At 68.5% G+C, this 55,316-nt stretch carries 57 protein-coding genes (1 of these 57 running past the window's edge); 31 read left to right on the top strand and 26 right to left on the bottom strand.

All coding sequences use genetic code 11. The features are described 5' to 3' along the window. The 7 genes from ACESK5_RS04900 to ACESK5_RS04870 all read left to right on the top strand — a co-directional run. Positions 1–427 carry the 3' portion of a hypothetical protein gene (locus tag ACESK5_RS04900; protein WP_372910428.1) on the top strand. The gene continues 368 nt to the left of window position 1, outside the view, so the window shows 427 of its 795 coding nt (coding positions 369–795); its start codon lies beyond the left edge, outside the window; the stop codon is at positions 425–427. Positions 428–719: 292 nt separating this feature from the next. Continuing rightward, the gene (locus tag ACESK5_RS04895; RefSeq protein ID WP_372910427.1) at positions 720–1,016 is read left to right on the top strand and encodes a ribbon-helix-helix domain-containing protein; all 297 of its coding nucleotides are present in this window, start codon (positions 720–722) and stop codon (positions 1,014–1,016) included. Next, positions 1,006–1,293 carry a type II toxin-antitoxin system RelE/ParE family toxin gene (locus tag ACESK5_RS04890; RefSeq protein ID WP_372910426.1) on the top strand — a complete coding sequence of 96 codons (288 nt, stop codon included), beginning with the start codon at positions 1,006–1,008 and terminating at the stop codon, positions 1,291–1,293. The genes ACESK5_RS04895 and ACESK5_RS04890 overlap by 11 nt, the downstream gene beginning before the upstream one ends. Positions 1,294–1,953: 660 nt before the next feature. Further along, positions 1,954–2,796 carry a hypothetical protein gene (locus ACESK5_RS04885; protein WP_372910425.1) on the top strand — a complete coding sequence of 281 codons (843 nt, stop codon included), beginning with the start codon at positions 1,954–1,956 and terminating at the stop codon, positions 2,794–2,796. Further along, positions 2,793–3,638 carry a hypothetical protein gene (locus ACESK5_RS04880; protein WP_372910424.1) on the top strand — a complete coding sequence of 282 codons (846 nt, stop codon included), beginning with the start codon at positions 2,793–2,795 and terminating at the stop codon, positions 3,636–3,638. The genes ACESK5_RS04885 and ACESK5_RS04880 overlap by 4 nt, the downstream gene beginning before the upstream one ends. Before the next feature lie 400 nt (positions 3,639–4,038). Beyond that, the gene (locus ACESK5_RS04875; protein WP_372910430.1) at positions 4,039–4,758 is read left to right on the top strand and encodes a YqjF family protein; all 720 of its coding nucleotides are present in this window, start codon (positions 4,039–4,041) and stop codon (positions 4,756–4,758) included. Then, positions 4,755–5,300: a thiol-disulfide oxidoreductase DCC family protein gene (locus ACESK5_RS04870; protein WP_372910423.1), complete on the top strand. Its 546-nt coding sequence runs from the start codon at positions 4,755–4,757 to the stop codon at positions 5,298–5,300. Before ACESK5_RS04875 ends, ACESK5_RS04870 begins: the two co-directional genes overlap by 4 nt. Positions 5,301–5,352: 52 nt before the next feature. Here the strand turns inward: ACESK5_RS04870 and ACESK5_RS04865 are convergent, their stop codons facing one another. Together ACESK5_RS04865 and ACESK5_RS04860 are read right to left on the bottom strand one after the other, a co-directional pair. Beyond that, positions 5,353–5,694, bottom strand: a complete 342-nt coding sequence (locus tag ACESK5_RS04865) for a hypothetical protein (protein ID WP_372910422.1) — start codon at positions 5,692–5,694, stop codon at positions 5,353–5,355. A gap of 27 nt (positions 5,695–5,721) precedes the next feature. Next, positions 5,722–6,162, bottom strand: coding sequence for a UPF0146 family protein (locus ACESK5_RS04860; protein WP_372910421.1), 441 nt, complete (start codon positions 6,160–6,162; stop codon positions 5,722–5,724). A 39-nt stretch (positions 6,163–6,201) separates the two neighbouring features. Here ACESK5_RS04860 and ACESK5_RS04855 point away from each other — a divergent pair, with 39 nt between their 5' ends. From ACESK5_RS04855 to rtcA, 3 genes are all read left to right on the top strand, one after another. Then, positions 6,202–6,723, top strand: coding sequence for an archaemetzincin family Zn-dependent metalloprotease (locus ACESK5_RS04855; RefSeq protein ID WP_372910420.1), 522 nt, complete (start codon positions 6,202–6,204; stop codon positions 6,721–6,723). 352 nt (positions 6,724–7,075) lie between these two features. Continuing rightward, a complete protein-coding gene (locus tag ACESK5_RS04850) occupies positions 7,076–7,522 on the top strand; it encodes a universal stress protein (protein WP_372910419.1) in 447 nt (148 codons plus the stop codon). Further along, the gene (rtcA, locus tag ACESK5_RS04845; protein WP_372910418.1) at positions 7,519–8,535 is read left to right on the top strand and encodes an RNA 3'-terminal phosphate cyclase; all 1,017 of its coding nucleotides are present in this window, start codon (positions 7,519–7,521) and stop codon (positions 8,533–8,535) included. Before ACESK5_RS04850 ends, rtcA begins: the two co-directional genes overlap by 4 nt. A 177-nt stretch (positions 8,536–8,712) precedes the next feature. Here rtcA and ACESK5_RS04840 read toward each other — a convergent pair whose 3' ends face one another. From ACESK5_RS04840 to ACESK5_RS04830, 3 genes are all read right to left on the bottom strand, one after another. Then, a complete protein-coding gene (locus tag ACESK5_RS04840; protein ID WP_372910417.1) occupies positions 8,713–9,165 on the bottom strand; it encodes a YbhB/YbcL family Raf kinase inhibitor-like protein in 453 nt (150 codons plus the stop codon). Positions 9,166–9,235: 70 nt separating this feature from the next. Continuing rightward, the gene (locus tag ACESK5_RS04835; RefSeq protein WP_372910416.1) at positions 9,236–11,065 is read right to left on the bottom strand and encodes a ribosome biogenesis/translation initiation ATPase RLI; all 1,830 of its coding nucleotides are present in this window, start codon (positions 11,063–11,065) and stop codon (positions 9,236–9,238) included. After that, the gene (locus ACESK5_RS04830; protein ID WP_372910415.1) at positions 11,065–11,379 is read right to left on the bottom strand and encodes a hypothetical protein; all 315 of its coding nucleotides are present in this window, start codon (positions 11,377–11,379) and stop codon (positions 11,065–11,067) included. The genes ACESK5_RS04835 and ACESK5_RS04830 overlap by 1 nt, the downstream gene beginning before the upstream one ends. 102 nt (positions 11,380–11,481) lie before the next feature. On the opposite strand from ACESK5_RS04830, the gene ACESK5_RS04825 reads away from it, so the two are divergent. Together ACESK5_RS04825 and ACESK5_RS04820 are read left to right on the top strand one after the other, a co-directional pair. Further along, positions 11,482–11,769 carry a helix-turn-helix domain-containing protein gene (locus tag ACESK5_RS04825; protein WP_103424073.1) on the top strand — a complete coding sequence of 96 codons (288 nt, stop codon included), beginning with the start codon at positions 11,482–11,484 and terminating at the stop codon, positions 11,767–11,769. A gap of 146 nt (positions 11,770–11,915) precedes the next feature. Further along, complete coding sequence (locus ACESK5_RS04820) at positions 11,916–13,682, top strand: flippase activity-associated protein Agl23 (RefSeq protein ID WP_372910414.1); 1,767 nt, start codon at positions 11,916–11,918, stop codon at positions 13,680–13,682. Here ACESK5_RS04820 and ACESK5_RS04815 read toward each other — a convergent pair. Further along, positions 13,663–15,513, bottom strand: a complete 1,851-nt coding sequence (locus tag ACESK5_RS04815; protein WP_372910413.1) for a PINc/VapC family ATPase — start codon at positions 15,511–15,513, stop codon at positions 13,663–13,665. The genes ACESK5_RS04820 and ACESK5_RS04815 overlap by 20 nt on opposite strands. Positions 15,514–15,673: 160 nt before the next feature. On the opposite strand from ACESK5_RS04815, the gene ACESK5_RS04810 reads away from it, so the two are divergent. From ACESK5_RS04810 to ACESK5_RS04785, 6 genes are all read left to right on the top strand, one after another. After that, positions 15,674–18,139 (top strand): PAS domain S-box protein, encoded by a 2,466-nt coding sequence (locus tag ACESK5_RS04810; RefSeq protein WP_372910412.1) that lies wholly within the window; start codon positions 15,674–15,676, stop codon positions 18,137–18,139. Positions 18,140–18,202: 63 nt separating this feature from the next. After that, positions 18,203–19,279: a M20 family metallopeptidase gene (locus tag ACESK5_RS04805; RefSeq protein WP_372910411.1), complete on the top strand. Its 1,077-nt coding sequence runs from the start codon at positions 18,203–18,205 to the stop codon at positions 19,277–19,279. Positions 19,280–19,337: 58 nt separating this feature from the next. Further along, on the top strand, positions 19,338–20,864 hold the full coding sequence (locus tag ACESK5_RS04800; protein ID WP_372910410.1) for a carboxypeptidase M32: 1,527 nt from the start codon (positions 19,338–19,340) through the stop codon (positions 20,862–20,864). Positions 20,865–20,997: 133 nt separating this feature from the next. Beyond that, the gene (locus ACESK5_RS04795; RefSeq protein WP_372910409.1) at positions 20,998–21,183 is read left to right on the top strand and encodes an HVO_0416 family zinc finger protein; all 186 of its coding nucleotides are present in this window, start codon (positions 20,998–21,000) and stop codon (positions 21,181–21,183) included. A gap of 139 nt (positions 21,184–21,322) precedes the next feature. After that, positions 21,323–23,164 carry a UvrD-helicase domain-containing protein gene (locus ACESK5_RS04790; protein WP_372910408.1) on the top strand — a complete coding sequence of 614 codons (1,842 nt, stop codon included), beginning with the start codon at positions 21,323–21,325 and terminating at the stop codon, positions 23,162–23,164. Between the two features lie 6 nt (positions 23,165–23,170). Continuing rightward, positions 23,171–24,346 (top strand): Xaa-Pro aminopeptidase, encoded by a 1,176-nt coding sequence (locus ACESK5_RS04785; protein ID WP_372910407.1) that lies wholly within the window; start codon positions 23,171–23,173, stop codon positions 24,344–24,346. 33 nt (positions 24,347–24,379) lie between these two features. Here ACESK5_RS04785 and ACESK5_RS04780 read toward each other — a convergent pair whose 3' ends face one another. Next, on the bottom strand, positions 24,380–24,625 hold the full coding sequence (locus ACESK5_RS04780; RefSeq protein ID WP_372910406.1) for a hypothetical protein: 246 nt from the start codon (positions 24,623–24,625) through the stop codon (positions 24,380–24,382). Positions 24,626–24,729: 104 nt separating this feature from the next. Here ACESK5_RS04780 and ACESK5_RS04775 point away from each other — a divergent pair, with 104 nt between their 5' ends. Beyond that, positions 24,730–26,556: an SLC13 family permease gene (locus ACESK5_RS04775; RefSeq protein ID WP_372910429.1), complete on the top strand. Its 1,827-nt coding sequence runs from the start codon at positions 24,730–24,732 to the stop codon at positions 26,554–26,556. Between the two features lie 38 nt (positions 26,557–26,594). Here the strand turns inward: ACESK5_RS04775 and ACESK5_RS04770 are convergent, their stop codons facing one another. Further along, positions 26,595–27,257: a DUF502 domain-containing protein gene (locus ACESK5_RS04770; protein WP_372910405.1), complete on the bottom strand. Its 663-nt coding sequence runs from the start codon at positions 27,255–27,257 to the stop codon at positions 26,595–26,597. Between the two features lie 593 nt (positions 27,258–27,850). On the opposite strand from ACESK5_RS04770, the gene ACESK5_RS04765 reads away from it, so the two are divergent. Beyond that, a complete protein-coding gene (locus tag ACESK5_RS04765) occupies positions 27,851–28,459 on the top strand; it encodes a riboflavin synthase (RefSeq protein ID WP_372910404.1) in 609 nt (202 codons plus the stop codon). A gap of 24 nt (positions 28,460–28,483) precedes the next feature. Here ACESK5_RS04765 and ACESK5_RS04760 read toward each other — a convergent pair whose 3' ends face one another. Further along, complete coding sequence (locus ACESK5_RS04760) at positions 28,484–29,494, bottom strand: PrsW family intramembrane metalloprotease (protein WP_372910403.1); 1,011 nt, start codon at positions 29,492–29,494, stop codon at positions 28,484–28,486. 128 nt (positions 29,495–29,622) lie between these two features. Here ACESK5_RS04760 and ACESK5_RS04755 point away from each other — a divergent pair, with 128 nt between their 5' ends. After that, positions 29,623–29,997, top strand: coding sequence for a hypothetical protein (locus ACESK5_RS04755; RefSeq protein WP_372910402.1), 375 nt, complete (start codon positions 29,623–29,625; stop codon positions 29,995–29,997). Then, on the top strand, positions 29,994–31,391 hold the full coding sequence (locus tag ACESK5_RS04750) for a DUF402 domain-containing protein (protein WP_372910401.1): 1,398 nt from the start codon (positions 29,994–29,996) through the stop codon (positions 31,389–31,391). Before ACESK5_RS04755 ends, ACESK5_RS04750 begins: the two co-directional genes overlap by 4 nt. Before the next feature lie 135 nt (positions 31,392–31,526). Here the strand turns inward: ACESK5_RS04750 and ACESK5_RS04745 are convergent, their stop codons facing one another. From ACESK5_RS04745 to ACESK5_RS04735, 3 genes are all read right to left on the bottom strand, one after another. Next, positions 31,527–32,051, bottom strand: coding sequence for a hypothetical protein (locus tag ACESK5_RS04745; RefSeq protein WP_372910400.1), 525 nt, complete (start codon positions 32,049–32,051; stop codon positions 31,527–31,529). 42 nt (positions 32,052–32,093) lie between these two features. Further along, positions 32,094–32,420, bottom strand: coding sequence for a NifU family protein (locus tag ACESK5_RS04740; protein ID WP_372910399.1), 327 nt, complete (start codon positions 32,418–32,420; stop codon positions 32,094–32,096). A 121-nt stretch (positions 32,421–32,541) separates the two neighbouring features. Then, on the bottom strand, positions 32,542–34,032 hold the full coding sequence (locus ACESK5_RS04735) for an LVIVD repeat-containing protein (protein ID WP_372910398.1): 1,491 nt from the start codon (positions 34,030–34,032) through the stop codon (positions 32,542–32,544). Positions 34,033–34,253: 221 nt separating this feature from the next. On the opposite strand from ACESK5_RS04735, the gene ACESK5_RS04730 reads away from it, so the two are divergent. Beyond that, a complete protein-coding gene (locus ACESK5_RS04730; RefSeq protein WP_372910397.1) occupies positions 34,254–34,529 on the top strand; it encodes a hypothetical protein in 276 nt (91 codons plus the stop codon). A 119-nt stretch (positions 34,530–34,648) separates the two neighbouring features. On the opposite strand, the gene ACESK5_RS04725 is transcribed toward ACESK5_RS04730, so the two are convergent. The 4 genes from ACESK5_RS04725 to ACESK5_RS04710 form a co-directional block, all read right to left on the bottom strand. Next, complete coding sequence (locus ACESK5_RS04725) at positions 34,649–35,620, bottom strand: ROK family protein (RefSeq protein WP_372910396.1); 972 nt, start codon at positions 35,618–35,620, stop codon at positions 34,649–34,651. Positions 35,621–35,825: 205 nt separating this feature from the next. Further along, positions 35,826–36,284, bottom strand: coding sequence for a universal stress protein (locus ACESK5_RS04720; RefSeq protein WP_372910395.1), 459 nt, complete (start codon positions 36,282–36,284; stop codon positions 35,826–35,828). A gap of 102 nt (positions 36,285–36,386) precedes the next feature. Then, positions 36,387–36,770: a DUF5611 family protein gene (locus ACESK5_RS04715; RefSeq protein WP_372910394.1), complete on the bottom strand. Its 384-nt coding sequence runs from the start codon at positions 36,768–36,770 to the stop codon at positions 36,387–36,389. A 54-nt stretch (positions 36,771–36,824) separates the two neighbouring features. Next, positions 36,825–38,009 carry a hypothetical protein gene (locus ACESK5_RS04710; RefSeq protein WP_372910393.1) on the bottom strand — a complete coding sequence of 395 codons (1,185 nt, stop codon included), beginning with the start codon at positions 38,007–38,009 and terminating at the stop codon, positions 36,825–36,827. Positions 38,010–38,138: 129 nt separating this feature from the next. On the opposite strand from ACESK5_RS04710, the gene ACESK5_RS04705 reads away from it, so the two are divergent. Both ACESK5_RS04705 and ACESK5_RS04700 read left to right on the top strand, forming a co-directional pair. Further along, on the top strand, positions 38,139–38,438 hold the full coding sequence (locus ACESK5_RS04705; protein WP_372910392.1) for a DUF6432 family protein: 300 nt from the start codon (positions 38,139–38,141) through the stop codon (positions 38,436–38,438). A gap of 62 nt (positions 38,439–38,500) precedes the next feature. After that, positions 38,501–39,619, top strand: coding sequence for an aminomethyltransferase family protein (locus tag ACESK5_RS04700; protein ID WP_372910391.1), 1,119 nt, complete (start codon positions 38,501–38,503; stop codon positions 39,617–39,619). A gap of 12 nt (positions 39,620–39,631) precedes the next feature. Here the strand turns inward: ACESK5_RS04700 and ACESK5_RS04695 are convergent, their stop codons facing one another. Further along, complete coding sequence (locus ACESK5_RS04695) at positions 39,632–40,714, bottom strand: geranylgeranyl reductase family protein (RefSeq protein ID WP_372910390.1); 1,083 nt, start codon at positions 40,712–40,714, stop codon at positions 39,632–39,634. A 92-nt stretch (positions 40,715–40,806) separates the two neighbouring features. Here ACESK5_RS04695 and ACESK5_RS04690 point away from each other — a divergent pair, with 92 nt between their 5' ends. After that, on the top strand, positions 40,807–40,965 hold the full coding sequence (locus ACESK5_RS04690) for a hypothetical protein (RefSeq protein ID WP_372910389.1): 159 nt from the start codon (positions 40,807–40,809) through the stop codon (positions 40,963–40,965). Positions 40,966–41,085: 120 nt separating this feature from the next. Next, complete coding sequence (locus tag ACESK5_RS04685) at positions 41,086–41,592, top strand: hypothetical protein (protein ID WP_372910388.1); 507 nt, start codon at positions 41,086–41,088, stop codon at positions 41,590–41,592. Positions 41,593–41,625: 33 nt separating this feature from the next. Here the strand turns inward: ACESK5_RS04685 and ACESK5_RS04680 are convergent, their stop codons facing one another. After that, positions 41,626–42,624, bottom strand: a complete 999-nt coding sequence (locus tag ACESK5_RS04680; protein ID WP_372910387.1) for a WD40/YVTN/BNR-like repeat-containing protein — start codon at positions 42,622–42,624, stop codon at positions 41,626–41,628. A 79-nt stretch (positions 42,625–42,703) separates the two neighbouring features. Here ACESK5_RS04680 and ACESK5_RS04675 point away from each other — a divergent pair, with 79 nt between their 5' ends. Further along, positions 42,704–43,837, top strand: coding sequence for a serine hydrolase domain-containing protein (locus tag ACESK5_RS04675; protein WP_372910386.1), 1,134 nt, complete (start codon positions 42,704–42,706; stop codon positions 43,835–43,837). A 247-nt stretch (positions 43,838–44,084) separates the two neighbouring features. Then, on the top strand, positions 44,085–45,182 hold the full coding sequence (locus ACESK5_RS04670; RefSeq protein WP_372910385.1) for a right-handed parallel beta-helix repeat-containing protein: 1,098 nt from the start codon (positions 44,085–44,087) through the stop codon (positions 45,180–45,182). A 35-nt stretch (positions 45,183–45,217) separates the two neighbouring features. On the opposite strand, the gene ACESK5_RS04665 is transcribed toward ACESK5_RS04670, so the two are convergent. The 6 genes from ACESK5_RS04665 to ACESK5_RS04640 all read right to left on the bottom strand — a co-directional run bounded on the left by ACESK5_RS04665 (position 45,218) and on the right by ACESK5_RS04640 (position 51,552). Continuing rightward, on the bottom strand, positions 45,218–45,697 hold the full coding sequence (locus ACESK5_RS04665; protein ID WP_372910384.1) for a hypothetical protein: 480 nt from the start codon (positions 45,695–45,697) through the stop codon (positions 45,218–45,220). Positions 45,698–45,739: 42 nt separating this feature from the next. After that, positions 45,740–46,156, bottom strand: coding sequence for a hypothetical protein (locus tag ACESK5_RS04660; RefSeq protein WP_372910383.1), 417 nt, complete (start codon positions 46,154–46,156; stop codon positions 45,740–45,742). 88 nt (positions 46,157–46,244) lie between these two features. After that, positions 46,245–49,208 (bottom strand): excinuclease ABC subunit UvrA, encoded by a 2,964-nt coding sequence (gene uvrA, locus ACESK5_RS04655; protein WP_372910382.1) that lies wholly within the window; start codon positions 49,206–49,208, stop codon positions 46,245–46,247. Between the two features lie 448 nt (positions 49,209–49,656). Beyond that, positions 49,657–50,013, bottom strand: a complete 357-nt coding sequence (gene sepF / locus ACESK5_RS04650; protein WP_372910381.1) for a cell division protein SepF — start codon at positions 50,011–50,013, stop codon at positions 49,657–49,659. A 78-nt stretch (positions 50,014–50,091) separates the two neighbouring features. Next, positions 50,092–50,964 carry a universal stress protein gene (locus tag ACESK5_RS04645; protein WP_372910380.1) on the bottom strand — a complete coding sequence of 291 codons (873 nt, stop codon included), beginning with the start codon at positions 50,962–50,964 and terminating at the stop codon, positions 50,092–50,094. A gap of 108 nt (positions 50,965–51,072) precedes the next feature. Next, complete coding sequence (locus ACESK5_RS04640; RefSeq protein ID WP_372910379.1) at positions 51,073–51,552, bottom strand: RNA-binding protein; 480 nt, start codon at positions 51,550–51,552, stop codon at positions 51,073–51,075. A 226-nt stretch (positions 51,553–51,778) separates the two neighbouring features. On the opposite strand from ACESK5_RS04640, the gene ACESK5_RS04635 reads away from it, so the two are divergent. Next, positions 51,779–52,081 (top strand): hypothetical protein, encoded by a 303-nt coding sequence (locus ACESK5_RS04635; RefSeq protein ID WP_372910378.1) that lies wholly within the window; start codon positions 51,779–51,781, stop codon positions 52,079–52,081. A 224-nt stretch (positions 52,082–52,305) separates the two neighbouring features. After that, positions 52,306–53,640 (top strand): ribonuclease catalytic domain-containing protein, encoded by a 1,335-nt coding sequence (locus tag ACESK5_RS04630; protein WP_372910377.1) that lies wholly within the window; start codon positions 52,306–52,308, stop codon positions 53,638–53,640. 181 nt (positions 53,641–53,821) lie between these two features. Here ACESK5_RS04630 and ACESK5_RS04625 read toward each other — a convergent pair whose 3' ends face one another. Together ACESK5_RS04625 and ACESK5_RS04620 are read right to left on the bottom strand one after the other, a co-directional pair. Beyond that, positions 53,822–54,160, bottom strand: a complete 339-nt coding sequence (locus ACESK5_RS04625) for a thioredoxin family protein (protein ID WP_372910376.1) — start codon at positions 54,158–54,160, stop codon at positions 53,822–53,824. Positions 54,161–54,230: 70 nt separating this feature from the next. Continuing rightward, on the bottom strand, positions 54,231–55,235 hold the full coding sequence (locus ACESK5_RS04620) for a hypothetical protein (RefSeq protein ID WP_372910375.1): 1,005 nt from the start codon (positions 55,233–55,235) through the stop codon (positions 54,231–54,233). Positions 55,236–55,316 lie beyond the last annotated feature (81 nt).

Raw genomic sequence — 55,316 nt, 5'->3', positions numbered from 1 at the left:
TGTCTGGCCCGTTCTCGGGAACGCAAGTGGGTCTATCAGCGCCTACCCAATCCTCGCCTATCAGGACAGTGACGCGAGCGACACGGGTGAAGCACAGTTCCGTGCGTACGTCTACGAGTCCGACGAGGATGGCAATTTCGTGACCGACAAGTGGATCGACCTCGGCATCCCGAAGAAACTCGGTATCGACCCCGAGGAGGGTGGCTGGGTGGACATCGAAGCTCAACTCCAGAGTTTCAGAGACGGTGCCGCGCTCAAGTGGCGCATCAACAACAAACTCGTCGTCGACGAGCGCGGATACAACGTGTTCGCGCCCAGCACGCAGTTCCTCGAATTCATCGTCAACAGTATCAACTTCGGGAACGACGCGACGTACTACTACGACGACTTCATGCTCTCGACGCCCGGAAACGCCAGAAACACGTGAGCGGTGCAGATTACCAGTGAGTGAATAATCGCTCCCCTAATCTGCTGGTAAACGAAGCCATTTGTTATTTGTGTTTAAATATGCCCGGGGAGTTCCCTCTTCTCCCGAATTCTTTGCTCTGGATGTTCCGTTGCACTCGTCACGTCAGCCTAGCACGTACGTAGTGCTTGACTTACGCTCTGTATCTCGCAGGGTTCGAACGACTGGCGAGTTCATCTGAGCTGCCGAAGCCGTCCCTATGTCCGTGGAACGGTGACAAGTCTTAGTATATACAAGCGCAAAGCACCTGTATATGTCCGATGCGGATACAACAAGTGGCGACGAGGGCCCCGAGATGGTCCAGATCAACCTTCGACTCAGCAAAGCCTTCCTCGAAGACATCGACGCGACATGGCAAGAACAGGGGTTCAACTCCCGAAGCGAGTTTCTCCGCTACGCTGCCCGAGACGCGGTGAAGCATCCGGAGTTCTCCCGTGAGGGGTGGAAACAGATCGCGGCAAGTGAACACGACCTTCGCTCGGGTGAATCGGAGTTGGTCTCTCGTGAGGAAGTCGTCGAGATGATGAATCGGGACGAGGATGACGAGTGACGACGACTGGACCTGGAAGTTCACGCCGCGAGCCACAGGTCAGTTCGACGCGCTCGACCCGCACGTACAGGACCGTATCGTCTCGAAACTCGACGAGGTCGTCGAGTCGGAGTGGCGCGACCCCGACGACTTCCTCGAACCGCTGACCGGTGGCCCGTTCTCGAAACTCCGCGTTGGACAGTATCGGCTCGCCTGCGTTCTCGACCGAAACGGGTTGGTGTTGGAAGTGCACCGAATCGAACACCGCAGCGGTGCGTACACTGCTGACGACGACTGACGTGCCCTCGTCTGTAACCGCAAGACTGCACGGGGATTAAAACGAATCTTTCACGCGACGTTCCGAAATCCCGGCGAGTCCATTCGGCTCACTTCGTTCGCCTCATTCCCTCGCCGACGTCCCACTCGCTTCGCTCGCGGGACTCCCGGCGAGTCCTCCAAATCGTCATCTCACTACACTTACCGACAACGAGTGTCCACGACGGCCGCCAGGCGTGGTCGTCGGTTCAGCGGCACCACGCGTGAAAGTCCTCTGCACCGCACTGGTCGGCGACAGACCACACTGTCCCGATTCTCATTCGGTGTGCATCGGCACGTCGACGTTCCGGAGTTCGTCCGTCTCGGAGTGTTCGTACCGCAGTCGGACACGGCTGCCGCTCCGAGAGACGGGAACGTACCCGAAGCTTCGCGGAACGACGATGATTTCACGACCGGGGAAGGTGGTCCAGACCGTCGATTGCTGCGAGAAGTCGGGGAGTTATCGGTTCGTATCGAGCCGTCGACGAGGACCGATGTGTCGAGTGACGCCCGACGGTGAGGCGTGGTGGGAACAGGGCATTAGTTACCCACTTCCTGACTCGTGAGTCCACCCCCGGGAGTCGGGAGCGACAGAGTGTTTATTAGAGTGGTAACTATGTCCGCGGACGGTAAGAACGGACGAATGAATCTCCGGTCTCCGAGTGCGACTGTCGCGGCGGGTCGACCCGCACCGGTCGGCCGACGGGTGTTCGACCATCTCCGCCTCTCGTCGGTCGACCGTCTCAAGTCCGCACTGGGCCCCACGCTGGGAGTGGAGTTCTGGGCACGGTACAACACACGGTTGGCCGCGCTGTCGTTCGACCCCCGGTCGCTGGCCGACCCGTTCGAGGTCCGGTGGGTCGACCCGACGGCAGTGCGGTACCGGCCGCGGTACGGCTGTTTCGACAAGTTGACAACTATCGGGAGCATCCGCGGGGGGGTCTGGGACAGGACCGACCGCGACGTGACCGACCATCCGACGGTCCGCGGACTCACACAGCGCTTCGGCGAGGGCCGCGCCTGGGAGGACACCGTCTACGTCGCACACAACGTCGCCGCCATCGAGGCCGGCGCGGTCCGGAAGGGCTGTTCGACGGCCGCGGAGTTCCTCGACGTGCGGTGTGTGTACCTCGACGCCCTCTTCGAACGAATCCGTGACGGCGGTTACGAGACACAGGAGGCGCTCGACGGGGCGATGGTCGACCACAACCGGTTCGAGACGACTCGGGACCGCCTCCTCACGAACGAAGTCGGCGTCAACGTCGGCCGTGACGGGGCGCTCCTGCTCAACTCGGGCTTCCACCGGTTCGCCATCGCCGGAGTACTCGGTCTCGAAGAGATTCCAGTTCAGGTCGTCGTCCGGCATCGTGCGTGGCAGCGGGCTCGAGAGGAGGTGCTGAGGGCGGGTGAGAGACCACCCCCCGACCCCCACGCCAAGTCGCATCCTGACCTAGTCGACGTGGCGACACCGGCGGTGGTGGCGTGAGCCGGAGGTCCGTCGTCGCCCGACCCTTCGCGATGGCGCGGGGCGTCCTGCGGCGGAACCACCATCGGGTCGGGACCTGCTGGACGACGCGAGACCCGCGTCCCCTGCTTCGGCTCTGTCTCCAGATGTATCGGGTCGCGACCCAGAGGCCGTTCAGCGACGCCGACGCGTTCGAACTCGTCACGGTCGACCCGGCCGCCGTCACCTACGTCTCGAACCGTGCGAAGGGGTGGGACTCGTGGCTCGGCGAGGTGGTCGGAGGCGACTGGGACCGGCGGAGCGTGCCGCTCAACGAGATACCCATCGTCCGCGTCGTCACCGACCACATCGAGCAGGGTGACCCGCTCGACTGTGACCGCCACCGGCGGTACTACGCGGAGGAGTGTCGACGGGAAGAACCCTTCGGCGTCCGGTGTGAACGACTCTCGGGCCTCATCTGGGACATTGAACGGAACGGCTACCGAACCCAGCGCGAACTTCTCGAGCGCGAGGACATCCACACGCTCCAGGGACAGAACAACGACACCGTCCACCCGCTGTTGAACGAGATTCGGGTGGACATCGACCGCGGCGGGGGTTTGCACCACTGGCGATGTGGGCTCCACCGGCTGGCTATCGCGCGAGCGCTCGGCATCGAACGCGTCCCGGTGCTGGTCGGGACGCGCCACGCGGAGTGGCAGGCCGTCCGCGACCAGTTCCGCCGGGCGTCTTCTGTCGATGACCTCCCCGAGGCGGTGCAGGTCCACATCGGACACCCCGACCTCGCTGGCCTCGTACCGGAGTCGGCGCCTGAAACTGACGACGACCAGTCGCCCGTACCTCCCGACCGTCCGACGTCGTGAGGTCGACCCGCAGAGGGCCTCTCGGCGGTTCCCGGGAACCAGTACCGGCATTAAATTATATACGAGCACGGACAGAATATACGGGAGACTCCCGACGGCTACGCGAGCCGGGAGTCGACCGGGGCACACCGGTAGACCGATACATCGATAGAGAGAGTCGAGTCCAGGAGGGGAACCAGCACGCGTCGGCAGCACGTCGCGTGGGTCGGCGTGACGGCCACGGCGGTCACCCCGTCCGGAGTGCCCCGGCGAGTCGTCAGTCGCCAGTCGTCAGTCGTATCCGCCGAGCAGCCGCCGCGGACGGTGACGAACCGTGAGGCCGACCGCGCCGCGACGAAGCGGGCGACGTCGCAAGGGTAACGCATCTGGCCTCCCTACCCCGGTCATGGTTCCACTCGCGATGGGGTGGCGACACCTGCTCTTCGCCAACTACCCCGTCCCACCCGCGACGGTCGACGCACACCTGCCCGACGCGCTGGCCGTCGACACGTTCGACGGCGACGCGTGGCTCTCGGTCGTCCCCTTCACCAACGTCGACGTCCGTCCGCGCGGCCTCCCGGCGGCCGTCGGCGTCGACCTCCCCGAACTCAACCTCCGGACGTACGTCACCTGCGACGGCGAACCCGGCGTCTACTTCTTCAGCCTCGACGCACAGGGTGTCATCTCGGTCCTCGGCGCGCGCGTCTTCCACCGCCTCCCGTACTACTACGCTCGCATCTCGCTGGCGGGCGACGGCGACGGTGGCGTCCACTTCGGGAGTCGCCGCCTCCACCCCGGTGACCGTCCGGCACACTACGTCGGGACGTACCGGCCGAGTGGGGCGGCCTTCGCGTCCCGCGACGACCCGAGGGCGGTCTTCCTCACCGAACGGTACCGCTTCTACACGCAGGGGTCCGACGGTGCGGTCCGCTACGCGAACGTCGCCCACGGCCCGTGGACCCTGTACCCGGCGACTGCCACGGAGGAGACGAACACGCTGTTCGCGGCCAACGGGTTCGACGACCCGTCGTCCGACCCGGTCTGCTACTACAGCCCCGGGGTCGACGTCACCGCCTCGCGGAGTCGTCGGTGGCGACAGGGTGTGGAGGGGACGAGCGTGAGCGGGGGAGCAGAAGCGTGACCGAGCGGACGGGCAGCGACCCCGGGAGCGACGACGGAAGCGACGTCGACGGTCGGGTCGCCGACGGAAACGACGCCGACGCGGACGGCGAGGGGGAGGTCGGTCAGAGGGACGACGTCGCAGTCGACCTCGCCGAAGTCGTCGACGAGGGGCCGGTGCTCCTCTTCGACGGCGTCTGCAACCTCTGCAACGGTGTCGTCCAGTTCGTCGTCGAGCACGACCCCGAGGGGACGCTCAGGTTCGCGTCGCTGCAGTCGGCAGTCGGGGAGGCGGTCCTCGACCGACTCGACCTCCCAGCCGACGAACTGGAGACGGTGGTCCTCCTCGAAGGGAACCGGGCCTACACGCGGTCGGCCGCGGCCATCCGCGTCGGTGAGTTGCTCGGTGGCCCCTACCGGGTGGCGGGGCTGGGATGGCTCCTGCCGCGACGGGTCAGAGACTGGCTGTACGCGGTCGTCGCCGAACACCGCTACGAGTGGTTCGGTCGGAAGGACCAGTGCATGGTGCCGACGCCGGCGTTGCGCGAGCGGTTCGTCGAGTGAACGCCGGTCGGACGGGGTCGAGTGGACGAGGCTGGCCCGACAGGACGACCCGTCAGTCGGCGTCCCAGTCGTTGACGACGTAGAAAGCGCCGACGGCGACGAACAGACCGACGAGAGCGACCCCCATCTCGACCCGCGGACGGCCGGTCTCGCTCCGGTCGAGGACGCGGTGGAACCAGAAGAGGTTCGCCGCGGGCGTCGCGTGTGCGGCCCGCCAGGCCGTCGCGACGCTGTCGACGCCGAGTTCGTGGAACATCCAGTGGCCGTCCGGAATCATCGCCCAGACGCCGCTCGCGAACGTCACGAGAAACTCCCGGCGCGGAGACCAGTCCACGAGGAGGAGGGCGAGCAGGCCGCCGGTGAGGCCGACGGCGAAGTGGACGAGCGCGTCCATCGAGCACCGGTTGGAGGGGGAGCAGGATTAACGCATCGTCTCCGCCCCGTCCGGACATCGAGCGACGTACAGCGTCTCCACCGCGGCGTCCGCGTCGAGCGTCACCCGTTCGACCGGAACGAGGGGCTGGTCACCGCCGAGCGTAGTGAAGAGGCAGTCCGCACCGGCGACGTGGGCGACGTCCCGCGTCGGTCGGTGCAGTTCGGGGGGAAGGTTGAGCGCGTAGACGGCGTCGACGGCGTACGTCGGACCCGGCGGCGCGTCACCCCCCGCGCGGGAGACGACGTCGTCGCGGACGAACCGCACACCGTCCGGGACCGCTCGGGGGTGGACGTCCGTCGCGGTCACCTCGACCCCCCGGGCGACGAGCGCCCTAGCGACGTCCGTCCGTCGGCCGATGCCGACCTCGACGACCCGGTCGTATCGGGAGAGATAGTCGGCGAGAGCGGCGGTCGTCGGACGGGTCACGGCGGGATGTTTATGACCGACCCCTGCTTAAGTGCGTCCATGCTCGTCGACATCGTGCCGATCGGGGACGTCCCCGCGCAGGTCAAACGGGAGGCCTCCGCCGCGCTCCGGTCCGTCTACGACTGCGACGTGACCGTTCACGAGGAGCAGTCGCTCCCCGACGGTGCGTACGACCGCAGTCGGAACCAGTACCGGGCCGAGGAGTTCATCGAACTCGCCTCCCGAGTCGGCTCCGCGGAGAAGAACATCGGAATCACGGCGCAAGACCTCTACTACCGCCGACGTAACTACGTCTTCGGGCTCGCGTATCTCAACGGCAACGGCTCCGTCATCTCGACTGCGCGCCTGCAGACCTCCTCGGACGGCGGCATCTCCACGAAGCCCTCCAGTGAAGTGTTCGCCGACCGCGTCCGCAAGGAGGTCGTCCACGAAATCGGCCACACCCTCGGTCTGGAACACTGCGACAACTCCAAGTGCGTCATGTCCTTCTCCCCGACGGTTCGCGAGGTCGACGTGAAAGAGGAGAACCTCTGCGGCACCTGTTCTCGACTCGTCCGCTGACGCCCTCCACCGGACGACCCCATTCTCGCCCGAGTCACTGCTCGTCGGCGCGCGCCGACAGGACCCGCCCCCTCGACACGGTGGCCGGTCACCCGCGGGCCGACGGGACCTGTGACGACGCTTTTGACTTCGAAGCTAAACGATGCGCTCGCTGTAACGGCGCTCACGTCGCGGGGACCGACTGCGACGACGCGCTCTGCCGGGTCAGTGCGACACGCGGCGTGTCGGTCCCTCAGCCCGCGCTGGCCGACCGAGCGCGACGGTACGTTCCCCCTGTCGGAACCTCCGTCCTCGTGTTCAGACCGTGAGAACCGCCGATAGTTAGTTGTCCACGGGTGAGCAATCGACTCTCATGACGTTTCTCGTTGCAGTCGACGGATCCGATGCGAGCGACAACGCCCTCGCGCACGCGACCGACCTCGCCGAGCGGCTCGGCGAGAACCTCCTCGTGGTCCACGCGGTCGAACCGGCGGTCGTCGACGTCGGCGGGGACGAGCCCGACGGCTTCGGCGACGCTGCCGGACGCCTCGTCGCCGAGGCGGTCGAAGACGCCGAGGCGGACGCCGAGCGCGTCCTCGAGGCGGCGCGGGAGCACGCGACGGACGCGGGGGTCGACGTCGAGACGGAACTGCTGTACGGGCCGCCGCTGCAGGTCATCCCGAACGTGACCGAGCGCGCCGACGTGACGGGGCTGTTCGTCGGGCACCGTGGCATCACCGGGAAGTACGAGGGCCTCGTCGGGAGCGTCGCCAAGGGCCTCGTCGAGCGGTCGCGCGTTCCCGTCACCGTCGTCCGGTGACCGAGAGCAGAGAGACGCCGCTCGAACTCGACGGCTCGGAGGGTGGCGGCCAGCTCCTCCGGACGGCGCTGACACTCTCCTGTCTGGAGGGACGACCGTTCGAGATGACCGGCGTCCGCGCCGACCGACCGACGACCGGCCTCCGCCCACAGCACCTCGCCTGTGTCGACGCAGCGGCGGCGCTCACCGGGGCGACCGTCGAGGGTGACGACGTGGGGTCGGAGCGACTGTCGTTCGCTCCGACACACGCGCCGCGAGGCGACGTGACTGTCGACGTCGGCACGGCCGGCAGCGTCGCGCTCGTCTTCGACACCGTACTGCCGCTCGCGGCGGGGGTCGACGACCCCGTCTCGGTCACGGCGAGCGGGGGCACCGACGTGAAGTGGGCGCCGACGTTCGACTTCTTCCGCGGGGTCAAACTCCCGCTGCTCGCACGCGTCGGCCTGGCAGCGACGGTCACGCTCCGGCGTCGCGGCTTCTACCCCACGGGGGGTGGGCGAGCGACTCTCCACGTGGCTCCCTCGACGCTCCGTCCGCTCGAGTGCGAGTCGCGGGGGGACCTGGTCGCGAGCGTCCACGCCGTCGGCGCCCGTGACCTCGCCGACGCCGACGTCTGTGAACGGGCGCTCGGGCGAGCGCACGAACGGCTGTCCGTCCCCGTCGCCGAGACACACGCGACGTACGCCGAGACCGACTGCCCGGGGTTCGCACTCCTGGTCTCCGTGTCGGGCGAGACGCGGGCAGGGTTCGACGCGCTCGGCGAGCGGGGTGTGCCCGCGGAGGACGTCGCCGACGACGCCGTCGAGGCGTTCGAGCGATGGCTCGCCGGACCGGGAGCCGTCGACGAACACCTCGCGGACCAGCTCGTCGTCCCGCTGGCACTCGCGGGCGGCGTCGTCACCGCTCCGCGAGCCACGTCGCACCTCCGGACGAACCTGTCGCTGGTCGACGCCTTCGGCTACGACCTGCGAACACGGAACGAGAACGGAGGGGTCGCGGTCGAACGCGAGTGAGCGAAACGGACGGGACCGTCGGGCCGTCCGAGCGACACGGACGACCCGTGGTATGGGGGCAGGCTGGCTGTGGGGACCGTCCCGGACGGTCCGACGACCCGTCCACGGATTAGTTGGGCTCGAACCAGGTGAACTTTCTGGCGGATTGACACTGTCGAGCGGGCGTGGCGCGGCCGGTCAGGGGGCGTACGTCCCGGAGAGGTGTGCCTCGGCGACGACGTGTCCCTCGACCGCCCGTTCGAGTTCCGCTTTCGTCTCGCCACGGTCGAGCGCGAGCGCCGTGTCCAGCGCCCGGGCGACGAACCGGTAGGTGTGTCGACGGTCCGGCGGGTTCGGTCCCCCGTATCCGACCTCGCCGTAGTCGTTCGTCCCCTCGGCCGCTCCCGCGCTCTCGGGGTCGAACCCGGCCGGAATCGTCGTCGTCTCCGCGGGGAGGTTCCACACGACCCAGTGGTCCCAGACCGTCCCCGCGGGTTCGACGGCGTCGGGGTCGTCGACGACGAGTGCGAGCGTCTCCGCCTCGTCGGGGACGTCGTGGACGGTCAGCGGCGGGTTCACGTTCTCCGCACGGTAGCCGTACCGCTCGGGAATCGGTTCGCCGTCGTCGAACGCGTCGCTCGTGAGTCGCATCGTACGCTCGTGTAGAACAGCTGACACCGTCAGCGTTACGCCCAGCGGCGAGGGGCGAAGCCAGAGCGCGTCAGGGTGCGTAGTAGTACTCGCCCTCGCGCTTCTGTTTCCGGTCGAGCTGGGAGTCGGGCTTGTTGATGCGGGGGCGGCCGGTCCGTTCGTCGCGGCGGAAGGTGATGTCGAGGTCCGAGAGGAAGTCGTTCATCCCCTCGCGCATCTCCTGGGGGGTCCCCGCGTGACCCTCGACGGCCGGCTGCCCGTCGAACACCATCAGCCGGTCGGCGAGCAGGTCGATCATGTAGATGTCGTGGTCGATGACCATCACCGTCGCGTCGTGGTTCTCCGCGTAGCGGCGGATGGCCGTCGTCGCGCGGACGCGCTGTTCGACGTCGAGGTGGGCGGACGGTTCGTCCAGCACGTAGAGGTCCGCGTCCTCCGAGAGGGTGGCGGCGATGGCGACGCGCTGGCGCTCCCCGCCGGAGAGGTCCGAGAGGTTCTGCTCCATGATGCGTTCGAGCTGGAGCGGCCCGGCGATTTCGGTCTTCCACAGCGACGAGCCGAAGTCGTTCGTGATGGAAGAGAGGAAGGCGTCGACGCGCATCGGCTGGTCGATTTCGATGTACTGCGGCTTGTAGGCGATGTCGAGCCGGAAGTCCAGTTCCCCCTCGTCCGGCTCGAGTTTACCCGCGAACAGCTTCGCGAGCGTGGACTTCCCGATGCCGTTCGGGCCGACGATACCGAGCACTTCGGAGTGGTAGATGGTGCCACCCTCGACGGTGAGCGAGAACTCCCCCTCGCCGTAGGATTTGGCGAGGTCCGGGTAGTCGACGAGGGGCGCGCTCTTCGTGGTCTCGCGCGGTGCGTGCTCCTCGAACGTGATGGCGTCGGGCCGGATGCGCATGTTCTCGTTCGTCAGGTACCCCTTGAGGTACTCGTTGATGCCGTTCCGGACGCTCTTGGGGTCGGTGATGACACCGAACGCCCCGGGACGACCGTAGCCGATGTGGAGCGAGTCGGCGAGCAGATCGAGGATGGCGAGGTCGTGCTCGACGACGAGGACGGCACGGTCTTCCCGCTCGGCGAGTTCCTGGACGAGACGGGCGGCGGTGACGCGCTGGCCGATGTCGAGGTACGGGGTAATCTCGTCGAGGAAGTAGAAGTCGCGGTCCCTCGCCAGCGTCGCCGCGAGCGCGACCCGCTGGAGTTCACCCCCCGAGAGGGTGTCGATGGGCTGGTCGATGACCGGGCGGATGCCCAGTCGGTCGACGAGTTCGTCGAGGACGCCCCGCTCGTCCGTGGCGGCGAGGAGTTCGTTCGTCTTCCCGTCGAACTGCTTGGGGATCTGGTCGACGTACTGGGGTTTGCGGGCGACGGTCACCTCGTCGTCGAGGAGTGCCTCGATGTAGTTCTGCAGGCCGGAGCCACGGTAGCGGTCCAGCACCGGTTCCCACCCGGGGTCGTCGCCGTAGTTGCCGAGGTTCGGGACGAGTTCGTCCGCGAGGATGTGGACCGCCGTCGACTTCCCGATGCCGTTCGGGCCCAGGATACCCGTGACGGTGCCCGCGTCGGGGACCGGTAACCCGTAGAGGGCGAAGGCGTTCTCGCCGTAGCGGTGGACGGGGTCCTCGTCCAGTTCGGTCGGGAGGTTGATGATCTCGATGGCGTCGAACGGGCACTTCTCGACGCAGATGCCGCAGGTCTCCCCGAGACAGATCTCCTCGGAGATTCTGATCTGGTCGGGGTCGCCCTCGTACGGTTCGTCCTCCTCGTAGTGGTCGCCGCGGGTGACGATGCAGTCCTTCCCGGTGCGGTTGGGTGGGCAGTACTTCGCACACTCGTAGTTGCACCGGTCGGGCTGACAGCGGTCGAGGTCGACCACCGCGATACTGTCGTCGGCCATCAGAGCGTCACGCCCGCGGTGAGCATGATTGCGAAGGTGATGAACCACAGGGTGAACGTCATGAAGGCGACGTAGAGGTAGTCCTTCGGCCCGAAGTCGGAGATGTCCACCCCGACGACGCGCAGGACGGGGAACTGCAGGGCGACGAAGCCAGCGAGGACCCCCAGCGTCAGCCGGTTCGTTGCCGACGCAGGGTCCGTCCCGACGACGACACCCGACACGACCGCCGCCGCGACGCCTGCCAGACAGGCGAGCGTGGTGACGGTCACTCCCCGGAGATGTTTGGAGAGGCCGGTCTGCGTTTCGGTAGCCATACGTGTCCGTGCGAGAGCGCGCGTCAAAAGCCGTTCGTTCCACGTCCTGCCGCTAGCCCGTTCTATCAACCTTTATGCCCGTGGCGCGTCTGAGACGACTTAATGGCTGGATCCGACGAGGAGAGTCTCGACGACCTCCCACCGAGCGCGAAACTCGTGTTCAAAGTTCTCGAATACAACGGCCCACTGACACAGAAGGGGATCGTCGAGGAGTCGATGCTGTCGGCTCGAACGGTCCGATACGCCCTCGAACGCCTGGAGGGAATCGGGATCGTCGACGAGGACGTCTACTTCGCCGACGCCCGACAGAACCTCTACCAACTCAACGAGACTGCCGACGAGTTCAAGAGCGGCGAGGAAGCCGACGCCGAAGCCTGCGCCGCCGAGTAACGACCCGTCCCCCGGTCCGCGTCCCCGCCCACCACGTTCTCTTCTCGGCCGTCGCGTCCTGCGAGCGGCTGCCACGGTCATGCGGTGAGTAAAACGACCGTCGTAGCCTCACGGGGCTACATCTACGCCCTGAACGAGGGGTCGGTATGGCCCGCCACAGGTGGACGGTGCGTCGGCTCGTGGTCGCCCTCGCGTGCGTCGCGCTCGCGCTCAGACTCCCCGCGCTGGGCGGGCGCGTCGCACACTTCGACGAGGGCCGCGTCGCGTACTGGGCGCTCCGCTACCACGAGACCGGCGCCGTCTCCTACCGGCACATCGTCCACGGACCGCTCGTCCGGTACCTCGACGCCGCCCTCTTCGGCCTCCTCGGCCCGACAGACGCCGTCGCCCGCCTCCCCGTCGCCGTCGTCGGCGGACTGCTCCCGCTGACCGCGCTCTGGTTCCGCGAGCGACTACGCGACGGGGAAGTCTTCGCACTCGCGGCGGTTCTCACCCTGAACCCGGTCCTGCTCTACTACTCGCGGTTCCTCCGGAGCACGCTCCTCGTCGCCGCGTGCGCCTTCGTCGCCTTCGGGGCGCTCGTCAGGGCGGCCGACACACGCCGGGTGCGGTACGTCTACGCCGCGAGCGCTCTCGTCGCCTTCGGCTTCGCCGCCAAGGAGAACGCCCTCGTCTACCTGCTCGTCTGGGTCGGGGCGGCGGCACTGCTCGTCGACCACGGACTCTTCCGGCCACACACCGCGGACACCGGCGTCGACGTCGTCCGGCAGTACGGTGAGCGGGTCGTCGCCGCGGCCCGGAGCCCGGACCGACGGCTCCTGCGGCTCGTGGGGCACGCCGTCGGCGTCGTCGCCGTCGCCGCCGTCGTCACGCTCTTCTTCTTCGCGCCTCGCGTGCCGGACGGCGTCGGCCTGTGGGACGCCCTGCGCCGGCCGCGACTGTTCCCCGTCGTGGTCGACGCGGCGGTGACAGACGTCGGGAGCGGATTGTCGTACTGGTTCGGCGGGACGACGGAGCCGGGGTGTCACCAGGAGAGCGTCGTGACCGCCTACGGCTGTTTCCTCGGGCGGTTCCTCCGGACGCTCGCGCTCGCGGCGGGACCGCTCTCTGTGTTCGCCGTCGGCGGGTTCCTCCTCGAACGCTACGCGACGCCCGACCCCCGGCCGCTCGTCCTGTTCGCCGCCTACTGGGGGTTCGTCAGCGTCGTCGGCTACCCGCTCGGGACCGACATCTACGGCGCGTGGATTACCGTCAACGCCCTCGTTCCGCTCGCCCTCCCGGCCGCCGTCGGCCTCGCGTTCGTCGTCCGGCTGGGGCGTGCCGCGTTCGACGCGGGCGACCGGGTTCGGGCGGGCGTCGTCGCCGTCGCGCTACTGCTCGTGGCCGGACAGGTCGGCGTCACCGCCGCGACGACCGTCTACGGGGAGCCACAGTCCGCCGAGAACCCGCTCGTCCAGTACGCACAGCCGACCGGGGAGTTCCGGCCCGTCTTCGAACGGGCGGCCGGTGCGTCGGACGCCGCGGGTCCCGAGGTGGTCTTCTACGGCGACACCTTCGTCGAACCGGAACGCGACAGCCCCGTCCCGCCGCCGTGTACCGACCTGCAGAAGGCTCTGCCACTCCAGTGGTACGTCGCCCGCGCCGACCTGGACGCGACGTGTGCGGCCGACGCCGAGGCACTCGCGTCACAGCTTCGAGACGGGGAGCCGACGCTCGTCGTCTCGACGGTCGAAGACGCCGCGGCGGTCCGACCACTGCTCGAGGGGTACGAGACGCGACGGGTCGACCTCCGCGCACCCGGTCGGGAGACGGTGTTCTTCGTCCGGGAAGACACGAACGCGTCGGCTTCCGGGACCTCCACGCGGGCGGACGTGACGGCGAGGTCCGACCGCGTCAGGCCGGGACGACCGTGATGCGCTGTTTGCGATCGATGGCCTGTTCGAGTTCGTCCGCGATGGCGCTCCCCCGCGACACCTGGATGTCGCCGCCCCGCCCGACGGTAGCGGTGAACAGGTAGTCGCCGTCGGCGCGGACCTCCACCGTCTCGCCGACGTGTTCGTCCATCCGGATGACGACGTGCCGCGAGGTGACTTCGGGCGTGACGACGTCCCCCTCGGTCGGGCCACCGGACCCAGTGCCCGGGCTCGCGGCGCCGGAGCCTGCTGGCTTCTCGTCGTGGGTGCGGACGTCGATGTCGATACCCAGCCTGTCTTCGACGTCGGAGATGCGGCCGCCGCCCTTCCCGATGACGTAGGAGATGTCGTCCTCGTCGACGTAGACGACGGCGTTGTTCTGCCCCTGCAGCTGGACGTCGACGTGGCCGCGGGCGATGGAGCGAATCTCGCGTTCGATCTCCTGGCGAGCGAGGCGGTCGACGCCGGACTCGTCGGCCTCCCCCTCGCCGAGGGGGACGGTGACGACCTGACGGTTGAACGTGTAGATCTCGTACTCGGGGCGACCCGTCTCGAAGTCGGTCACCTGGATGACCGGGCGGGCGAGGTCCTCGGCGGTCAGCCCCTCGGGCACCTTCACCTCGGTGGTGACGTCGTACACCGTGTGGACCTTCCCGGCCTCGATGTAGACGACGGTGTCGACCACCTGCGGGATCATCCCGAGTTCGACCCGGCCGACGAGCCGCTGGAGGGCGTCGATGCCGCGGGTGGCGTGGACGACGCCGACCATGCCGACGCCGGCGAGACGCATGTCCGCGAAGACCGAGAAGTCGTTCGTCTTCCGGACCTCGTCGTAGATGGTGTAGTCGGGGCGGACCAGGAGTAAGGAGTCGGCCGTCTTCTCCATCTGACCGTCCAGCGCGGTGTACTGGGTGATCTCCGGTCCGACCTGGAGGTCACGCGGCTTCTCCATCGTCTTCACCGCGTAGTCCGAGTCGTTGAGGAACTCCGCGACGGCCTGGGCGAACGTCGACTTCCCCGCGCCCGGCGACCCCGAGATGAGGACGCCGCGCTGGCGCTCTTTGAGTCGCGAGCGGAGTTCGTCGGCGAACTCGTAGTCGTCGAGGTCGGTCTTGGCGATGGGTCGGACTGCGGTGATCTCGACGCCGTCCGCGAACGGGGGGTGTGCGACCGCGATGCGGAAGTCGCGGAACTGGACGATCTTCATCCCCGGTTCGTCGAGTTCGATGAAGCCGTCGGGCGAGGAGCGCGCGGAGTTGACGATGTCGTCGGCCCACGCCTTCATCGTCTCCTCGTCGCTCACCTCGTCGCGGATGGTCTCGTAGTGCATGTCGCCCAGCGCGCCGCGTTTGGCCTTGGGGCGGGTCCCCGTCTTGAGGTGGACCGACATCGTCTCGTCGTCGAAGAACTCCTCGATGACGAGGCCGCCGGAGCCTCTCACCCTGGCCTCGACGAACTCGACGTCGACCTGCTTCGCCCGGGCCACCTCCGCCTGGACGGCGTCGCTGGTGAGGAGCGTCGCCCCGTGGTCGGCCGCGAGGTCACGGATGAGCGCGTCGATGTCGCCCTCGCCCGAGGCCCGCTGTTCCTGGGCGCTGGGGCGCCGACCGACGTACTCCAGCGTGATCGTGTCCGCGTCGGCGAGGTCCGCCAGTCGCTGCAGTTCCGACAGCCCGTCCCATCCGGTGTCGCGGCCGTCGTTGGCCTGCGACTCGAGTTCGCCGACGACGGCCTCGGGGACGTAGACGGTCGCCCCGTCGTACGTTCCGTCGTCGACTCGCTCGGACACGCGGCCGTCGATGACCGCGCTCGTGTCCGGCAGTATCTTCATACGCGTCGTTCGAGCGGCGTGCGGATAAGGGTGTTCAAGCCGGGTCGAACCTCGGCAGACCACGGGTCTCGCGTGCCGGCCATCGTGTCGGTCGAACGTATTATCAAAGACGAATATCGGCAGAGAAAGGATATATCAGTGAACGGTAAAACAGCCGAAGATGGCTGACTCAGGGGGAGACACCGGGCCACGGGAGGAGCCCATCAGCGTGCTCTACGTGGACGACGAACCCGACTTCGCAGCCCTCGCCGCCGAGTTCCTCCACCGCGAGAACGACCGATTCGTGGTCGAGACGGAGGAACGAGCGGTGGAGGCGCTCGACCGCCTCACGGCGGGAGGCTTCGACTGCGTCGTCAGCGACTACGACATGCCCGAGATGAACGGGCTCGAACTCCTCGAGGCCGTCCGCGAGCGCTCGTTACGGCTACCGTTCGTCCTCGTCACGGGGAAGGGGTCGGAGGAGATTGCGAGCGAGGCGGTTTCGGCGGGAGTCACGGACTACCTCCGGAAGCGCGGGGGGCGCGAGCGGTACGTCATTCTCGCGAACCGCATCGAGAACGCCGTCTCGCAGTATCGTGCCGAGCGCGAGGCGACCCACCACCGCCGGGTGAGTGAACTGGTCAGGGACGTCACGCGGGCGCTGGTCGGAGCGACGTCGCGCGACGAGGTCGAGCAGGCGGTCTGCGACCGCGTAGCCGGGTCGGAACCGTACCGGTTCGCGTGGATCGGCGAGCCGGACCCCGAGACGGAGCGTATCAGGCCGCGGACCATCGGCGGCGACGACAGCGGCTATCTCGACGCGATTACCGTCACCGTCGACGGACCACGGAGTCGCGGGCCGGCCGGAACCGCTCTCCGCGAGAACCGGGTCGTCGTCGCACAGAACGTCGACGACGACCCGTCGTTCGAACCGTGGCGCGAGGACGCGCTCGAACGTGGATTCCACTCCGTCGCGGGCGTCCCGCTGGCGCACGACGGGACGGTCTACGGCGTCCTGCTCCTCTACGCCGCATACCCGAACGCGTTCGACGGGACGGAGCGGGCGCTCGTCGCGGACCTCGGCGACGCGATCGGCCACGCCATCGAGGGAATCGCGGTCCGTGAACGGCTCGAACGCCAGTACCAGGACCTCTTCGAGCTGGCACCCGTCATGTACGTCCTCACCAGCGAGCAGGACGGCCACCCTGTCGTCACGGACTGTAACCAGCGTGTGCTCGACCGGCTGGGATACGGGCACGACGAGGTGGTCGGCGGCTCCCTCGCCGACCTGTACACCGAGGAGTCGGCGACGCTGCTGCTCGACGAGGGAGGGTACGAACGCGCGCTCGACGGTGAGTTCACACGCGAGGAGCGACAGCTCGTCGCGAGCGACGGCTCAGTGGTCGAGACGTTGCTCCGGGCCGTCCCTCGCTACGATTCCGAGGGACGGACCGTCGGGACCCTCACGCTGTTCGTCGACGTCACCGAGCGCCGACGGGCGCGGACCATCGCCACGCAGGCGGCGGCGATGGACGCGTCCATGGACGGCATGGCCGTCTTCGACGACCGGGGGGTCTACCACTACGTCAACGAGGCACACGGACGAATCTACGGCCGCGACGCCGCCGACCTGGTCGGCGAGAACTGGCGGACGCTGTACGACGACGACGAGGCCGAGCGACTCGAACAGGAGGCCATGCCGCTGCTCGCCGCGGGCGAGTCGTGGCAGGGCGAGGCTGTGGGACGGCGGGCCGACGGGAGCCTGTTCCCGCAGGAACTGTCGCTGAGTCCGCTCGACGACGGCCGGTTCGTCTGCGTCATCCGCGACAGTACGGAACGACGGAAGGCGAAACGGGAACTCGAGCGGCAGAACGCCCGACTCGACGAGTTCGCCTCTCTCGTGAGCCACGACCTCCGCAACCCGCTCAACATCGCCAGAGGGAACGTCGAACTCGCCCGGACCGACGACGCGGCCACGGACGCCAGTCTCGACCGGGCCGAGGCGGCTCTCGAACGGATGGACCGTCTCATCGACGACGTGCTCGCGCTGGCACGCGGCGTCGACGAGGGGGACCTGAGTCCCGTTTCCCTCCGACGGACGGCCAGGTCGTGCTGGCAGGGGGACGACGAGTCCATCGAGGTGGTCGGCGACCTCCGGTTCCTCGCCGACCGCGTCCGTCTCCAACGACTGCTAGAGAACCTGTTTCGGAACAGCGTCGAGCACGGTTCGACGAGCAACCGGTCAGGGGCCGGTGACAGCGTGGACCGCGGAGCGACGGAGGGCCGGTCGGAAGCCGCGAGCGGCGACACCGCAACACACGCCGACAGGAGCGGCGGACGCCCGGACGACGACGCGACGGCCAGAGTTCGCCTCGGGCCGCTCGGAGACGAGGCCGGGTTCTTCGTCGCCGACGACGGGCCGGGTATCCCGCCCGAGAAGCGCGACGCTGTCTTCGAGTTCGGGCACAGCACGGCACGGAAGGGAACGGGGCTGGGCCTCGGCATCGTGGAACGTATCGCCGACGCACACGGCTGGGAGTGTCGGCTGACGGAGAGCACCGAGGGCGGCGCCCGGTTCGAGTTCGCTGGCGTCACAGTCGTCGAGGGTGGCGGACCGCCGCACCCCGAGCCGAGCACGAACGACTAATCACCGGCGTCAGGCGTCGGACATCGGCCGAGGGGTTTTCACCGCCCCCCGAGGAGAGAGGGTATGGACGAACTGGGCGAACTCATCCACGACCTGGTGTCGATTCCGAGCCACGAGGACGAGACCGAGGCGGGCGACGCCGTCGAGCAGTGGCTCCGCGCGGAGACCGACGCACAGGTACGGCGGGACGAAGCAGGAAACGTCGTCGCCCGGCGCGGAAGCGGAGACACCTCGCTCGCGTTCGTCGGTCACCACGACGTCGTCCCGCCCGCCGACGGACAGGTGGACGACGACGGGTACGTCGTCGAGGAACGCGACGGACGGCTGTACGGCCGCGGGACGGCGGACATGAAGGGTGCCGTCGCGGCGTCGATGTGTGCGTTTCGGGACGCCGAGGTCGAGGGGGCGGAACTCCTGTTCGTCTCGTTCGTCGGCGAGGAGCGGGGCGGCGTCGGCGCGCGGGCCGCCCTCGACGACGGCTTCCACGTCGACTACGCCGTCGTCGGCGAGGGGTCGACCGGCTACTCCGCACCCGGGGTGACCGACGTCGCCGTCGCGCACAAGGGGCGACGGGGGAGTACGCTCGTCGCCCACGGCGAGGCCGCCCACGCGAGCGAGGTGGAGTCGGGGACGAACGCCGTCTACCGCGCCTGCGACGCGGTGGACGTCGTTCGCGCCATCGAGTTCCCCGAGACGGCGGTGCTCGGCCACTCGATGCGGGGGAGCGTCGCCGTCACCGAAATCGACGGCGGGACGGCGTGGAACGTCATCCCCGAACGGTGCGAAGTGACGGTCGACGAGCGGACCGTCCCGGGGGAGCGAGCGCCGCTGGCGCGCACGGAGGAAATCGACGGCGTGGAGTGGCGCGTCGACCAGGACCTCCCGCCGATGGCCTGCGACGACGCGGCGTTCGCCGACCTGGTCCTCGACGCCGCCACCACGGCACAGGAGGGGGCTCCGGAACACGTCGTCAAGCCGCACGCGACCGACGCCGGATGGCTCGCCGACGCCGGGACGACCTGTGTCGTCTGTGGCGCGGCCGAACCGGGCGAGGCACACACGGCCGGAGAGTCGGTGAGTCTCGCGGTCGTGGCGCGGTGCTACCGCATCTACCGCGAGGTCGCAGAGCGGTTCGGGTGAGCGCCGGCCCGAGTACGGGAAGCACGGAGTTGATAGCCACGGCCTCCTATGTGGGGATATGGCGACCGAATCCTCCACCCAGGAGACGCCCGGGGCGTACGACCGACTCCTCTCGAAGGTCAAGCGCATCAACAACGTCGAGGCGGCGTCGATGCTCCTCTCGTGGGACCAGCAGGTGATGATGCCCGAGGAGGGGACGCCGGCGCGCTCCCAGCAACTGTCGACGCTGTCGGCGCTCCAGCACGAACTGCTCACCGAGGACGAGGTGGGTGACCTCCTCGACGAACTGGAGACGGAGACCCTCTCGCCCGACCAGGCGGCGGTCGTCCGCGAGGTGCGCCGCGACTACGAGCGCGCCGTCCGCGTGCCGACCGACCTGGTCCAACGCATCTCTCAGAAGACGTCGGAGGCTCTGCCCATCTGGGAGCAGGCGAAAGCCGAGAACGACTGGTCGCAGTTCGCCCCGCACGTCGAGGAACTCGTCGACCTCAAGCGGCAGTACGCGGAGTACGTCGACCCCGACGCCGACGCCTACGAGGTGCTGTTCGCCGACTACGAACCGTGTCTCTCGCTCGAACGTGCCGAGGAGATTCTGACGGAGATTCGGGAGACGCTCGTCCCGATGATCGACGAGATTCGGGCGTCGGAGACGCCCATCACGACCGACGCCTTCGCGGGGACGTTCGACACCGAGGTGCAGGAGGAGGTGGCCCGGGAGGCGCTCACGATGCTCGGCTACCCGTGGGAGCGAGGACGACTCGACACCTCCTCGCACCCCTTCTCGACGGGGACGCAGTTCGACGCCCGGGTGACGACCCGGTTCAAGGAAGAAGACCCCATCGACGCGCTCACCGCGACCATCCACGAGTTCGGGCACGCGACGTACAACCTCGGCCTGCCCGACGAGGAGTACGCGACGCCGCTGGGCGAACACCGGGGGCTGTCGGTCCACGAGTCACAGTCACGGCTGTGGGAGAACCACGTCGGCCGGACGGAGGCGTTCTGGGAGCGGTTCCTGCCGACGATGGCCGAGCACTTCCCCGCGCTCGAAGAGGTGACGACCCGCGAGGCGTACGAGTCCGTGAACCAGGTGTACGAGGACAACCCCATCCGCGTGGAGGCGGACGAACTCACCTACCACCTCCACATCGTCCTCCGGTTCGAAATCGAACGCGCGCTCATCGCGGGCGAACTGGACGTCGACGAGGTGCCCGCGGTGTGGAACGACAAGATGGAGGAGTATCTCGGCTTCCGACCCGAGACGGACGCGGAGGGCTGTCTGCAGGACATCCACTGGTCGCACGGGTCGTTCGGCTACTTCCCGACGTACTCGCTCGGCAGCGCGATGGCCGCCCAACTGTTCGCGGCGGCCGAGGACGACCTCGGCGACGTCGACGAACTGACCCGCGAGGGGGAGTTCGACACGCTGAAGACGTGGCTCCGGGAGAACGTCCACTGTCACGGCCAGCGGTACGAGACGAACGACCTGGTCCGTGAGGCCACCGGCGAGGACTTCTCCGCGGACGCCTTCACCGACTACGTCACCGAGAAGTACGGCGCGCTGTACGACCTCGACAGCGCCTGAGTCGCGCGGCCGCCGGTCAGTTCTCCCCGCCGACCTGATACGCCTGGAGAGTCTCACGGAAACTGTACGTTCGTGGTAAAGTATGCCATGGTAACAGTAGACATAAGTAATGTGACGACCTACCACGACCCGTATGGCAGCCGAACCCAGCGACTTCGAAGACGAAGTGTTCGACCAGTTCCTCTCGGACCGCGGACACGAGACGACACCGGTACGCTGGGACCAGTCGTATAACAAGCTTCAGTGCCCGGAGTGTGGTGGGCTCCACGACACCTCCGCGAGCCGATGTTCGGTCTGCGGGTGGAACCCGAGTACCTGACCCGGCACGACGCGGTACCGCGGCCTCACCTGCTCCGTTCGGCGTCGACACCCGACCACCCACGGGGTCGTCTCGCCGCCGTGCAGGGCCGCGCGACGAGGCACGTCGTTTATGAACCAGCGGGGCGTGAACGGGGATAATGAGCGAATCACCGACCGTGACCCGGTTGTTCGGTGGGCCGGGGAGCGGGAAGACGACGGCCCTCCTCGACCGCGTCGAGGGTCTCCTCGAGGACGACGATATCGAGGTCACCGACGTGCTCGTCGTCTCGTACACGCGTGCGGCCGCAGCAGAGATACGCGAACGGCTCGCGGAGCGGCTCGACACGAACCCACGGGCGCTGAAGGGCAACGTCTCCACGATGCACGCGAAGGCGTACGAACTGTTGAACCTCTCGCGTGGCGACGTCGTCGGCGAGAAGGACAAACAGGAGTTCTGTGAGGAGTACGGCATCGAGTACGAGGACGAGTACAAGAGCGGCGGCCGCCGAACCGCCCGCTCGACGACGCTCGGGAACAAGATCATCGCCACCTCGCAGTGGCTCCAGCGCACCAGACGGGACGTCGCCGACTGGTACGACGTCCCCTTCCAGTGGAACGTCGAGGAGGTCCGTCTCCCCCCCGATATCGACCCTAACGCCCAGGAGGGGAACAAGTACACCCCGACGTGGCCGTCGAGCGACGACCGGGTCGACATCCCCGAAGCCATCCGTGGCTGGCGGAAGTACAAGGGTGACAACGGCCTCGTCGGCTTCGCCGACATGCTCGAGCGGGTGAAGCAGCGCTCGCTCGTCCCCCACGTCGACTACCTCGTCATCGACGAGTTCCAGGACATCACCACGCTCCAGTACGACGTCTACGAGGAGTGGAAGCCCCACATGAAGAAGGTCCTCATCGCCGGCGACGATGACCAGGTCGTCTACGCCTGGCAGGGGGCGGACCCGGACCTCCTGCTCGACACGCCCCGCGACGAGGACGTCATCCTCCCGAACTCGTACCGACTCCCCTCGAAGATTCTCAACGTCGTCAACCGGGAGATTCGCCACATCGAGAAGCGTCAGGAGAAGGACCTCAAGCCGCGCAAGGAGGGTGGCAGAGTCGAGGGCGTCCACAACCCCTCGATGCTCGACCTCGCCCGGAACGTCCGCTACACCGTCGAGCAGGACGAGGGGACCGTGATGGTGCTGTTCAGAGCGCGCTACCAGATGTTCCAGTTCATCGACGAGTTCCTCCCGCTGGGGATGCCCTTCTCGACGCTGACGGACCAGCGGATGTGGACCGACCGGCTCACCGACTACGTCCGAGCCGTCGAGAAGCTGGTCGACGACGACCCCGTCACAGGACTCGAAGCGCGACGGCTGGCCGACATGCTCCAGGAGTCGGCATTCGGCTCGAACGAACGCGACGACCTGTACGACGTCATCGACGAACACGAGGAGGCCGCCGGCACCGACGACCTCGCGGCGTTCACCATCCCGGCCGACGAGGTGCGGGCCGTCACCCCGTTCGTCCCCGACGGGGCCTCGGCGTCCGACATGGTCCGCAAGGTGACCAGCTTCCAGCGCAAGTCCATCGCGGCGTACTTCGAGGGACCGTACCAGGGGATGGACCCCGACCACGTCCGACTGGGCACCATCCACTCCGCGAAGGGTCGCGAGGCCGACCACGTCTTCGTCTCGACCGACCTCACGGAGAAGGTGGTTGAGCAGATGGCCGCCTCGGTGTCCGACGAGGAGCTGGCGGCACACGGTATCGAGGGGTTCACCTCGACGACGAGCCCCGTCCCCATCCTGACCGACAACGAACGCCGCGTCTTCTACGTCGGGATGTCCCGTGCCCGCGAGCGGCTCGTCATCCTCGAGAACCTCGTCGACGGCGCGCCCACCCTCCCCGTGAGCGTCCTCCTGCACAACGAACTCCGCGAGGAGGAACTCGAGCAGTTGCTCGACGCGGCACAGGAGCCGGTCGCGCCGGAGCCGTAGCGCGCTGTGTCCGCCGGCCGACCCACGGACCTCGGGTTCGCCCCCCGCCGGGTCCTCGCGAGTCGCCTCGAACGCGGGGTCGACGTCGTCCGCCAGCGACTCCGGGACGACGACGCCGTCGCGTTCGTCCACGCGGGGAGCGACGCCAACTGCAGCTATCTCGAGAGCGACGCCGTCGTCGTGACGAGCGGTGCGGCGGTCAGGCTGGCCGAACGCGGCAGCGACAGCGTGTCCGTCGGCCGCGGAGGAGCGCAGGCGCCCGGTGACGTCCGGTCCGTCGACGACCCGGCCGGATCGGTGGTGGACATCCTCGACGAACTCGTCGGGTCGCCCGGCGACGGGACCGTGCTCACGCCGCGTGCGGTCCGCCACGACGCCGCGCTCTTTCTCGAACGCGCGGGGTACGACCTGGCCTCGACGACGGCCCTCGGCGACGCGCGGGCGGTGAAGACGCCTGCCGAGCGTGACGCCGTCCGGACGCTCGGAACGGCCACCACGCGCGGGTTCGACACGGCCGTCGAGCGCCTCGCCACGGCCGACGTCGGGGACGGTGTGCTCCACGACGCCGACTCGCCGCTGACTGCCGGGCGACTCGCCCGTTCGGTGAGCGCCACCCTCGCGGGCGAGGGTGTCGAGTCGCCGGGCGTTCGCGTCCGGAGCGGAGGGGAGGAGACGCTCGCCGCCGGTCGACCGGTCGTCGTGGAGTGCTGTCCGGTGGGGCCGAGCGGGGGACGGCTTCGGGCGGCGTGGACCCTCGTCGTCGACGGCGACGGCGGGTGGGACCGCCGGGCGCAACTGGCGCTCGACGCGGCCCACCGCGCCGGGCGCGGGCGACTCGCCGCCGCGCTCGACGGCGAGTCGGTCGCGGTGGGCGACGTCGCGAGCGAGGTCCGAGCGGAGGTGACGGCGTACGGCTTCGAGCGGCCGTCGGTGTCCGTGGGCGGAGTCGGGCAGGCCGTGCGCGAGCGGCCGCGAGAGGGGGACGAACTCCGGCCGGGACAGGTAGTAGTGGTCGCGGCGAGCGTCACCCGGGACGGCGACGAGACGGCGAGCGACGGACGGCGGACGGACGTCGTGCGCCACGTCGAGACGCTCTGTCTGGACGACGGCGTCGAGCGGGTCGTCTCGCTCCCGGGGTCGTTGTCGCCGTCGCGGGCGCTCGACTCGGCGTCGCGCCGGTAGGACTGGACTCGAGCCGACTCGACTCGACTCGCCTCAGTCGTCCTCGTCGTCGGGCATCTTGACGGCCTTGCCGACGGCCTTCTCGGCGGCCGCCGCGGGGATGTCGGCCGGCGTCGTGAGCATCCGGGGGAGGACGACCATGAGTACGGCGACGACGACGGCGACGCCGCCGAGGAATGTGTCCCCGCGGAGGAGCGTGTCGATGCCGAAGATACCGAGCGGGATGGCGAAGACGAGGCTCGCCGCCAGCTGGATCGAGTCGGTGATGCCCAGGGACATGCCGAGAGATTGGTGAGCGGGCAGTAAAAACGCGCCGTCTCTCGTCTCCGAAGACGAGACTGGGGCGAACAGCTAAGCCCGAACCGCTCGGTGGGTGGCATATGATTCTCGGGCTGCCGACCGAGACGGCGCTGGTGTTCGGAATCATCCTCGCCACGGTGGTACTGTTCGTCACCGAGATGGTCTCGCCCGACATCGTCGCCATCGGGCTCGTCGTCACGCTCGTCGTGCTCGGGCCGTGGACCGGCATCTCGCCCGAGGAGGGGCTGTCGGGCTTCTCGAACGCAGCGACGGTGACCATCCTGGCGATGTACGTCCTCTCGAAGGGCATCGAGGAGACGGGACTCGTCCGACGGCTCGGCGCGGAGGTGGCCCACGTCACCCGGGGGAACGAGAACCGCCTCCTCGCGGCGGTCGTCGGCCTCACGGGTCCCATCGCGGGCGTCGTCAACAACACGCCGGTCGTCGCGGTGTTCATCCCGATGGTAACCGACCTCGCCGAGGAGGCGGGCGTCTCGCCGTCGAAGCTCCTCCTGCCGCTCTCGTACGCGTCGATGCTCGGCGGGACGCTCACGCTCATCGGCACGGCGACGAACCTCGTCGCCAGCGACCTCTCGGCGTCGCTCATCGACCACCCGTTCGGCATGTTCGAGTTCACCGGCCTCGGCGTCGTCGTCCTCGTCGTCGGGAGCGCGTACCTCCTGACGGTGGGGAAGGCGCTCACGCCGGCTCGGGTGACGCCGGGCGACAGGACCACCCAGTACGAGGTCGACGCGTACCTCGCACGGGTGCTCGTCCCCACACGCTCGCCGCTCGTCGGCGTCCCGGCCGCCGACGTCGTGAACGACGCCGCCCGCGACCTCGACGTCGACATCCTCGACGTCGTCCGCGGCGACGAGCACTTCATCGCGACCGACTCCGACCGGGAGTTGAACGCCCGCGACATCCTCACCGTCCGCGGGGCACCCGACGAGATTCAGCGCTTCTGTGACGTCGCCGACCTGCGGTATCTCCCGCGAGCGACAGTCGGCGACGACGAACTCGACAACCCGACGGAGGGGACGCTCGTCGAAATCGCCGTCCCCCCGAAGTCGTCCATCGTCGGGGACACCATCGGGGATGCCCGGGTGCGAGAGCGGTACGACGCGACCGTCATCGCGGTCCGCCGCCGGAACGGGGACCTCGTCCGCGAACAGTTCGGAGACCACGTCATCGAGGCCGGCGACTCGCTCCTCCTGCAGACGACCGACGAAACTGTCGACTACCTGCTGGAGACGCACGAGTTCGTCGTCACCGGCGAGATTCCGGATCTCGTCGACCGCGTGCGGGGACGGGAACTCGAGCCGACGACGCTCCCAGCACTCGGCATCGTCGGCGGCGTCGTCCTCCTGGCGGCGCTCGGCGTGGTGCCCATCGTCATCGCGGCGCTCGGCGGCATCGTCGCGATGGTCGTCACGGGCGTGCTCACGCCGTCGGACGCCTACGACGCCGTCAACTGGAACGTCGTCTTCCTCCTGGCGGGCGTCATCCCGCTGGGACTGGCGATGCAGGAGACCGGCGGCGTGGCAGTCATCGCGTCGGGCGTCGTCTCGCTCTCGTCGGTCGTCCCCGCCATCGGGATGCTGGCGGCGTTCTACGTCCTGACTGGGCTCCTCGCGAACGTCGTGACGCCCGTCGCGAGCGTCGTGCTCCTCCTCCCCGTCGCCGTCGACACCGCGGGGCGCATCGGCGCGGAGCCGTTCGCGTTCGTCCTCGCGGTCACGTTCGCGGCCTCGACGGCGTTCATGACGCCGGTGGGGTACCAGACGAACCTCATGGTGTACGGACCCGGTGGCTACCGGTTCACCGACTACGTCCGGGTGGGTGCGCCCCTGCAGGCGCTTCTGACCGTCGTGACCACGCTCGGCATCGTCGCGCTGTGGGGGCTGTAGTCGGGGGGAGTCGACGGTGCGGGGCGGTCGACTCGGTCTCAGTCGGCGATGACGCCCGCCGGGAGGTCGTCCTCCATGTCCTCGGCGCTCAACCCGGTCGTGACGATGATGCGAAAGCCCCGTCGGACGCTCATGTCGAGTTCCCACAGTTCGTCCTCGGGGACCATCATCAGTTTGCCGACCGTCGGGTTGGGGCTGTGGGGGATGAAGACGGTCAGCAGGTCCTCGTCGGTGGTCCGGCTGACGCTCCGTGGGCTCTCGCTCGTGACGAAGCCGAGCATCCAGTGTCGCTCGCGGGGGTACTCGACGAGGACGACCCGGTCGTAGCTCTCGGTGGACTCGGTGAGCGACTCCGACACCTGCCGGACGCCGAAGTAGATGGTCCGGACGAGCGGGATGAGCCGGATGCCGCGCTCGAAGCCGCCGAAGAGGCGCTGACCGAGACTCTTCGAGGCCAGATAGCCCGCGAACGTGATGGCGATGGCGATGAGCAGCGCGGAGAGCACCTGCGAGACGAGGACGAGGTCACCCGAGTAGTCGAGCGTCGTCGCGAGAAAGGGCTGGACCTGCCGGACGACGGGGCGGATGGTCGTCGTGACCCACTCGAACGCGAACTGGAGGACGAACAGCGTCACCGCGAGCGGCGCGACGAGGAAGAGCCCGGTGATGAAGCTGTTCCGCAGTCGCGTGGCCAGAGACATACAGACCGTCGCGTGGGGGACGGTAAAAGCGTACGGCACACCTGCGGCTGGAAGTGGAGCGCGTGTGTTCCGGTGGTGCGTGCGGGACCGGGAGTCGACAGAACAGTGGGCGGAGTCAGCGGCGACGGAGCGGCGCGAACAGGGAGGCCGCGGGGGACACGGACGCGGTGACCGCAGCCTCACCCACCGAAGCGGCGGAGCCGCTTCGAGCCGTTCGTTCACTCACTTCGTTCGTGCACGAAGACTCCCCAGCCGGTCGCACGCGCACGGAGGCGCGAGCGGGCCCTCGCGCGCTCACTCGCTCTCTGCGTTCGCTCGTTCGTCGCGCGCCGACAGCGACGGTGCGGGGGCGCGTGCTGGCGCGACTGTCTGTCGCGCCGGCAGCGCGCGAGGGACGACGGAGCGAACACAGTGAGCGAAGGAGTCGGCTGGGGAGGACGTGGGTCCACCGCGCCCGTGTATCGTGCGGTCTTTCCGGTCGTGAGGTCTCCTCGTCACCGTCCTCCCGACCGTGCGTAGCTCTCGAGTGCCCACGCACCGACACTGCACGGACAGAGAGAAACCCGTATACGAAACCACTCCCAAGCCCGACTATGTTCACCGGAATCGTCGAGGACACGGGCGAGATACGGGCGGTGATGGCGACCGAGGACGGCCGTCGGCTCCGTATCGACCACGGCTTCGAGGCGCTCCACCACGGCCAGTCGATCAGCGTCAGCGGCGTCTGTCTCACCGTCGAGCGCTTCACCGAGGAGTGGTTCGAGGTGTTCCTCGCCAGCGAGACGGTCGAGAAGACGTACCTCGGTGCGGTCGAGGCGGGCGACGTCGTCAACCTCGAACGGGCGCTTGCCGCCGACGGACGGTTCGACGGCCACCTGGTGCAGGGACACGTCGACACGACGGCCGTCGTGGCGGACGTCGAGCGCGTCGGCAAGGACTGGCGCTACACCTTCTCGCTCCCGCCCGAGGTCGGACAGTACGTCGTCTCGAAGGGGTCGGTGGCCCTCGACGGCATCTCGCTGACCGTCGCCGCACGCGACGAGGAGACGTTCGCCGTCGCCATCATTCCGACGACGTACGAACTGACGTCGCTGTCGGAGAAGGAACCGGGCGACCCGATCCACGTCGAGGTGGACGTCGTCGCGAAGTACGTCGAGTCGATGCTCGAAGGCTATCTGGCGGGCGTCGACGAACGGGTCTGAGGCCGTCTCCCGCGCGGCGCCACACTACTCGAACTCGGTCGGTTCCGACCGGAACGTGCTCTCGTGGGCCGTGTCCTCGGCGTGCGCACGACGGTACGCGTCGCGGTAGCGTTTGATCTTCCCGAGGAGGTAGAGCCCGAAGACGCCGTCGAAGAGGACGACGTACGCGAAGAACGCCGCGAGCGGCGGGAGACCGGTCACCGCCGTGATGAGGCCCGACCCGATGCCGACGGTGGAGTTGTAGGTAGCGTGGACGAGCGACGCGAGGATGAGGCCCTTGATGACGATGGGACCGGCGTTCTCGCGGTTGAACTTCGCCAAACCGAGATAGTAGCCCGCGATGGCCGAGTAGATGACGTGTCCCGGTCCGGCGAGCGCTCGGACCGCGGTGATGCCGCCGCCCATGCCGATGAGTCCGAGACCGAGGTCCATGTCGGCCGCCGTGCCGAGGTTCTGGGTGATGTACAGCGAGTTCTCGATGGTGGCGAAGCCGAGGCCGGCCATCGCCCCGTAGACGGCGCCGTCGACGACGGCGTCGAACTCGTCACGGCGGTACGCGTGGAGGCGAACCGCCAGCAGTTTGACCGTCTCTTCGACCGGGCCGACGATGAGGAAGAAGAAGGCGACGGAGCCGACGAACCCGAGCGTCTGGAACGCCGGTTGCGCCAGGGAGTTGAGGACGGCCGCGAAGTTGGCCGTGAGGACGCCGAGGAGGAAGGTGGCGACCAGCAGCGAGAGGGGTTCGCTCGTCGTGACGTCGCTGTAGTAGACGTACGCTGCGAGCCCCAGCGCGGGGACCGCAGAGAGGAGCGTGAGGAGGCCGACCTGCAGGTCGGTGAGCGCGGCCAACCCGCCGATAGCCAGGAGGATGAGGAAGGCGGCGAGGACGACCGCGACCCGTGCGGTGCCGACGATGAGGCGGTAGATTGCGACGGCGAGCCCGTCCAGAGACGTCCGTTCCTCCCACGTCGACACGTCGTAGAGGTCGACACCGTCGTCCGACGCGGACTCGACGGGGTCAACGCGGTCACTCATGGTTGTAACTGTCGCCGGGGCGGTTAATGTCTTGCCACCGAGGGGTGCTGACGTATCTACCCCCGGAGACACGTGAGGAGAGTGAAGCGTTCTGAAGCGTTGAAGACCCCCGAGACACACCACCAGATATGCACTTCGACCAGCGGACACAGGAGGCGCTCCGCGACGCAGGGCTCTCGCAGTCGGACGTCCGGGCCGTCTCGAAGGCCGTCGTCGAGGCCGTCGAACGGGACGCGGAGACGCTCGGAACCTTCTTCGACGGCGTCGACACCGTCTACTCCGACATGGAGATGGCACACAGCGCCGACGACGTCCAGGAGCACGCCGTCGAGTACGTCGACCTCTACACCCACGGGGGAGACATCCGCGGCTACCTGCGGTTCGACTCGTGGGGCGTCCCCGTCGAGGGTGGGCGACCGCTCACCGACCAGAAGGTCGAACTCTCCCTCGGCGGGACCGTCAACGACCGCGTCCGGTTCGTCCGGGACCGCGAGCAGCTATGACGGCCCGCGTTCGCGTCAGAGGTATCTACGCGACGGCGCTCACGCGCGTCCTCCTGGCGGCGGGCCACGACGTCGTTCAGGCGTCGCCCCCCATCCGTCGCCGGTTCGACGCGGAGTTCGACGACGCCGACCACGACGTGACGGTGGAGACGACCGACGACCGGCAGGGCGTCGGTGTCGCGGGTACCCCCGGCGAAGTCGCGACCCTCGTCGACGAACTTCGGGTCGCGATCGACACGCTGACGTGGCGCTCTCCCACGCCGACGGGAGCCGTCTTCGACGCCCGCGTCGTCGAGACGCTCGGCGGCGGGGCCGTCTGCGACCTCGGCGAGAGCGAGGGCTACCTGCCCTACGACGCCGCCGACACACACGTCGAGGAGGGTGACGACCTCCGGGTGCAGGTCCGTGCCGATCGGCCGCCGTGGGACGGCGGCCGCGCCGAACTGGGGACGGCGCTGGAGGCGACGGGCGGACTGGCGACGCTCGTCGCCGGGAAGAGCGGCGTCACCGTCGACACGCGCGACGACGCTGCGGGGCGCGAACTCGCCGGCATGACCGACCTCCTCGGCGTCGACGTGCCGGAGGGGTGGGGGATCCGGTGGCGCCACGCCGCCACGGACGCCGACATGGAGACACTGCGAGCGGCGCTCGACGAGGCCGTCGACCACGCCGCCGACTTAGAGTCCGTGCGGGACGAACCAGTCGGGGAACCGGGGAGGCGCGCCGAACCGGCGGCGACGGCGTGGGTGTGGTTCGGACGGGAATCGCGCTTCGCGCTCGACGACTACCGGCGGGCGGTGGTGACGACGATGCCGGGCCACCACCGAATCAAGGCGGGGTCCGAGGCGGCGAGCGCCGGCGTCGACTTCGCGGAGGCGCTCTGTGCGCCCGAAGGCGAGTTCCCCTTCGGCGTCGTCACCCGGCAGTTCGGCCCCGTCGAGGGCGACATCGTCAGCATCGGGCACGGGAAGCCCGACGGACGGCTCATCACCCTCGGCCGCGGCGAAGTTGTCGAGCACGGTGCGGACGGGACGCTGGCCGTCCGTCGTGAGATGGGCGGGAGCGGCACCTACGACGCCCTCGGCGTCGACCAAGACCGGGGCGACGTCGCGCTCACGAAGTTCCGCGAGGGGCGCTGGTGGTACCCGACGGTCTACCGCAGTCGGGACGGGGCGCTGAAGGGGACGTACGTCAACGTCTGCACGCCAGTCGAATGTTTCCCCGACGTCGTGCGCTACGTCGACCTCCACGTCGACGTCGTCAAACGCGCCGACGGGACGGTGGAACGCGTCGACGACGACGAACTCGACGACGCCGTCGAGACGGGCGAACTGAGCGAGGAGCTGGCGACGAAGGCACGGAGCGTCGCGTCGAGTCTCGAGAACGCGCTGTAGTCGGACCGCGAGGGCAGGACGGCGGACAGGCGACACGGAGACGAACACACGGGACGGCGTGCCGCACACCCACAGGGCGCCCCGTGGCAGGCAGTCAGGTCACGGGGGGTACTGGCTGCGGGGTCATACATGAACCTAGTCTCGACAGGTGAGCGCGGCGTCGATAGACCCGTCCGAGGAGATTCGGAGGTCGAGCGTCGACTCGGTCGCACTGGAACCGCAGGTGTCGACGCCGCTCGCCCGCATCGGTTCGGCGCCGTCCAGCGTTGCGACGGTGTAGACAGTGACAGCCCCGCGAGAGAGCGACTCGACCGTGTTGCCGACGCCCTCGCCGGGACCGAGACGGTGCGAGAACGTCTGCACGTCGTCACCGAGTGGAACGACGCGCGTCGCCCGCGAGACCACCGAGCGTGGGACCTCATCGAGCGAGGACGCGTCCGGATACCGTCTCGTCGAGTCGTTGGAGAAGGCGACTTCGAACCCGTCGACGGTTGACGCGAAGCTGACCGTGACGAGGAACGTTCCGTCGGCGGCGTTCGACACGCTGTAGCTGGCGGTCCGGTCGCGGGCGGGGCCGTCGTCGACAGGGACCGCGAGACAGGCCGCGAGGAGACACAGGCCGAGGAGGCCGACGGGGAGCACGATTCGACTGGCGGACACGCGCTCACGCTCGCTCCGTGGAGTCAAAAACGCCGCGTTCGGTCAGAAGTGGTCAGAGCCTTCGGTCGAGAACTGGAGTTCGCCACCGCGGCCGCCCTCCACCGTGTCGGAGGTCATCTCGCCCGTGTCGGGAACGCGGACGACGACGTCCTGCACCTCCTCGAAGTCGCGGATGAGGTCGGCCTTGATGTTCTGGGCCGTGATGTTGCTGATACCACAGTGTGAGCACGTCCCGCCGAGTTCGACGACGACCTCCCCCGTCTCGGGGTTCGCCTCGCGGACGACGCTCTCTCCCCCGTGCATCTGGATGATCGGCATCTGTCCGACCATCCACGTCTCGATGCGCTCTTTCAACGGTTCGTCGCTCATTGGTTCACCTTGTGCGCCCAGCTATGGGTAGGTTACGGTTTCGCGAATAAATCGTGATAGTCGGCCGGCGACGGCCACGGCGCGGGCCCCGGACCCGTCGGCGGTCCCTCGAGCATCGAACTCAGTCGCGTCCGCGTCGTCGCAGCCACCAGACGCTCACGCCGAGCGCCGTCAGTCCTGCGCCGGTGCCGAACCCGGGCGCGGAGACGGTCGACTCCGATGCGACGTCGTCGTCTGCGCTCGCGCTCGTCGCCTCCGACGCCCCTGTTCGTGTCGACGCGGGACCCGTCGTCGCGTCGTCCGTCCCGGTCTTCGACCGGAGCGCGGCCGTCGACGGTCCCTGGCCCGGTCGGTCGGGGAAGGTGTAGAGTCGGCCGGGAACGTCGTCGACGCCGCGGCTCGATGCGACGAAGAACCCCGCTGCTCCCGTCGAGACGGCCCGCGCCGTCCAGAAGCTCGTCTCGTCGGGCGCGAGCCACCACGACTCCTCGGTGGGGGAACGCGGGGCGGAGACGTCGTGTCGTTTCACCCCGCCCTGGTACCACGACGTGTAGAGCGTCCCGTCCCGGAGGTCGAGGTTGTGCGCCGTCGTCCACGTCCCCCCGAAGGTGGGGTCGTCGCTGACGGGCGGGTGGACCGTCGACAGTCGCTCGGGGGCCGCGAGGTCCGAGACGTTCCACAGGTCGACGCCGCTCGGCCCGCCGACGACCCGGTCCGTGCGGCCGTCGCCGTCCTCGTCGACGGGGACGCCGAACGTCTCCTTCCCGACGGCGAGCAGGTCGTCCGCCAGCGTCGCGTAGTGGTGGTTGCCCGGAGGTGTGGCGGCCGGCCTGTGCCCCCCGTGAAGCCGGTCGGGGGCGGGCGACTCGACGCTCCCCAGCGCCGTCATCGCCGTCGGGTCGGCGACGTCGACCAGCCAGGTCCCTGCGTCCCACAGGGCACAGACGGCGACGTCGCCGTGGACCGTCACGTCGTGGAGCGTGCGTCGATTCGCCGTCACGCCCTCCCACCGGTCGTCGGTGTCGAGGAGCGACCACCGTCCGAGTTCCGTGGGGTCGCTCGGGTCGGCGACGTCGACGACGACGAGTGGGTTGCGAGCGCCGTCGTTGCCGGTGAGGTAGGCCCGGCCGTCGACGACGTCGCAGTTGTGGATGGGGTAGTCGGTCTCGAAGAAGCCCCGCTCGACCGGTCGGGCGGGGTCGGCGACGTCGACGACGACGAACCCCGAGAGGGCGCTCCGCCCAGGGTGGGCCGGTCCCGCCACTACCAGCGTGTCGCCGTCGACCGTCACGTCCTGAACGTTCACGAGGGGGCCGTCCTCGGACTCACTCCGGAGGCCGGTCCGCCGCGCCAGCACCGCCGGGGCGGTGGGGTCGGAGACGTCGACGCTGGCGTAGCCGTCTCCGGTCGCGACGTACACCACGTTCCCGTCGCCGACGACGGCTTCCAGTGCCCCGGGGACGTCGACGTGTCCCAGTGGGCCGTACCGGTCGCTCCCCCCGCCAGAGACCGTCCCCTCGCCGCCGCCACCCTCGTGTGCGCCCGCGGGGAGCGCGAGCGTCGACACCCCGGCGAGCGCCGCGGCACCGCGGAGGACGCTACGCCTGCGCATGAATCTCGTTGGAACTGGAGGCGGATAAACCGTCCGTGGCCGCAGTTCGGCACACGGGGACCGACGGTCAGCCACCGACACGACGACCCGCTGCCCACGGGAGTGGAAGTTGACGCTCTACCCTCACCCTGAATGATATAAGGACATACGGAGAGTACCGAATTCGCAACCACACATATGTGAGAAGATATTAGTGATACCGTGACGACCGACAGATAATCATGTTCGAGTGTGAACGCTGTGGCGACGGCGTCGAACGCGCGCTGAGACACCGTGAGTACGGAGTCGCGGTGACGCACCGGGTGAGCCGGTGGCTCTGCCATGACTGTCACCCGACCGCCCCGGACGGTCGGTCGGGGAGTCGGACGCGGCGCCGAGAGGCCGAGACCGTCGTGACCGACGGTGGCACGGTGACGGCCTGTCCGCGGTGTGCCGCCGCGACGGTCAACGTCCACGGCATCACCGACTGTGTCGAGTGCGAGTGGAACCACTCCTGACCGACACCCGCTGAACGGACGGTCGGGTCACCACGGAGGCACGGCCGACGTCGACGCGACTTCAGAGTCACGCCCGATCGCCGGTCCGTCTTGCGAAGACACGGGCGACACCGCCAGACCTACAGTCTGGCTCGGTCACCCGTGCCTCCGGTCATCGCGCTCGCGACGGCCCCCTTCACTACCACCTCGTCACCCAGAGAAGTGAGCTGGATGTCGGGGACGTTGACCATCACCATGTCGTCGACGCGCTCGCGAATCGGCTCGACGACCAGTTCGGGGTTCCGGAGCGCCACGGCGCCGCCGATGTAGATGACGATGGGCGCGTACGCGTGGATGACGTTGGCGACGCCCATCGCGTTCCAGTGGCAGAGCTGGTCGACGACGTAGTCGGCGAACTCGTCGTCGCCGGCGTGTTCGAAGACGTCGACGGCGGAGAAGTCGGGGTCGTCGACGGGGAGGTCCGTCCCGACGTTCGCGTCCTCCTGGTACAGTTCGTACGCGTAGCGCGGGATGTTCTTGCCCGAGCAGTAGCCCTCCCAGTGGCCGTCGTGGCCACAGCCACACGTCATGAAGCCGTGCGGGTCGACCGTCATGTGACCGACCTCGCCGGCGTTGCCGTCCCACCCCGAGAGGACGTGGCCGTCGATACAGACGCCGGCCCCGATGCCGGTCGAGATGGTGATGTAGACGACGTCGTCGGGGTTGCGCTCGGAGTGGAAGCGCTCGCCGATGACGCCGGCGTTCGTGTCGTTGTGCAGGAAGACGCGGTCGGTGTCGAGCAGAACCGACAGTGGGCCGGTGAGCGGGATGCGGTCGATGGTGTCGGGGAGGTTCGCCGGGTTCTCGACGGCGCCCTCGGCGAGGTCCAGCGGGCCGATGGAACCGATGCCTGCCGCGACGGCCGCTTCGGGGTCGATACCGGCAGCGTCGCAGGCGGCACGGGTGACTTCGAGAACAGCCTCGGTGACGGCGATGCCCGTCGGGCCACGCGGCGTGGCGCGTTTACTGCTCCCGATGATGGTCCCCTCGGCGTCCGCGACGACCGCCCTGACGTTCGTCGCCCCCAGGTCGACACCGACGTAGTACGTCATTGTCCACAGTGGAACGCGCCGACCACTTAATCAGGGTGGTTCCGCGTATCGACGCGACGGAGCGGGGATGCCGGGCCGCCCCGGCCGTCGCCCGGACGGACGCTGACGCGTCTGTTCGGAGGCGAGTGGACGACCCGTGACGCCGACAGCGTCTCGCATCGGCCGCCGTCATACCGCCCGTCGTCGCATCGTCGACCGCCCGTCGTCACTTCGTGTCCGCGCGGACGAACGTCACCGGACAGGGCGACTCGAGCATCACCTCTTGGGCTGTGCTTCCGAAGACAGCCTTGCCGGCGGGCGAGCGCCTCCGGCCACCGACAATGACGAGGTCGGCGTCGGTCTCCTTGGCGATGGCGACGATTTCCTTCCCGTGGTCGCCGACGCCGCCGCGCACCTCGTACTCCATGCCGGCGTCCTCGAGCAGTTTCCCGAGTTCGCGCGTGGTCGTGTGTCGGCGGGCGACCCCACCGGGCGTCGCCCCCTCGGCAGTCGGGTCCAGTTCCAGTCGGTCGAGCGCCTCCGCGTACTCGTCGTCGGTGAACACGTGGGCGAGAACGACGTGAGCGTCCGCGGCCGCACCGATGTCGATGGTCTCCTCGGCGAGTCGTTCGTAGCGGTCCGCGTCGTTCGGGCCGACAGCGAGCACGATGGTGTCGAGGCTCATGGTCTGGAGGACCTTCTCCCGGTGTCGACTTAAATCACGGCCGTTCACTCGGTGCCGGGTGAAGACGTCGGGGCCCGACGCCATCCCCGGCAGCGGGCCGGGTCAGTAGTCCGGGGCGTCGTCCTCGACGGCGCGCTTCATCGAGTCGCGGCGGGACTTCGCGTCGCGGCCCGTCACCTCAAGCAGGAACTCGTTCTTCGCGGAGACGGCGTCCTGTGCGTGGTCCTCGAGACCCTTCTCCAGAATCGCGGCCGCCTCGTGCTCCTCGAAGTGGACGGCGAGCTGGTCCTTCTTGCCGCTGTACGTCGCCGCACCGGCGACGATGCGCTTGAACACCGGGTTGTCCGGTTCGTCGACGACGTACAGTTCGTGCCCGTTCCACTCCTCGGTGCCCGTGACGGGACCGAAGTACCGTTCGACAGTCGCTTTGAGGTCAGGGGCGTTCTCCTCGAGCGTCTGGCCCCGTCGCATCTTGTACTCTTTCATGCTGCGTCGTTTGATAGGGGACGGTTTACCTGTTTCGTCACTCCGCTGGGACGGTCACTGCTCCCGCTCGGCGATGTACCCCTGCTGGCACTCGGGGCAGATGTCGCCCGTCCTGAGCGACGAGTCGAGCGGGCGGGTGTGCCCACAGTTCGGACAGTAGTACTCCGTCTCGACGCCGGGACGCGGGCGCGGGGTGGTGTTGTCAGTCGCGCTGACGATGGTGCCGTCGCCCTCGCGTTGCTCGACGGTGTTGTCGAGGTAGGACGTCTCGTAGGCGTCGTCGTTCTCACTGCCGCGGCGACTGTGTCCGTTCGTCGACTGCGGCGTGAGTTCGTTGCCGTAGGCCATGGCCGGCCCGCCGGACGTCGCCGTCCCCGCCGAGAACCCCTCGTCGTCGCTCTCGTGAGCGGGCCACCCGGTCTCCGAGTCCGGACCCGACGCCCCGGCCGTCGACGACGCGTCCGCCCGCTCTCGCTCGGCGTCGGCGTCGGAGTCGCTCCCGCCACCCATCAGTTCGGCGTCCTCCTCGGCGGCCCGTTCGGCGAGCGACCGGGGGTCGTCGGCGTCGTCGGCCTCGGTGGCGTCCGCGTCCGGGCCGTCAGCGGCGCTGTCGGGACCGGTCGGCGCACCGGCGTCGTCCGCTCCGACGGTGTCGTCGTCGGGCCACGCGCCGTACTCGCGCTTGGTCGTCGTGTCGTCGTCGAGGATGACCGCGTCCTCCTCCTCGGGCGTAGCGTCGTCTGGTGGTTCGTCGAACCCGGCCTCCGCGCGCTCGATGAGCGACGTGTCCGAGTCGTCCGACGCGTCCTCGGCTGCCGGGCCGACGTCGGGGGCCGTCTCGGCCGTCGTCGCCACGCCGCGCTCACCGGGGTCACTCACCGACTCGGCGGCGTTACGCAGCGCCGCCGCGTCCGGCGCCGACGCCGACTCCGACTCGATGCCTTCGCTGGCCGGCGACGCGGCCGCCTCGGCGTTCAGCGGCGACTCGTCGCCGACGTCGGCACCCTGCGTACTGCTCGCGGGGGCGACGGCGTCGGCGTCGCGTCGGTCCGAGCGAACCTCGTCCTCCATGCGGATGGCTCTGACCTCCGTGCTCTCGGAGAGCACCTGTTCCTCGCCGCACCGTCGGCAGCGTCGAATCTCGCGTTCGGTCACCACCATCTCGCTCCCATCCTCCTCGTGCTCGCGGACGACACCCGACGGGCCGAAGTCGTGTCCGAGCAGGCACCTGAGACCCATTATGCCACACTGTTTCCGAGTCGACAGCAAAAAACTACCCCCGACGTCAGACGGCCGTCTGACTCACTCACGCGGGGTGAGCGCCGGGAGCCACAACAGTATAAACCATCCGCGCCCGATGCAACACGTATGAGAGCGCGGCGGGAGTTCCGGAAGCGAAAGGACATCGACGTCGCCATCCTCGACGCCCTCGTCGACCGGGCCTCGGAGGGCATGACCGTCTACGAACTGCGGGCTGTCGTCGACGCCGACATCGACGCCATCGGCGAGGCGCTCGACCGGCTCAAGTCGGACTCGCTCATCACCGTCGAGGGCGAGGACGACCGGGTTCGCATCATGCCCGCGGACCGCGTCGTGCCCGATCCCGGCGAGGCGCCCGAGGACGAGGGGACCCTGCTGGACAGGATACGCGACCGACTCGGGTTCTGACGCCGCGGCGAACCGGCCCCGAAGGCCGTACCGTTTTCCCCGCCGGGTCCCTCCCGGTCGGTATGACGCTCGTAGGCGACCTGCACGAGGCACACGGTGCCGTCTTCACCGAGCGCGGCGGGGTCGACGTCGTCGACCACTACGGCCGCCCCGAACGCACCCACCGGGCGGTGCGAAACGGCGTCGGCGTCATCGAGATGGGGTACGGCGTCCTCGTCGTCGAGGGCGACGACCGCGTCGACTTCGTCGACAACGCCGTCTCGAACCGCGTCCCGGACGCCGAGGAGGAGGGCTGCTACGCGCTCCTGCTCGACCCGCAGGGGCGCATCGAGACCGAACTGTTCGTCTACAACGCGGGCGAGCGCCTGCTGTGTTTCACGCCACCCGCCCGCCTCGAACCGCTCCTGGCTGACTGGCGCGAGAAGGTGTTCATCCAGGACGTCCAGTTGCGCGACGCCTCGGCCGACTTCGGCGTCTTCGGCGTCCACGGCCAGCGCTCGACGGAGAAAATCGCGTCCGTCCTGAACCACGCCGGCGCGCCCGAGGAACCGTTCTCGTTCGTGCGCGGGTCGATGGCCGACGTCGGTGTCACCGTCGTCGCCACCGACGCGCCCACCGGCGAGGAGGGGTACGAGGTGGTCTGCCCGGCCGACCAGGCCGAAGAGCTGTTCGACACGCTCCTCACCCGCGGGAACGCCGCCATCCCCGTCGGTTACCGGACGTGGGACACGCTCACGACCGAGGCGGGGACGCCGCTGTTCGCGTCCGAACTCGAAGGACGCATCCCGAACGTCGTGGGTGTCCGTTCCGCCCTCGATTTCGACAAGGGCTGTTACGTCGGTCAGGAGGTCGTCTCGAAGGTGGAGAACCGGGGGCAGCCGAGCCAGCGACTCGTTGGCCTGCTCCCGGACGCGCTGCCCGAGTCGGGCGCGGCGGTGTTCGCGGGCGACGAGGCGGTCGGCGAGGTGACCCGCGCCGTCGAGAGCCCGCTCCTCGACCGGCCCGTCGCGCTGGCGTTCGTCGACTACGACCTCCCCGAGCGCGTGGCGGACGGCGTCGGTGTCGACGTGCGGGTCGACGAGCGGGAGGTCGACGCCGCCCTCGCGGAACTGCCGTTCGTCGACGGTGGGGTTCGGTCGGGGCGGCTGCCACAGTACCCCGAACCGGCCGAGGAGGCGTGAGAACGGGGCGGGTTACCGCCCGACGAGTTTCTTCAGCCCGCGCTTCGAGAACAGCGACGTGGGCCGGTCCATGTGGACGCCGATTTCGCCCGAGAGCGCCCGCAGTCCCAGTCGCTGGACCGGTTCCGGCAGCGAGTAACACCGGCGGACCCAGTGACCGAGACTAATCTCGCGAGCGAGGTCCGCCCGCCACGCGGCCTCGTAGTCGGCCAGCGTCTCCGGGGCGTCGGGGTCGATGGTTCGGACGGCGTGGTCTGCGGCGGTCATGCCGTAGAGGATGCCGCCGCCGGTGAACGGCTTGGTCTGGGCGGCGGCGTCGCCGACGAGGAAGGCGCGGTCCGTCGTCACCGTCTCCGGCGGACCGATGGGGATGGCCCCCGAGCAGAAGTGGTCGGTGTCGACGTCGTACTCCCGGGTGAGTACGTCGAACATCTCGTTGACCGACGCGCCCGGCGGTGCCGCGAGGCCGTACTCGACGCCCGCCTCGCCGCGCGGGATGCGCCACGCGAAGAAGCGCGGGACGGTCAGGTGGACGTCGACGTAGTCGCCGTGGTCCACCTCGTCGGAGAACGCGAGCACGCCGTGGAGCGTCTCGCCCGGTTCGGGCAGGTCCAGCGCCCGGCGGACCCGCGAGACGGGGCCGTCACAGCCGGCGACCATCTTCGCGTCGACCTTGTCGGTGGTCCCGTCGTGTTTGACCGTGAGGACCACTCTGTCGGACCGCTCGTCGACGCCGGTCACCGTGTGGCGTTCGCGGACGTCCGCGCCGGCCTCGCGTGCGAGGTCAGCGAGCGTCCGGTCCAGCTGGACGCGGTCGATGACGTTCGATATTTCCTCGCGTTTGTAGAACCGACGCGCGCCCGTCCGTGGGCCGCCGACGTGGAAGTCCGCGCCGTAGATGCGGTTCTGGAACAGTTCGTCCCGCGCCGCCTCGGGGAGGAAGTCCCAGATGTCGGTCGAGACGTGCCCGGAACACGCCAGCGGTGTCCCCACCTCCCCCTTCTCTAGCGCGAGGACGTCGTAGCCGGCCGCGGCGGCTCGGCGCGCGAACCGGGCACCGGCAGGGCCGACTCCCACTACGACGAAGTCGTACATCGACTCACCCTACCGGGAGCGCGAGTAAATATCTTCTCGAACCGACCGGTTCGGACCGAACGGTTTTCGCCGCGCCCGCCGAGCGGTCGGCCATGGTCCCCGTCGGCAGCCGCTCACTCGACACCACTCACCGCTCCCTCGTCGCGGCGGTCCTCCTCCCGGTCGCGTACGCGTGCTACCTCTTCCCGTTCGGGATCACGGGCCTCGGAGACGACACGTTCGCCGCCCTCGTCGCACTCTGCCTCCTGTAGCTCCTCCCGCTGGCGACGCTCGGGGCGGGAGTCGTCCTCGGTACCGACCGCCGCCTGCGCCTCGCCGTCGGCGACGCGGCCGGTGGCCTCGCGCTCCTCCCGTTCGTCGTGCCGCCCGCGATGGACTCGTTGCCCCGGATAGGAATCGCCGTCTCCATGCTCGCCGTCGGCAGCGGTGTCATCGGCGTCACCGAGTACGCCGTCCGGAACCCACGGGTGACCGTGATGCGGTGCTCCCGACAGGCACTCCTCGGGGCTGCCGTCGTCGGCGTCGGACACGCCGCCCTCGTGCTGTGGGTCGTCCGCGACCAGTACGAGGCCGTCGTCGACGCCCTCGGGGCGTGGCTCGTGTGGGGCGCGGCCGGGAGAGTCGTCCTCGGCGCCGTGCCGACGCTCCTGCTGCTTCGCCTCCTTCTCGTCACGCCGACGCTCACCGTGGCGTTCCTCACCGGTAACGCCGTCCGGACCGACCTCTTCACCGCGCCAGTCGACAGCGCCACCCCGTTCTACCTCGTCGTCTGGCTCGTCGTCCTGCCTGTCGTCGTCGCGTTCGGCGGGGTCGAGTACGCCGTGCGCCGGTGGTCGGGACTCGCTTCCCCGCGACCGCTCGTCGGCGGGGACGACTGAGACCCGACGGTCCTCGGACGGTCACTGTCGGGCTCAGAGGGAGCGAGTAACGAGACCGGCGGCAGTGACGTCGTCAGCCACCGAGAGCGGGAGTCGGTCCCACGACTCGCCGTCCGGGGAGCGGAACAGTCCCGCGTTCGACAGCGCGTAGAACCGTTCGCGCCCGGCGGCGAGGACGTACCGCGTCACCCCGTCACCCGTCGGCAACCCGTCGACGCGTTCCCACGGCGCCTCGCCGTGCTTCCGGTAGACGTACGTCTCGGCCGACCCCGCCCGGTGGGCGCGCATCGCACCGCTCGCGGCGGAGAGGAGTCGGTGTTCGGGGTCCGCCGAGTCGACGACGACGCTCCAGCAGTAGCGGTGTGAGAGCCCCTCCTGTGGGTGGTGCCACGTCTCCCCGCCGTCGGTCGTCTCGGCGTAGCCGTCGCCGGCGGCGCAGTAGGCACGGCCCGGCGCTCCAGCGTGGGTCGCCATCGAGTGGGTGTCGCGCCGCGACCCCTCGACGCGGTCCTCCCACGTCTCACCCCCGTCGTGGGTCTGGACGAGCGCGCCGGCCTCGACGGCGACGTAGAGGTGGCCCGGGTCGTGCGGGTCGACCTCGACCCACCGGACGTGGTGGGTGTGGGGACGGGGCGGAAACGCCCACGACGACGACGAAGGGAGGTCTGTGAGGCCGTCGCACGCGCGCCACGTCACCCCGTCGGACGAGCGGTACACCCGACTCGGTTCGGTGCCGGCCCACCACGTGACGTCCGCGGGGACGTCCGCGTCGGCGGGCGCGCAGGTGACGCTCGTGAGTCGGACGTGGTCGATACCCGTAACCGACTCCCAGGTCGCCCCCGCGTCTGTCGACCGGAAGAGGCCGTCGTCAGCGGTGCCACAGCAGACCGCGTCGGCGTCGACGGGCGAGGCAGCGACGCACTGAACCGAGGCGTCGGGGGTCGGGGTGGTCTCCCGGCGAACCTCGGCCCCGTCGGCGTCGACGTCGACGGCTGCCACACGGTCGGGGAGGGCGGCGTACAGACGGTCCATACCGGAGAGACGAGCGCCGGCGTCAAAGCCTCGGCGACGCGCCACAACGCCTTTCACCGCGACACCAGTCTCCCACCACGTGTCAACCAGCCTCTTCGACGCGACTGGCCCCGAACGCGTCCGCCACCTGTTCGAGGCGCACCTCGACGCCGGCCTCCACCACGGAGCACAGCTGGCGGTGTACGACGGGACCACCCCCGTGCTCGACGTCGCCGGCGGCGTCACCGGCTCCGAGGGGGTGGAGACGACGCCCGAGCAGCGTCACCTGCTCTTCTCGTGTACGAAGCCCTACGCGGGCGTCTGTCTCCACCACCTCCGCGACCAGGGGGCGCTGGACTACGACGACCCCGTCGTCGCGCACTGGCCGACGTTCGACCGCGGCGACGACCGGAAGGCCGACGTGACGGTTCGACACGTGCTCTCCCACCAGGCCGGCCTCCCGACGACGGGGTTCGAGGAACGGCCCGGGGAGTGGGGCGACTGGGACACCGCCGTGACGGCGATGGAGGACGCCGGTCTCGTCTTCGAACCGGGCGAGACGGCGGCGTACCACTCCCTCTCGTACGGATTCCTCGTCGGCGAACTCGTCCGGCGGGTCTCCGGGACGCCGGTCGACGAGTACGCCCGCGAACACGTCTTCGAACCGCTGGGGATGGACGACACGAGCATCGGCCTCCCCGACGGCGTCCCGGGAGACGCGGTGGCGACTCTCGTCGGCTTCGAACCGTACGACTCCTGCCGGGAGTCGGGGGCGGGCCTCGAGACGAGCACGAAGGACGCCGCGGCGCTGTTCGACAGGGAGTCCATCCAGCGGGCGGTCGTCCCGGCTGCGACGGGCATCGGCACCGCCCGGGACATGGCCCGCTTCTACGCCTGTCTCGCGAACGGGGGCGAACTCGACGGCGTGCGACTCCTCTCCGAGGAGACGGTGGCCGCGGCGACGACTTGTCAAGTCGAAGTCGAACGCGACGGGACGATGGGCGTCCCGAGTCGGTACGCACTCGGGTTCGGCTGCGGGGGGACGGCGTGGGACAAGTACGGATCGCTCTCTCCGCCCGAAACGTTCGGCCACGGCGGCTTGGGGAGCATCGTCGGCTGGGCCGACCCCGGCGGTGTGGCGATGGCGTACGTCACCAACGGAATCCGCCACGAGTACGAACACGGCGCGCGGGTGAACGCGGTGGCCGACGCCGTCCGAACGGTGTTCGGGTGAGTCCGCCGTCGGGAAGTCTACGAGACCAGCCCGGACAGACGACGTATCGCTCCCTCCAGTTGACAGTCGAGAGATAGATACATTTGACATTACTCCCTGATACGTTCAGGGAGCGATGGGCGTCCGCCGGTACCGATACGAATACGGGTGAGTCTGAGAACGGCGGGCCGACCACGCCCCTCGAAAACACATGACACGAGACAGAGAACCAGACCGGGTTCGGACGCGACTCTGCCGACGGACCTTCTTGAAGACGAGTGCGGTGACGGGCGTCGTCCTCGGCGGCGGCGCAGCGGTGTCGGGGACGGCCGCCGCGGAGACGACGGTTTCCGGCGGCGGAGCCGCGCTCCAGAACGCGGTCGACGCAGCGAGTGCCGGGCAGACACTGGTAGTGACGGACTCGGCGACGTACGATCCGGTCGTCGTCGACGTCGGTGTGGCCATCGAGACGACTGCGGACCCGACCATCGTCGGGGCGGGCGGGACCGGCGCAGCGGTGTCTCTCGACGCCGACGGCGTGACGTTCGAGGGGTTCACCGTGACGAATGCGGGAGGACTCCTCGGCATCAAAGTCGAGCGTGACAGGGACGAGGTAACGATCACGGACAACGTCGTCGAAAACGTCGGCCCAACGGGGAGACTCGGCGTCACGGGCATCGTCGTCGGTCAGGGTGACCACGACGGCATCGACGTCTCGAACAACACGATACGGAACCTCGACCAGGAGACGACCGACGACTCCGGCTTCCCGACAGCCAATGGCGTCCTCTTCGATGCCGATAACAGCGACCCGGGGACGCTCTCGAACTCGGGAGTCAACAACAACGTCATCCAGAGCATCGAGAGCGACGTCGCTCCGCTGGGAATCGTCGTCCAGCACGACACCGACGGGGTGAGCATCAACAACAACGAGATCAGAGACCTCGTCGCCGACGACGCCACGGATTCGGACCAGTCCGACGGCGTCGACTTCGAATTCACCTTCGCACAGGGGATCAACATCGCGTCGACATCGACGGTCGACACCGACGTCAACCACAACGTCGTCGAAGACATCACCAGCGCCGAGACGATTCTGCCCGAGGCCGTCAAAATCGACGGTGACGGGAGCGGCGTCACGTTCCGTGCGAACCAGTTCCTCGTCGCAGTCGGTCTGAACAACCAGAACGGCGCGTCGGACGCGCCAGTCGTCGACGCGAAGAACAACTACTGGAGGAGCAGGGACGGGCCCGAGGAGGCACCCGAGAACGTCGCGGCGGACGACGACGACCAGTCCGACGTGGTCGGGAACGTCACGTACGAACCGTTCCTCCGAAACCCACCAGGACGGGGAAGAGGTAGCTGACCGCACGGCAGGGTGCCGAGGCCGAGCGCGCCGACTCAGTCGTCGTCGCTCGGCGCTTTCGCCGTCTTCTTCTCGCTCGGCACGCGTTCGGACCACGGCCCCTCCGCGCCGACGGCGGGCAGGAGGTCACGAAAGCGCGACGCCCAGTCGAGATACCCCAGCACGTACCCACCGGCGTAGACGACGGCGGTGAACCCGACGCCGAGAACGCGCGCGGGGTAGCGCCCCGTCGTCGGGGCGGCGTCGAGGACACCGAGCGTAATCGTGACGGGGAGTCCGAGCGCGAGCGTCAGCGCCACGCTCCAGAAGAACCACGCGCCCAGCGGACCGACGGGACGGCCCGTCCACCAGAACCACGTCGCGACTGGAGCGGCGAGCAGGGCGACCAGCAGGAGGTCCGAGACCCCTGCGACCGAGACGGAGGCCGCGTCGGCGACCACGCTCACCGGGACGAAGAGGAGGAGGACCCAGCCGACGAGCGCGAGCAACAGGTCGAGGGACGAACGGGAGGGCACGGCTGTCGTGGGGGCCGCCACGGGCAAAACTCCGAGGGGGAGTCAGTCGTCGGCCGGCGTCGCGCCCCGGGTCGGCCCCCGACCACCCAGGTCGGTGGTCGCCGCCTGCCAGACCATGATGAGCATGGCGACGATGAGACAGAGACCCCACAGGAAGATGGCCGGGAGCAGTATCGTGACGCCGAGGCCGACACCGACCCACACGCTCACCGGGAGGAGCCACTGTCCGACGACGAACAGCCCCGTCACCGCGGAGCGGAGCCGACCGGTCAGAGCGAACGCATCGACGGCGAACCCCATCACGATGGCGAGGATGGAGAGGACGCCGAGGTGGGCGTGTCCACCGACCAGCCAGCTCGGAGCCCCACCACCGCCCGCGACGAGCGAGTGCTGGTACATCCCGACGAGCATCATGACCGTCAGGCCGAGGAAGCCCGAGGTCTTGAGCGTTCGAGTCATATGTCAACAATTGTCATACTTGGACATAGAACTATCCGTACATACCACTCGAATATCTGCGCAGACGGCTGAGAGACCGGCAGCGCCTTCAGTCGTCGTCACTCGGCGCCTTCGCCGTCTTCTTCTCGCTCGGCACGCGTTCGGACCGCGGCCCTTCCTCGTCGACGTCGGGCAGGAGGTCCCGGAGGTACCGTCCGGTGTGAGACGCCTCGACGCGTGCCACCTCCTCGGGGGTGCCCTGGGCGACGATTTCGCCGCCGTTCTCGCCGCCCTCCGGCCCCAGGTCGACGATGCGGTCGGCGTTCTTCACCAGGTCGAGTTCGTGTTCGATGACGACCACGGTGTTGCCGTTGTCGACGAGACGGTGGAGTACGTCGATGAGTTTCCGCTCGTCCTCCTTGTGGAGGCCCGTGGTGGGTTCGTCGAGGAGGTAGAGGGTGTTGCCCGAGTCCTTCTTCCCGAGTTCTTCGGCGAGTTTCACGCGCTGGGCTTCCCCACCCGAGAGCGTCGTGGAGGGCTGTCCCAGACGCATGTAGCCGAGGCCGACGTCCTTCAGGAGCTTCAGCCGCCGCCGAATCTGGGAGTTGGCTTCGAAGAACTCGTACGCCTCGTCGACTTCCATCCCCAGGACGTCCGCGATGGTCCTGTCCTTGTACGTCACGTCCAGCGTCTCGTCGTTGTACCGGTCGCCGTCGCACTCCTCGCAGGGGACGTAGACGTCCGACAGGAAGTTCATCTCGATTTTGACGGTGCCCTGCCCGCCGCAGGCCTCACACCGGCCGCCCTTGACGTTGAACGAGAAGCGGCCCTTCTTGTAGCCGCGCTGTTTCGCCAGTTTGGTCTCGGCGAACAGCTCGCGGACGTAGTCGAACACGCCGGTGTAGGTGGCGGGGTTCGACCGCGGCGTCCGGCCGATGGGCGACTGGTCGATGAGCCGCACCGTCTCGACGTCGTCGATACCCTCGATGGCGTCGTGTTCGCCGGGGTCGACGGAGGTGTTGTCGTTCATCCGCCGGGCCAGCCCCTTGTAGAGGATGTCGTGAATCAGGGTCGACTTGCCCGACCCCGACACGCCGGTGACGGCCGTGAAGGTCCCGAGGGGGAGAGCCACGTCGAGGTCCTTGAGGTTGTGCTGGCGGGCCCCGCGGACGGTGAGGGTGCCCGACTGCTCGCGGCGTTCCTCGGGGACCGGGATGGCCTTCCGCCCCGCGAGGTAGTCGGCGGTGACCGAGTCCTCCGCGGCACACACCTCGTCGAAGTCGCCCTGGGCGACCACCTCGCCGCCGCGCTTGCCCGGTCCAGGCCCCATGTCGATGATGTTGTCCGCGCGGCGCATCGTCTCCTCGTCGTGTTCGACGACGATGAGCGTGTTTCCGAGGTCACGGAGGCCCTCGAGCGTGTTGAGCAGGCGGTCGTTGTCGCGCTGGTGGAGGCCGATGGAGGGTTCGTCCAGCACGTACAGCACTCCGACGAGTCCCGACCCGACCTGCGTCGCGAGGCGGATGCGCTGGCTCTCCCCGCCCGAGAGGGTCGAGGCCTCACGGTCGAGCGTCAGGTACTCCAGTCCGACCTCGCACATGAAGCCGAGGCGGGCGCGAATCTCTTTCAGAATCTCCTCGGCGATGGTCCGCTCGCGCTCGCCCATCTCGGCTTCCATCCCCTCGAAGTGGTCGAGCGCGTCGCCGATGCTCATCCGGTTGACCTCGGTGATGGCGGTGCCCTGCACGAGCACCGACCGCGACTGCGGCTTCAGGCGCGTGCCGTCACAGGCGGGGCAGGTGGTGACCGCCATGTACTTCTCGATGTGGTCGCGCGTCGACTCCGAGTCGGTCTCGACGTGCCGGCGTTCGAGGTTGGGGATGACGCCCTCGAACCGCTTCGTCTTCCGTCGGGTGCCGTTCTTCGTCTGCCGCTCGAACACCACCTCGTCGTCGGTGCCGTAGAGGAACGCGCCCTGTACGGCCTCGTGGAGCTCTTCGAACGGCGTGTCGACCGAGACGTCGAAGTGACGGGCGACGGAGTCCAGTCGCGTCCGGTAGTACGACCGGTTGTAGCTCCACGGCTCGAAGACGTGTTTGATGGGCTTCGAGGGGTCCTGCACGACGAGGTCCTCGTCGACCTCCTTCGTGTTGCCGATGCCCTCACACGCGGGACAGGCGCCGTGCGGGGAGTTGAACGAGAACGAACGCGTCTCGATCTCCGAGAAGTCGATGCCGCAGTGGGTGCAGGCGAGCGACTCGGAGAACTCCACCACCAGGCGCGAGTCGCCCTCGCCGGCGAGGTCACCCGTCGACCGGCTCTCGACCCCGAGGTGGACGCCCTCGGGCGGGTCGGGGAGAATGACCTTCAGCACGCCGTCGGCCTCTTCGAGAGCCGTCTCGACCGAGTCGGTGATGCGCGAGCGGGCCTCGTTCGACACCTTCACGCGGTCGACCACCACGTCGACGGTGTGGTCGTAGTTCTCGTCGAGGTCGGGTTTCTCGTAAGCGAGGTCGTACTCCTCGCCGTCGACCTCCACTCGCGAGTAGCCCTCGGCAACGAGTTCGTCGAAGAGGTCTTTGAACGCCCCCTTCTGGTCCCGCACGACGGGCGCACAGAGTTTGGCGCGCGTCCCGTCCGGGAGCGAGAGGACGCGCGACACCATGTTCGACGCCGACTGCTCGCCCACCTCGCGGCCGCACTCGGGGCAGTGGGGCGTGCCGACCCGGGCGTACAGCAGGCGGAGGTAGTCGTGTAACTCTGTCACCGTCCCGACGGTGGAGCGGGGGTTGTTCGCCGCGTTCTTCTGGTCGATGGAGATGGCGGGCGAGAGGCCCTCGACGGACTCGACCTGCGGTTTGTCCATCTGGCCGAGGAAGTTGCGAGCGTACGCCGACAGCGACTCGATGTAGCGTCGCTGTCCCTCCGCGTAGATGGTCTCGAACGCGAGCGACGACTTCCCCGACCCCGACAGTCCCGTGACGACCGTGAACTGTTCGCGGGGAATCTGGACGTCGAGGTCCTTCAGGTTGTGTTCCTCTGCACCTCGAACCTCGATGAAGTCCTTGCTCATCTGAGTCGGGGTAAGGAATCAGCGGGGGAATACCCATCGGTTGCGTATCCGAGCCGGACGCTCCACCGGGTTCGACGCGGCCAGCGCCGTCCAGAGACGCCCGGGTCTCGGACGACCGCCGAACCCACGTCAGCGCCGTCGTGCGCGCGAGGTGCCCCACAGACGGGCGACCAGGAGAGACACGGGCAGTGCGACGACGACGGGTACGAATCCGAGGCCGGGGAACCGGGTGCTCGTCGTCTCGGTGGTCACCGGTTCGGCAGTCGACGGCCGGTCGGTCGTCGGATCCGCGGCCATCCCACCGGTCGTGGACCGCTCGCTCCCCGTCCGCTCCGCCTCGTCGGCCGTGAGTCGCGACGGTGAGAGCGGCGTGTCGAGTCGGCGACGCGGGTGCTCAGGGGTCGACTGTCGGCGAGAGAAGCGGCCTCAGTTCGAGTCAGCGGGACCGTCAGGCGAGTTTTCGGCGGGAGATACCGCAGCCCTGCGGGACGATGATGATCTGGTCGTCGCCCTTCTGGACGATGTCCCCGTCGACTTCGCGGGCGACCTGCTGGAGGTCGTCGATGATGTGCTCCATCGTGCTGTCGTTGATGCGGAGACGGGTGACGTCGGCGATGACGATGTCGCCGTCGTAGACGGCGTCCTTGATGGCGATGACGTCCTGCTGGCCGCCGATTTCGGCGATGTGAACCTGCGTTCGCGCCTCGCCGCCGCGGGCGGTGTCGAAGTCGTCCAGGTCGAGCGTGACGTAGTCGTCCGTACTGTGACTCTGCCCCCCACTCAGGAGCTTATTCATGATTCCCATGCACTGTACAGCGGTGTGAGGGGGCTTAGTTTTACGTCAGACACTCGCATGACGGGGAGACGTCGGGGACGAGACGAGTCACGCCCCGGGGTCGGGGTCGCGCCGCAGCAACACCGGGACCGGCGACGTGCGGAGCACCTTCGTGGCGACGCCACCCAGCACCGACCGGCTGAAGTCCGTCTCGCCGTGGACGCCGAGTGCGAGGAGGTCGACCGCGTGGTCGTCGAGGGCGTCGAGAATCTCCCGGTGCGGGTGGCCGTGCGCGACGTGGGTGACGGTGTCGACTCCCCGTTCCGTGGCCCGGGCGGCGGCGGCGTCGAGGACGGCGGTCGCTCTGGCGTCGAGTTCCTCGCTCGCGACGGCGGAGCGCACGTCGAACCCCAGGCTCGTCGTCTCGACGACGGAGAGCAACCGCAGGGTCGCCCCCGTCTCGCAGGCGACGTCGAGGGCCGCGTCGAGTGCTCGCCCCGCGGCGTCGCTGCCGTCGGTCGCCGCCAGTATCTCACGCGGGGGATACCGGTGCGTGCGGTCCGCTGCGGGGTTGACGACGACGACGGGGACGTCGAGGGCGCCGACGACCCGTTCCGTGACGCTCCCGAGCAACAGGCGGGAGAGCCCACGCCGGCCGTGGGTCGGCATCACCGCGAGGTCGGCGTGCTCGTGGGCGTAGTCGACAATGGTGAGCGTGGGGTCGCCCTGCAGGACGGCCGAGACGGCGTCGATGCCTCGGGCGCGGGCGTGGTCGACTGCCTCGGCGACGAGGTCCTCCCCCTCGCTCTCGAGGACGTCGACGACCCGGCCCTCGACCGTGGTGAGGCTGTCCTGGTTGGTGTCCGCCACGTTGAGGACGTGCAGCGTCGCGTCGTGTTCGGCCGCGATGTCGAGGGCGTACCCGAGTGCCTCGCGAGCGGGGTCGCTCCCGTCGGTGGGGAAGAGGAGACGGTCGTACATACGTGAGACGTCACCGCGCGAAGACATATACCGGGGGGTCGAGCCTCGGGGTGTGGGACCGGTCGTCTCCGGCGGGCCACTCGGGCGACTACCGACCGGGACGGGGCGTCAGATGCTCAGGTCGTACAGGTCGTCGCCGACGTGGTGGACGCTCTCGACGACCTTGCCCGAGTCGCCGAGCATCTCCGCACCCGGGACGAGAGCGCGGCCGATGGCGAGGACCTTCCCGTGAGTCTCCTCTCTGATCGCCACCAGGTCGCCCTCGTCGATGTCCTCGTCGGCGCCGACGATGCCGGGACGCATCACGTCCGCGCCGCCCGAGACGAACGAGACGGCACCCGAGTCGACGGTCACGACGTGTGCCGTCGGCGGGTGGTCGTTCGCCCCCGTGACGGTGAGGAACGGGTCGTCGTCGACGAACATCACGGCGGGGGAGCCGTCGACGAGGACGACGTCGAACTTCGTCTCCGAGAGGTCGACCTTCTCGAACGCGTCGCCGGCGAGGTCGACCCCCGCCCGTGTCGCGATGGTCTCGCGCAAGTCGCGTATCTCGTCGCTCCGCAGGTGGTGTCGAGACTTGACCTTCATGTCTGCAGATGGGCCGTCCCACCCGATAAAACGACCGATGCGACTCGTTCCGCGACGCGTCGGTCGGCCATGGTGCCGACGCGTCTGTGGGGGAGGATGGCACGCGACCGAACGGTCACGCGGGGACCGCCCGTTGCCCCCGGCGCGGAGCGTGCGAGGCCGCGTGTGCGACTCGCGTCAGACGTCGCTGACAAACGCTAAGTAACCCCCGGCCATGTGGAGGAATATGTGGCGTTCTCGGTCGAACCGGGACCGAAAAACCGTCGTCTGCATCGCCTGCGGCGAGTCGGTGCTCCGTGCCGACGCCCGCGAGTACGACAAGGAGGGGAACCGCTGGGACAGACACGACAAGGAGTTCGAGTACCTCTGCAAGGCGTGCTACCGCACGCTCTGCCACCAGCCGCGGAACGAACTCGAGTCGCTCCTCCTCAGCATCGAACAGGACGGGCTGAGCCAGGAGGAGTTCCTCTCGCGGTACGTCGGCGCCGTCGAGGAGCGGTACGGGTCGGCCGAGGAACGCGAACGGTAGCCACTCCCGACCCCCCGGTTCGCCCCCACCCCCTCCCCGTCTCTCCGCTCCCGCTCGTTTCATCGAACCGAGACGGCGTCTCGGCCGTCCGTATCCGCTCAGCCCCGGTCCCGCGTGACGAACCAGTCGACGGCGGGCACCGTGTGGTCGGTGACGAACAGGGAGACGACCCCCGAGAGCACTGGCCCGACACGACTAACTACCTCTCGCTTTTATCCCAGGGCATGTCGAACGACGAGCAGGCGTACGCCGGGACCGCCGAAGGCCAGGGCCCGGTCGAGATCGACGCCGAGGTCGCCCGCCATCTCAAAAACAAGCGGGAAGAGCTGTTCGAGGAGTTCGAGCTACGAGACAAGTTCCCCCGCGCGGTCCTCCGGGAAGCCGAAGCGCGGACCGAGGACGTCCAAGAGGAGATCCGCGCGGCGGTCGACGAACGCCAGGACTTCCGCGACCTGACGACGTGGACGACGGACCCCGCTGACGCCCAGGACTTCGACGACGCTATCTCCATCGAGAAGGGCGACGAGGAGTACACGCTGTGGGTCCATATCGCCGACGTCTCTCACTACGTCCACCCCGGCTCGGAGATGTGGGCCGAGGCCGTCAAGCGAGGCAACACGGTCTATCTACCCGCCTACACGGTCCACATGCTCCCGCCCACCCTCGCGGAGACAGTCTGCTCGCTCGTCCCGAACGAGGACCGACTGGCACACACGGTCGAGATGCACATCGACCGCGAGACGCTCTCGTTCGAGTCCGTCGACATCTACAAGTCCGTCATCAACTCGAACGAGCGACTCACCTACACGCAGTGTGAGAACCGTCTCGACGACGCCGAGGCCCCGCTCCACGAGGAGAACGTCCTCGCGTACGAACTCGCGGACAAGATGCACGAACAGCGGAAAGAGGACGGGTCGCTCGTCCTGAACCCGAGTCGTGACCGCGCGCACACCATCATCGAGGAGTGTATGCTGAAGGCGAACAAGGCCGTCACGCACGAACTCATGTGGGGCCGCGGCGTCGAGGCGATGTACCGCGTCCACCCACAGCCCACCCCGGACCAGTGGGACAAGGCGCTGACCGAGATCATGGAACTCGACGGGGTCTCCATCCCCGGTGCGTCGTTCGACGACCCGCGGAAGGCCGTCAACGCGGCGCTGGAGGAGGCACCGGGCCGGTCGCTCAACAAGATTCAGCGCGCCGTCCTCCGCGTGATGCCCCGTGCGAAGTACATGAACGACCCGTTCGGCGGACACCACGCGTTGAACTTCGACATCTACGGCCACTTCACCTCGCCCATCCGCCGCCTCTCGGACCTCATCAACCACTGGATTGTCCACGAGAACGACGTCCCCGAGGACCTCGTCGAACTGTGCGACCGCGCCTCCGACAGACAGAAGGACGCCGAGACGGCCGAGCGACTCTACAAGCAGTTCATGGAAGAAATCGGCCTCGACCCCTACGCCGTGAACAACCGCGGCGTCGTCACCGTCGACGACGAGGGGAACGTCGTCGACGAGGACGGTCTCCCGCCCGAAGAAGAGAGCGTGGGGAGCTAGGCGCTGAGTGCGGGAAGCGAAACGCTAGAAGGTCAGCGTCGACGACGACGCCATCGACAGCGTGACGGTCCCCGCCGCCAGCAGGACGAAGACGAGGCGGTCGCGGAGTGTGAGCGTGTCCATACTCGTCCGGTGTGCCACCGCCTACTTGAATCTGCGCCGCCAGCTATCAGATTCGATATCAGATGTCCGACCGCGCGTCCTCGACGAATTCGAGGATGGCCTCCGTGCTCTGAAAGCCGTCGGCGAGGCGGCCGACCTCTTCGCCGTCCTCGAGGAGCACGAGGGTCGGAACGCTCTGCACGCCGAAGCGCTCGACGAGCGAGAGGTCGGTCTGTGGGTTACAGGTGGCGACCACGACGTCGGAGGCGCGGGCGACGTTCCCCAGGACCGGTTCGATGGACTGGCATATCGCACACCCGTTCGTGTAGAACTCGACGAGGACGAGGGGGTGTTCGGCGGCGAGCGCGTCGAGTTCCGCGCTCGTCTCGACGGGGACGGGGCGGTTCAGCGTCTGCATACCCGTCGATGGTCGCCCCGGGAACAAAAACGGCGCGTTCGGGCGCGTCACGGTGTGTCGCGGGAACGGATCACGTGACGTCGTCGTAGAAGTCGTCGGCGTCGACGTACCGCTCGTCGGCGACGTCGCGGAGGTCCTCGAGGAGCGCCTCCAGGTCGTCGTCGTCCGCGTCGCCGGCGGCGTCGGCCGCGTCGTCGAAGAGGTCGTACGCCTCGTCGAACAGTTCGCGTGCCTCGTCGGCCCGGTCGGCGGCGTCGTCGTCGTCGTCGTCCTCCTCGTCCTCGTGCGCCTCCTCGAACTCGTCGAGGCCCTGGAGCATGCGGTCCAGTCCCGACGAAGCGTCGTCGAGGATGGCGCGGATGACCTCGAACCGCTCCACCGTGTCGTCGTAGGTGTCGTCGTCGAACGGGGCGGCGACGGCCACTGGGTCGTCGTCGACGTCGTTCTTGATGGTGGAGACGCGACTGCTCCCACGGTCGAAGACGGTGTCGAAGCGGTTCTCGGCGTCGGAGACGGCGTCGATTTCGTCGTCGGCGTCCGCGTCCGCGTCGAAGGCGGCGTAGGTCGCGTCGAGGCGGTCGGTGCTCTCGACGAAGTACGAGTGCGCGAGTGCGGCGTGAGTGAGGAACGTCTCGGCGACCCGGAGGTCGGCGACTGTCTCGCGCTGGTCGTCCGTCACGGCAGCCGATTCGGCGGCGGCGAGTTCGGACTGGACCGTGTCGAGCGACAGGAGGACGGTCCGGACGTCGAACGCACCAGTCGTGAACGGGACGTCGGCCAGTGCGCCGTCGTCGGAGCCGGTGTACGTCTCCACGGTGTCGGCGAACGCGGACTGGACGCGTTCGATGGCCTCGTCGCCCGCGTCGACGTTCTCTTCGGACGGGGTCGGTTCGGGCGTCTCGGTCGGTTCCGGGGTCGCTGTCGGTTCGGGCGTGTCGGTCGACTCCGGCGTGCGGGTCACCTGCGAGAGGTCACCCTCGGTCCGGACGCCCGACGCGGTTTCGGGGCGCTTCGCACCCAGGCACCCGGCAGCGAGGAGGGCACCGAGCGAGGCGAGTACCTGTCGGCGTTGCATACCACCACCCACAACCTATCAGTTGTTAAGTGTGTCGGAGAGAATTATGCGACTGGCGCCCCTCAGAGAGCGTCTGACGAG

Source organism: Salinigranum sp., assembly GCF_041641895.1.
Lineage (GTDB): Archaea > Halobacteriota > Halobacteria > Halobacteriales > Haloferacaceae > Salinigranum.
The sequence above is the reverse complement of the archived record's forward strand: the minus strand, read 5'-3'. Positions and strand labels throughout refer to the sequence as shown.

What these genes read in the sequence shown, in the direction of transcription:
- ACESK5_RS04895 (WP_372910427.1), top strand. Translation starts at nt 720, where the DNA reads ATGTCCGATGCGGATACAACAAGTGGCGACGAGGGCCCCGAGATGGTC.
- ACESK5_RS04890 (WP_372910426.1), top strand. Translation starts at nt 1,006, where the DNA reads ATGACGAGTGACGACGACTGGACCTGGAAGTTCACGCCGCGAGCCACA.
- ACESK5_RS04885 (WP_372910425.1), top strand. Translation starts at nt 1,954, where the DNA reads ATGAATCTCCGGTCTCCGAGTGCGACTGTCGCGGCGGGTCGACCCGCA.
- ACESK5_RS04875 (WP_372910430.1), top strand. Translation starts at nt 4,039, where the DNA reads ATGGGGTGGCGACACCTGCTCTTCGCCAACTACCCCGTCCCACCCGCG.
- ACESK5_RS04865 (WP_372910422.1), bottom strand. Translation starts at nt 5,694, where the DNA reads ATGGACGCGCTCGTCCACTTCGCCGTCGGCCTCACCGGCGGCCTGCTC.
- ACESK5_RS04855 (WP_372910420.1), top strand. Translation starts at nt 6,202, where the DNA reads ATGCTCGTCGACATCGTGCCGATCGGGGACGTCCCCGCGCAGGTCAAA.
- ACESK5_RS04850 (WP_372910419.1), top strand. Translation starts at nt 7,076, where the DNA reads ATGACGTTTCTCGTTGCAGTCGACGGATCCGATGCGAGCGACAACGCC.
- ACESK5_RS04840 (WP_372910417.1), bottom strand. Translation starts at nt 9,165, where the DNA reads ATGCGACTCACGAGCGACGCGTTCGACGACGGCGAACCGATTCCCGAG.
- ACESK5_RS04835 (WP_372910416.1), bottom strand. Translation starts at nt 11,065, where the DNA reads ATGGCCGACGACAGTATCGCGGTGGTCGACCTCGACCGCTGTCAGCCC.
- ACESK5_RS04830 (WP_372910415.1), bottom strand. Translation starts at nt 11,379, where the DNA reads ATGGCTACCGAAACGCAGACCGGCCTCTCCAAACATCTCCGGGGAGTG.
- ACESK5_RS04825 (WP_103424073.1), top strand. Translation starts at nt 11,482, where the DNA reads ATGGCTGGATCCGACGAGGAGAGTCTCGACGACCTCCCACCGAGCGCG.
- ACESK5_RS04820 (WP_372910414.1), top strand. Translation starts at nt 11,916, where the DNA reads ATGGCCCGCCACAGGTGGACGGTGCGTCGGCTCGTGGTCGCCCTCGCG.
- ACESK5_RS04815 (WP_372910413.1), bottom strand. Translation starts at nt 15,513, where the DNA reads ATGAAGATACTGCCGGACACGAGCGCGGTCATCGACGGCCGCGTGTCC.
- ACESK5_RS04810 (WP_372910412.1), top strand. Translation starts at nt 15,674, where the DNA reads ATGGCTGACTCAGGGGGAGACACCGGGCCACGGGAGGAGCCCATCAGC.
- ACESK5_RS04805 (WP_372910411.1), top strand. Translation starts at nt 18,203, where the DNA reads ATGGACGAACTGGGCGAACTCATCCACGACCTGGTGTCGATTCCGAGC.
- ACESK5_RS04800 (WP_372910410.1), top strand. Translation starts at nt 19,338, where the DNA reads ATGGCGACCGAATCCTCCACCCAGGAGACGCCCGGGGCGTACGACCGA.
- ACESK5_RS04795 (WP_372910409.1), top strand. Translation starts at nt 20,998, where the DNA reads ATGGCAGCCGAACCCAGCGACTTCGAAGACGAAGTGTTCGACCAGTTC.
- ACESK5_RS04790 (WP_372910408.1), top strand. Translation starts at nt 21,323, where the DNA reads ATGAGCGAATCACCGACCGTGACCCGGTTGTTCGGTGGGCCGGGGAGC.
- ACESK5_RS04780 (WP_372910406.1), bottom strand. Translation starts at nt 24,625, where the DNA reads ATGTCCCTGGGCATCACCGACTCGATCCAGCTGGCGGCGAGCCTCGTC.
- ACESK5_RS04770 (WP_372910405.1), bottom strand. Translation starts at nt 27,257, where the DNA reads ATGTCTCTGGCCACGCGACTGCGGAACAGCTTCATCACCGGGCTCTTC.
- ACESK5_RS04765 (WP_372910404.1), top strand. Translation starts at nt 27,851, where the DNA reads ATGTTCACCGGAATCGTCGAGGACACGGGCGAGATACGGGCGGTGATG.
- ACESK5_RS04760 (WP_372910403.1), bottom strand. Translation starts at nt 29,494, where the DNA reads ATGAGTGACCGCGTTGACCCCGTCGAGTCCGCGTCGGACGACGGTGTC.
- ACESK5_RS04755 (WP_372910402.1), top strand. Translation starts at nt 29,623, where the DNA reads ATGCACTTCGACCAGCGGACACAGGAGGCGCTCCGCGACGCAGGGCTC.
- ACESK5_RS04750 (WP_372910401.1), top strand. Translation starts at nt 29,994, where the DNA reads ATGACGGCCCGCGTTCGCGTCAGAGGTATCTACGCGACGGCGCTCACG.
- ACESK5_RS04740 (WP_372910399.1), bottom strand. Translation starts at nt 32,420, where the DNA reads ATGAGCGACGAACCGTTGAAAGAGCGCATCGAGACGTGGATGGTCGGA.
- ACESK5_RS04735 (WP_372910398.1), bottom strand. Translation starts at nt 34,032, where the DNA reads ATGCGCAGGCGTAGCGTCCTCCGCGGTGCCGCGGCGCTCGCCGGGGTG.
- ACESK5_RS04730 (WP_372910397.1), top strand. Translation starts at nt 34,254, where the DNA reads ATGTTCGAGTGTGAACGCTGTGGCGACGGCGTCGAACGCGCGCTGAGA.
- ACESK5_RS04725 (WP_372910396.1), bottom strand. Translation starts at nt 35,620, where the DNA reads ATGACGTACTACGTCGGTGTCGACCTGGGGGCGACGAACGTCAGGGCG.
- ACESK5_RS04720 (WP_372910395.1), bottom strand. Translation starts at nt 36,284, where the DNA reads ATGAGCCTCGACACCATCGTGCTCGCTGTCGGCCCGAACGACGCGGAC.
- ACESK5_RS04715 (WP_372910394.1), bottom strand. Translation starts at nt 36,770, where the DNA reads ATGAAAGAGTACAAGATGCGACGGGGCCAGACGCTCGAGGAGAACGCC.
- ACESK5_RS04710 (WP_372910393.1), bottom strand. Translation starts at nt 38,009, where the DNA reads ATGGGTCTCAGGTGCCTGCTCGGACACGACTTCGGCCCGTCGGGTGTC.
- ACESK5_RS04705 (WP_372910392.1), top strand. Translation starts at nt 38,139, where the DNA reads ATGAGAGCGCGGCGGGAGTTCCGGAAGCGAAAGGACATCGACGTCGCC.
- ACESK5_RS04700 (WP_372910391.1), top strand. Translation starts at nt 38,501, where the DNA reads ATGACGCTCGTAGGCGACCTGCACGAGGCACACGGTGCCGTCTTCACC.
- ACESK5_RS04695 (WP_372910390.1), bottom strand. Translation starts at nt 40,714, where the DNA reads ATGTACGACTTCGTCGTAGTGGGAGTCGGCCCTGCCGGTGCCCGGTTC.
- ACESK5_RS04690 (WP_372910389.1), top strand. Translation starts at nt 40,807, where the DNA reads ATGGTCCCCGTCGGCAGCCGCTCACTCGACACCACTCACCGCTCCCTC.
- ACESK5_RS04685 (WP_372910388.1), top strand. Translation starts at nt 41,086, where the DNA reads ATGGACTCGTTGCCCCGGATAGGAATCGCCGTCTCCATGCTCGCCGTC.
- ACESK5_RS04680 (WP_372910387.1), bottom strand. Translation starts at nt 42,624, where the DNA reads ATGGACCGTCTGTACGCCGCCCTCCCCGACCGTGTGGCAGCCGTCGAC.
- ACESK5_RS04660 (WP_372910383.1), bottom strand. Translation starts at nt 46,156, where the DNA reads ATGACTCGAACGCTCAAGACCTCGGGCTTCCTCGGCCTGACGGTCATG.
- uvrA (WP_372910382.1), bottom strand. Translation starts at nt 49,208, where the DNA reads ATGAGCAAGGACTTCATCGAGGTTCGAGGTGCAGAGGAACACAACCTG.
- sepF (WP_372910381.1), bottom strand. Translation starts at nt 50,013, where the DNA reads ATGGGAATCATGAATAAGCTCCTGAGTGGGGGGCAGAGTCACAGTACG.
- ACESK5_RS04645 (WP_372910380.1), bottom strand. Translation starts at nt 50,964, where the DNA reads ATGTACGACCGTCTCCTCTTCCCCACCGACGGGAGCGACCCCGCTCGC.
- ACESK5_RS04640 (WP_372910379.1), bottom strand. Translation starts at nt 51,552, where the DNA reads ATGAAGGTCAAGTCTCGACACCACCTGCGGAGCGACGAGATACGCGAC.
- ACESK5_RS04635 (WP_372910378.1), top strand. Translation starts at nt 51,779, where the DNA reads ATGTGGCGTTCTCGGTCGAACCGGGACCGAAAAACCGTCGTCTGCATC.
- ACESK5_RS04630 (WP_372910377.1), top strand. Translation starts at nt 52,306, where the DNA reads ATGTCGAACGACGAGCAGGCGTACGCCGGGACCGCCGAAGGCCAGGGC.
- ACESK5_RS04625 (WP_372910376.1), bottom strand. Translation starts at nt 54,160, where the DNA reads ATGCAGACGCTGAACCGCCCCGTCCCCGTCGAGACGAGCGCGGAACTC.
- ACESK5_RS04620 (WP_372910375.1), bottom strand. Translation starts at nt 55,235, where the DNA reads ATGCAACGCCGACAGGTACTCGCCTCGCTCGGTGCCCTCCTCGCTGCC.